General features: G+C 61.2%; 55 protein-coding genes, 2 tRNA genes and 1 pseudogene (2 of these 58 cut by a window edge). 25 read left to right on the top strand and 33 right to left on the bottom strand.

Translation table 11 applies throughout. The annotated features are described in order from the left end of the window. The 13 genes from IY73_RS05610 to dacB (IY73_RS05550) form a co-directional block, all read right to left on the bottom strand. Window positions 1-209 carry the 5' end (the start) of an alpha/beta hydrolase gene (locus tag IY73_RS05610; RefSeq protein ID WP_053962229.1) on the bottom strand. The gene continues 877 nt to the left of window position 1, outside the view, so the window shows 209 of its 1,086 coding nt (coding positions 1-209); its start codon is at window positions 207-209; the stop codon falls past the left edge of the window. Window positions 210-214: 5 nt separating this feature from the next. After that, window positions 215-1,060 (bottom strand): pantoate--beta-alanine ligase, encoded by an 846-nt coding sequence (locus IY73_RS05605; RefSeq protein ID WP_053979057.1) that lies wholly within the window; start codon window positions 1,058-1,060, stop codon window positions 215-217. Beyond that, a complete protein-coding gene (locus tag IY73_RS05600; RefSeq protein ID WP_148565062.1) occupies window positions 1,061-2,980 on the bottom strand; it encodes a DUF6779 domain-containing protein in 1,920 nt (639 codons plus the stop codon). A 204-nt stretch (window positions 2,981-3,184) separates the two neighbouring features. Beyond that, a complete protein-coding gene (locus tag IY73_RS05595; protein ID WP_053979055.1) occupies window positions 3,185-3,724 on the bottom strand; it encodes a DUF3180 domain-containing protein in 540 nt (179 codons plus the stop codon). Further along, entirely contained in the window at window positions 3,724-4,269 is a 546-nt protein-coding gene (folK, locus tag IY73_RS05590) for a 2-amino-4-hydroxy-6-hydroxymethyldihydropteridine diphosphokinase (RefSeq protein WP_053979054.1), read from the bottom strand. Before folK ends, IY73_RS05595 begins: the two co-directional genes overlap by 1 nt. Next, on the bottom strand, window positions 4,266-4,697 hold the full coding sequence (gene folB / locus IY73_RS05585; RefSeq protein ID WP_096334771.1) for a dihydroneopterin aldolase: 432 nt from the start codon (window positions 4,695-4,697) through the stop codon (window positions 4,266-4,268). Before folB ends, folK begins: the two co-directional genes overlap by 4 nt. A gap of 3 nt (window positions 4,698-4,700) precedes the next feature. Beyond that, window positions 4,701-5,540, bottom strand: coding sequence for a dihydropteroate synthase (folP, locus tag IY73_RS05580; protein WP_053979213.1), 840 nt, complete (start codon window positions 5,538-5,540; stop codon window positions 4,701-4,703). Window positions 5,541-5,641: 101 nt separating this feature from the next. Then, window positions 5,642-6,229: a GTP cyclohydrolase I FolE gene (gene folE / locus IY73_RS05575; RefSeq protein ID WP_053962224.1), complete on the bottom strand. Its 588-nt coding sequence runs from the start codon at window positions 6,227-6,229 to the stop codon at window positions 5,642-5,644. A 52-nt stretch (window positions 6,230-6,281) separates the two neighbouring features. Beyond that, a complete protein-coding gene (ftsH, locus tag IY73_RS05570) occupies window positions 6,282-8,609 on the bottom strand; it encodes an ATP-dependent zinc metalloprotease FtsH (protein WP_082346639.1) in 2,328 nt (775 codons plus the stop codon). A 144-nt stretch (window positions 8,610-8,753) separates the two neighbouring features. After that, window positions 8,754-9,332, bottom strand: a complete 579-nt coding sequence (gene hpt / locus IY73_RS05565) for a hypoxanthine phosphoribosyltransferase (protein WP_053962223.1) — start codon at window positions 9,330-9,332, stop codon at window positions 8,754-8,756. A gap of 90 nt (window positions 9,333-9,422) precedes the next feature. Further along, entirely contained in the window at window positions 9,423-10,541 is a 1,119-nt protein-coding gene (gene tilS / locus IY73_RS05560; protein WP_053979053.1) for a tRNA lysidine(34) synthetase TilS, read from the bottom strand. 2 nt (window positions 10,542-10,543) lie between these two features. Beyond that, a complete protein-coding gene (gene dacB, locus IY73_RS05555; RefSeq protein ID WP_053979052.1) occupies window positions 10,544-11,932 on the bottom strand; it encodes a D-alanyl-D-alanine carboxypeptidase/D-alanyl-D-alanine endopeptidase in 1,389 nt (462 codons plus the stop codon). Between the two features lie 17 nt (window positions 11,933-11,949). Then, complete coding sequence (gene dacB, locus IY73_RS05550; protein WP_053962220.1) at window positions 11,950-13,338, bottom strand: D-alanyl-D-alanine carboxypeptidase/D-alanyl-D-alanine endopeptidase; 1,389 nt, start codon at window positions 13,336-13,338, stop codon at window positions 11,950-11,952. A gap of 126 nt (window positions 13,339-13,464) precedes the next feature. Between dacB (IY73_RS05550) and IY73_RS05545 the strand changes: the two genes are divergently transcribed. Then, on the top strand, window positions 13,465-13,941 hold the full coding sequence (locus tag IY73_RS05545) for an inorganic diphosphatase (RefSeq protein WP_053962219.1): 477 nt from the start codon (window positions 13,465-13,467) through the stop codon (window positions 13,939-13,941). A 111-nt stretch (window positions 13,942-14,052) separates the two neighbouring features. Continuing rightward, complete coding sequence (locus IY73_RS08740; protein ID WP_257720249.1) at window positions 14,053-14,178, top strand: hypothetical protein; 126 nt, start codon at window positions 14,053-14,055, stop codon at window positions 14,176-14,178. Window positions 14,179-14,337: 159 nt separating this feature from the next. Here the strand turns inward: IY73_RS08740 and IY73_RS05540 are convergent, their stop codons facing one another. Together IY73_RS05540 and IY73_RS05535 are read right to left on the bottom strand one after the other, a co-directional pair. Beyond that, window positions 14,338-14,547 carry a hypothetical protein gene (locus IY73_RS05540; protein ID WP_053962218.1) on the bottom strand — a complete coding sequence of 70 codons (210 nt, stop codon included), beginning with the start codon at window positions 14,545-14,547 and terminating at the stop codon, window positions 14,338-14,340. Window positions 14,548-14,591: 44 nt separating this feature from the next. Then, window positions 14,592-15,611: an SPFH domain-containing protein gene (locus IY73_RS05535; RefSeq protein WP_082346637.1), complete on the bottom strand. Its 1,020-nt coding sequence runs from the start codon at window positions 15,609-15,611 to the stop codon at window positions 14,592-14,594. Between the two features lie 453 nt (window positions 15,612-16,064). Between IY73_RS05535 and IY73_RS05530 the strand changes: the two genes are divergently transcribed. Both IY73_RS05530 and IY73_RS05525 read left to right on the top strand, forming a co-directional pair. After that, on the top strand, window positions 16,065-16,448 hold the full coding sequence (locus IY73_RS05530) for a hypothetical protein (protein ID WP_053979050.1): 384 nt from the start codon (window positions 16,065-16,067) through the stop codon (window positions 16,446-16,448). Between the two features lie 16 nt (window positions 16,449-16,464). Further along, on the top strand, window positions 16,465-17,442 hold the full coding sequence (locus IY73_RS05525; RefSeq protein ID WP_053979049.1) for an esterase/lipase family protein: 978 nt from the start codon (window positions 16,465-16,467) through the stop codon (window positions 17,440-17,442). A gap of 104 nt (window positions 17,443-17,546) precedes the next feature. Here the strand turns inward: IY73_RS05525 and IY73_RS05520 are convergent, their stop codons facing one another. After that, window positions 17,547-17,810, bottom strand: a complete 264-nt coding sequence (locus tag IY73_RS05520; protein ID WP_053979048.1) for a GlsB/YeaQ/YmgE family stress response membrane protein — start codon at window positions 17,808-17,810, stop codon at window positions 17,547-17,549. Between the two features lie 312 nt (window positions 17,811-18,122). Between IY73_RS05520 and IY73_RS05515 the strand changes: the two genes are divergently transcribed. Further along, window positions 18,123-19,355, top strand: a complete 1,233-nt coding sequence (locus tag IY73_RS05515) for an alpha/beta hydrolase family protein (RefSeq protein WP_053979047.1) — start codon at window positions 18,123-18,125, stop codon at window positions 19,353-19,355. Window positions 19,356-19,488: 133 nt separating this feature from the next. On the opposite strand, the gene IY73_RS05510 is transcribed toward IY73_RS05515, so the two are convergent. Then, window positions 19,489-20,397 (bottom strand): Dyp-type peroxidase, encoded by a 909-nt coding sequence (locus IY73_RS05510; protein WP_053979046.1) that lies wholly within the window; start codon window positions 20,395-20,397, stop codon window positions 19,489-19,491. Window positions 20,398-20,466: 69 nt separating this feature from the next. Between IY73_RS05510 and IY73_RS05505 the strand changes: the two genes are divergently transcribed. Continuing rightward, entirely contained in the window at window positions 20,467-21,621 is a 1,155-nt protein-coding gene (locus IY73_RS05505; protein WP_053979045.1) for a serpin family protein, read from the top strand. Window positions 21,622-21,780: 159 nt separating this feature from the next. Here IY73_RS05505 and IY73_RS05500 read toward each other — a convergent pair. Both IY73_RS05500 and IY73_RS05495 read right to left on the bottom strand, forming a co-directional pair. Further along, window positions 21,781-21,853: transfer RNA gene (locus IY73_RS05500), tRNA-Thr, on the bottom strand. 189 nt (window positions 21,854-22,042) lie between these two features. After that, complete coding sequence (locus IY73_RS05495) at window positions 22,043-23,302, bottom strand: DNA polymerase III subunit delta' (RefSeq protein ID WP_053979044.1); 1,260 nt, start codon at window positions 23,300-23,302, stop codon at window positions 22,043-22,045. Window positions 23,303-23,590: 288 nt separating this feature from the next. Here IY73_RS05495 and IY73_RS05490 point away from each other — a divergent pair, with 288 nt between their 5' ends. After that, window positions 23,591-24,250, top strand: a complete 660-nt coding sequence (locus tag IY73_RS05490) for a hypothetical protein (protein WP_148417734.1) — start codon at window positions 23,591-23,593, stop codon at window positions 24,248-24,250. Here IY73_RS05490 and topA read toward each other — a convergent pair. Both topA and IY73_RS05480 read right to left on the bottom strand, forming a co-directional pair. After that, window positions 24,234-27,071, bottom strand: coding sequence for a type I DNA topoisomerase (topA, locus tag IY73_RS05485; RefSeq protein WP_237025120.1), 2,838 nt, complete (start codon window positions 27,069-27,071; stop codon window positions 24,234-24,236). The genes IY73_RS05490 and topA overlap by 17 nt on opposite strands. A 171-nt stretch (window positions 27,072-27,242) precedes the next feature. Then, entirely contained in the window at window positions 27,243-27,857 is a 615-nt protein-coding gene (locus IY73_RS05480) for a hypothetical protein (protein ID WP_053979041.1), read from the bottom strand. A 40-nt stretch (window positions 27,858-27,897) separates the two neighbouring features. On the opposite strand from IY73_RS05480, the gene IY73_RS05475 reads away from it, so the two are divergent. From IY73_RS05475 to IY73_RS05465, 3 genes are all read left to right on the top strand, one after another. Then, window positions 27,898-29,304, top strand: a complete 1,407-nt coding sequence (locus IY73_RS05475) for a dicarboxylate/amino acid:cation symporter (RefSeq protein ID WP_082346598.1) — start codon at window positions 27,898-27,900, stop codon at window positions 29,302-29,304. A gap of 124 nt (window positions 29,305-29,428) precedes the next feature. Then, the gene (locus IY73_RS05470) at window positions 29,429-29,746 is read left to right on the top strand and encodes a rhodanese-like domain-containing protein (protein ID WP_053979040.1); all 318 of its coding nucleotides are present in this window, start codon (window positions 29,429-29,431) and stop codon (window positions 29,744-29,746) included. Between the two features lie 189 nt (window positions 29,747-29,935). Further along, on the top strand, window positions 29,936-32,428 hold the full coding sequence (locus IY73_RS05465; RefSeq protein WP_053979039.1) for a DEAD/DEAH box helicase: 2,493 nt from the start codon (window positions 29,936-29,938) through the stop codon (window positions 32,426-32,428). 136 nt (window positions 32,429-32,564) lie between these two features. On the opposite strand, the gene IY73_RS08360 is transcribed toward IY73_RS05465, so the two are convergent. Further along, a complete protein-coding gene (locus IY73_RS08360) occupies window positions 32,565-32,987 on the bottom strand; it encodes a pilus assembly protein TadG-related protein (protein ID WP_148562342.1) in 423 nt (140 codons plus the stop codon). Window positions 32,988-33,103: 116 nt separating this feature from the next. After that, entirely contained in the window at window positions 33,104-33,499 is a 396-nt protein-coding gene (locus IY73_RS05460) for a TadE family type IV pilus minor pilin (protein WP_053962204.1), read from the bottom strand. Between the two features lie 7 nt (window positions 33,500-33,506). Between IY73_RS05460 and IY73_RS05455 the strand changes: the two genes are divergently transcribed. After that, window positions 33,507-33,767: a hypothetical protein gene (locus tag IY73_RS05455; protein WP_148565061.1), complete on the top strand. Its 261-nt coding sequence runs from the start codon at window positions 33,507-33,509 to the stop codon at window positions 33,765-33,767. A 183-nt stretch (window positions 33,768-33,950) separates the two neighbouring features. Here IY73_RS05455 and IY73_RS05450 read toward each other — a convergent pair whose 3' ends face one another. The 3 genes from IY73_RS05450 to IY73_RS05440 all read right to left on the bottom strand — a co-directional run bounded on the left by IY73_RS05450 (window position 33,951) and on the right by IY73_RS05440 (window position 36,130). After that, entirely contained in the window at window positions 33,951-34,157 is a 207-nt protein-coding gene (locus IY73_RS05450) for a DUF4244 domain-containing protein (RefSeq protein WP_053962715.1), read from the bottom strand. Window positions 34,158-34,341: 184 nt separating this feature from the next. Further along, entirely contained in the window at window positions 34,342-35,193 is an 852-nt protein-coding gene (locus IY73_RS05445; RefSeq protein WP_053979037.1) for a hypothetical protein, read from the bottom strand. Then, a complete protein-coding gene (locus tag IY73_RS05440) occupies window positions 35,186-36,130 on the bottom strand; it encodes a CpaF family protein (protein ID WP_053979036.1) in 945 nt (314 codons plus the stop codon). The genes IY73_RS05445 and IY73_RS05440 overlap by 8 nt, the downstream gene beginning before the upstream one ends. A 1,043-nt stretch (window positions 36,131-37,173) precedes the next feature. On the opposite strand from IY73_RS05440, the gene IY73_RS05430 reads away from it, so the two are divergent. The 3 genes from IY73_RS05430 to IY73_RS05420 all read left to right on the top strand — a co-directional run bounded on the left by IY73_RS05430 (window position 37,174) and on the right by IY73_RS05420 (window position 39,786). Beyond that, the gene (locus tag IY73_RS05430; protein WP_082346595.1) at window positions 37,174-38,082 is read left to right on the top strand and encodes a glycoside hydrolase family 25 protein; all 909 of its coding nucleotides are present in this window, start codon (window positions 37,174-37,176) and stop codon (window positions 38,080-38,082) included. A gap of 129 nt (window positions 38,083-38,211) precedes the next feature. Beyond that, on the top strand, window positions 38,212-38,727 hold the full coding sequence (locus IY73_RS05425; protein WP_237023723.1) for a phage holin family protein: 516 nt from the start codon (window positions 38,212-38,214) through the stop codon (window positions 38,725-38,727). A 57-nt stretch (window positions 38,728-38,784) separates the two neighbouring features. Further along, window positions 38,785-39,786 carry an alpha/beta fold hydrolase gene (locus tag IY73_RS05420; protein WP_053962200.1) on the top strand — a complete coding sequence of 334 codons (1,002 nt, stop codon included), beginning with the start codon at window positions 38,785-38,787 and terminating at the stop codon, window positions 39,784-39,786. On the opposite strand, the gene IY73_RS05415 is transcribed toward IY73_RS05420, so the two are convergent. Both IY73_RS05415 and nth read right to left on the bottom strand, forming a co-directional pair. Beyond that, the gene (locus tag IY73_RS05415) at window positions 39,783-41,018 is read right to left on the bottom strand and encodes a MarP family serine protease (protein ID WP_053979034.1); all 1,236 of its coding nucleotides are present in this window, start codon (window positions 41,016-41,018) and stop codon (window positions 39,783-39,785) included. The genes IY73_RS05420 and IY73_RS05415 overlap by 4 nt on opposite strands. A 189-nt stretch (window positions 41,019-41,207) precedes the next feature. After that, the gene (nth, locus tag IY73_RS05410; protein ID WP_053979212.1) at window positions 41,208-42,020 is read right to left on the bottom strand and encodes an endonuclease III; all 813 of its coding nucleotides are present in this window, start codon (window positions 42,018-42,020) and stop codon (window positions 41,208-41,210) included. A gap of 44 nt (window positions 42,021-42,064) precedes the next feature. On the opposite strand from nth, the gene IY73_RS05405 reads away from it, so the two are divergent. Further along, window positions 42,065-42,331 (top strand): hypothetical protein, encoded by a 267-nt coding sequence (locus IY73_RS05405; RefSeq protein WP_053962197.1) that lies wholly within the window; start codon window positions 42,065-42,067, stop codon window positions 42,329-42,331. A gap of 201 nt (window positions 42,332-42,532) precedes the next feature. Continuing rightward, the gene (locus IY73_RS05400; RefSeq protein WP_053979211.1) at window positions 42,533-43,168 is read left to right on the top strand and encodes a Crp/Fnr family transcriptional regulator; all 636 of its coding nucleotides are present in this window, start codon (window positions 42,533-42,535) and stop codon (window positions 43,166-43,168) included. A gap of 126 nt (window positions 43,169-43,294) precedes the next feature. Here the strand turns inward: IY73_RS05400 and IY73_RS05395 are convergent, their stop codons facing one another. From IY73_RS05395 to IY73_RS08655, 3 genes and pseudogenes are all read right to left on the bottom strand, one after another. Beyond that, on the bottom strand, window positions 43,295-43,753 hold the full coding sequence (locus tag IY73_RS05395) for a RidA family protein (protein ID WP_053962196.1): 459 nt from the start codon (window positions 43,751-43,753) through the stop codon (window positions 43,295-43,297). Continuing rightward, window positions 43,754-43,909, bottom strand: coding sequence for a hypothetical protein (locus tag IY73_RS08265; protein ID WP_096334770.1), 156 nt, complete (start codon window positions 43,907-43,909; stop codon window positions 43,754-43,756). Window positions 43,910-44,230: 321 nt separating this feature from the next. Beyond that, window positions 44,231-44,530 (bottom strand): annotated as a pseudogene (locus IY73_RS08655) (WhiB family transcriptional regulator); the annotation flags it as partial. Window positions 44,531-44,804: 274 nt separating this feature from the next. Between IY73_RS08655 and IY73_RS05385 the strand changes: the two are divergent. From IY73_RS05385 to IY73_RS05375, 3 genes are all read left to right on the top strand, one after another. Continuing rightward, a complete protein-coding gene (locus tag IY73_RS05385) occupies window positions 44,805-45,710 on the top strand; it encodes a metallophosphoesterase (RefSeq protein ID WP_053962195.1) in 906 nt (301 codons plus the stop codon). Between the two features lie 56 nt (window positions 45,711-45,766). Continuing rightward, window positions 45,767-45,843, top strand: a tRNA-Pro gene (locus tag IY73_RS05380). A 250-nt stretch (window positions 45,844-46,093) separates the two neighbouring features. After that, window positions 46,094-47,413 (top strand): DUF4185 domain-containing protein, encoded by a 1,320-nt coding sequence (locus IY73_RS05375; RefSeq protein WP_053979033.1) that lies wholly within the window; start codon window positions 46,094-46,096, stop codon window positions 47,411-47,413. A gap of 88 nt (window positions 47,414-47,501) precedes the next feature. On the opposite strand, the gene IY73_RS05370 is transcribed toward IY73_RS05375, so the two are convergent. Continuing rightward, complete coding sequence (locus IY73_RS05370; protein ID WP_053962193.1) at window positions 47,502-49,292, bottom strand: ABC-2 transporter permease; 1,791 nt, start codon at window positions 49,290-49,292, stop codon at window positions 47,502-47,504. Between the two features lie 113 nt (window positions 49,293-49,405). On the opposite strand from IY73_RS05370, the gene IY73_RS05365 reads away from it, so the two are divergent. From IY73_RS05365 to IY73_RS05340, 6 genes are read left to right on the top strand one after another with little or no spacing between them, the layout of a single operon-like run. Continuing rightward, entirely contained in the window at window positions 49,406-52,606 is a 3,201-nt protein-coding gene (locus IY73_RS05365) for a DUF4040 family protein (protein WP_053979032.1), read from the top strand. Then, window positions 52,603-52,938 carry a sodium:proton antiporter gene (locus IY73_RS05360; RefSeq protein ID WP_053962191.1) on the top strand — a complete coding sequence of 112 codons (336 nt, stop codon included), beginning with the start codon at window positions 52,603-52,605 and terminating at the stop codon, window positions 52,936-52,938. Before IY73_RS05365 ends, IY73_RS05360 begins: the two co-directional genes overlap by 4 nt. Then, window positions 52,935-54,470 (top strand): monovalent cation/H+ antiporter subunit D family protein, encoded by a 1,536-nt coding sequence (locus tag IY73_RS05355; protein WP_053979031.1) that lies wholly within the window; start codon window positions 52,935-52,937, stop codon window positions 54,468-54,470. Before IY73_RS05360 ends, IY73_RS05355 begins: the two co-directional genes overlap by 4 nt. Beyond that, complete coding sequence (locus tag IY73_RS05350) at window positions 54,467-55,105, top strand: Na+/H+ antiporter subunit E (protein ID WP_082346593.1); 639 nt, start codon at window positions 54,467-54,469, stop codon at window positions 55,103-55,105. Before IY73_RS05355 ends, IY73_RS05350 begins: the two co-directional genes overlap by 4 nt. 20 nt (window positions 55,106-55,125) lie before the next feature. Then, window positions 55,126-55,371 carry a monovalent cation/H+ antiporter complex subunit F gene (locus IY73_RS05345; protein WP_158408651.1) on the top strand — a complete coding sequence of 82 codons (246 nt, stop codon included), beginning with the start codon at window positions 55,126-55,128 and terminating at the stop codon, window positions 55,369-55,371. Continuing rightward, the gene (locus IY73_RS05340) at window positions 55,368-55,880 is read left to right on the top strand and encodes a cation:proton antiporter (RefSeq protein WP_053979029.1); all 513 of its coding nucleotides are present in this window, start codon (window positions 55,368-55,370) and stop codon (window positions 55,878-55,880) included. Before IY73_RS05345 ends, IY73_RS05340 begins: the two co-directional genes overlap by 4 nt. A gap of 122 nt (window positions 55,881-56,002) precedes the next feature. Here the strand turns inward: IY73_RS05340 and IY73_RS05335 are convergent, their stop codons facing one another. Beyond that, window positions 56,003-56,893, bottom strand: the 3' portion of a protein-coding gene (locus tag IY73_RS05335) for a catalase (protein ID WP_053962186.1). It continues 609 nt past the right edge of the window; only the last 891 of its 1,500 coding nucleotides appear in the window; the start codon falls outside the window, past its right edge — the gene reads right to left on this strand; its stop codon occupies window positions 56,003-56,005.

The following is a 56,893-nucleotide window of genomic DNA, read 5'->3' as shown; positions in this document are numbered from 1 at the left end:
CCAGGACGCAGGTAGCTCCGGTGGGCAGTGTAGTGGTGTCCCACCAGCGGTACCCCCACAGGCACCTTCGGGTAGGGTTCGTTCACTGGGCCATTCGGATCCTGTTCCACCGCCATAGCAGACGGTACTGCCGAGGGGATGAGGGCACCAGAGGCGAGCAGCAATGCGGCTAGTGTGCCGCTCAGCAGCCGGGGAGAAGGTGTCGTCATTGTCGTTACTCCTGTGAAGTGCCGAGTAAAAGGCCAATATTGTCATGACAGTAGGTGCCGTCCGCCAGGCAGGCAGACACCAGCAGCCGGGCGTCCCCTTCGGCGGGAGCCGGGCCAAGATCATAGTTCGTGAGCACCACCTGCTGATGGGACAGCCCAGGTTCGGACGCCAACACGGCCTCGGCGGCCGCCAGCACGCCAGCAGCCCCGTCTCTCACCGCATGGGCACCAGCCACTAGAGCGGCGGACAGGGCCAGAGCCGGTGCCATCCGTGGGTCTGTGTGCTCGCGGCTAATCGCCATACCGTTACTGTCGCGCAGCGTAGTGACACCGGTGACGGCAGTGGGGAGAGAGAGGTCTTTGACAAGATGACGGAGGGTGACCAGCTGGTAGAAGTCCCGTTCCCCCACAAACATGCGGGCTGGCCGCAGCAGGGAGAGGAGGGCTGCGTGCATCGTGAGTGACTCCGCCAGCCCGGGTGGGGAGGGCACCGCCACCGTCGGATCCTGGGGGGTGACGAGAGTCCGGAGACCGTGCGGGAAAAGGGTTTCCCAGGCGGGGGCAAAGAAGAGGGGTGGGCAGCCGGAAAGACTCTGCAGCACCTCTACATCGTGCTCGATCTGATCCAGGTGGCTGTTGTCGGAACTTAAGGAGGTGACGACAAGGATGCTGCCGGGGACGCGGGCAGCAGTGTCGATGAGGCCGATATGCCCGCGGTGTAGTCCTCCACGGGTGGGGATAAGAATGAGCTGATGGCTGGTGGCGTGGAGCGCCCGGGCCACCTGGGCAATGGTGTCGGGGCTGCTGTGACGGGTGACGGTGCCTGGGTGGTATCCGGGGTTAGAGCGCATCTACTTGTTCTGCTCCAGGCGTTTCATAATGTCTGCCAAGCTGAGACCCGAGGTGTGCGACCCCTGCTCTTCGGTGGTACGGCGACCGCTACCTGCGGTGGGGGCGGAATGTCCGGGCGTACGTGCACCCTGCGCAGCGGAGGTATGCCCGACAGAACTCTGTGCGGCGGTACTGCTGGCGGCCCTGGTTTGCTTAGGCGTGAAAGGATCCATCGTCAACGCAGACCAGTCGATATCTGGAGCTTCGGGGGCTTCGAACTGGGTGGAAAAGTCCGGCCAACCATCGCGCTTCCGGCGGGCGGGCTTAGCCGGTTCGGCAGCTGGAGTGGTGGCAGCTGGAGTCGCGGCATCAGCGGCACGGCTTTGTGAGGCGGACCGGCTGGAGGTGGTGCCGGTGGAGGGTGCGCTGCGGTCCGCAGCATGGCTACTGCGCGTCGTGGGAGGCGTATAAGAGGTGGTGCCAGCCAGACGGCGGGGGGTGTGAGAGTCACCGCTGTGGGAGCCAGTACCTGTGGATGCAGTAGCAGGAGATGCGCCACCAGTGGCGCCCAGCCCGAAGCTGGGGAAGACCGCATTCGAGGAGGATTCCTCAGCGGCCCGACGCGCCCGGCGCGGGGTGTATTCGGTGCTGCTGGCACTTGTGCCCCGAGCGTTCGCGGCCGCGTGGGTGGACCCGGCCGCGTGGGAGGAAGCAGCAGCATGGGAGGAGGTACCGCTGGTGTGCGAGGCGACAGTACCACTAGCCCGGAAGGCCTGCTCAGCACGCTCCCGGTAGAGGGCCTGACGGCGTTCTTCCTCCGCCTGGCGGGCAACCTCGGTGGCTTGGGCATGGCGGGCGGCGGCCGCCTGTTCTACCGCAACACGTTCTGCCGCCTTCTTCGCCTCTTCGGCCTGACGAACAGCGGCGAGGCGCTCTTCTTCCTGTCGGCGACGCAGCTCCGCAGCCTGGCGGGCTTCTTCGGCCTTACGGGCCTCTTCCGCCCGACGCTTCTCGGCTGCCCGGCGGGCTTCCTCGGTGCGGCGGGCCTGTGCGGCCTTTTGCTCCTCGGCAGCTTTCCGCTCGGCTTCTCGATGCCGCTCTTCCGCCTCCCGGCGGGCAACCTCTGTCTGTTCTGCTTTACGGGCTTCCTCGGCGCGGCGGGCTTCGGAGGCAATGCGGGCTTCTTCCTCCTTGCGGAGTTGTGCAACGCGGCGTTCTTCCGCAGCGGCACGGGCGGCTGCGGCGGCAGCCTGGCTTTCCCGCTGCTGCTCGCGGACCATGGCAGCGCTGGCGGCAGGATCGGTTGCGGCTTCGCGGGTTTCGGACACTACCTGGGCATCGTGGACGACTTCGGCTTCCGTCACCCCATCGTCGCGATACCCGTAGTTGTTGTAGTCCCCGTAGTCGAAGTCGGCGCCATAGCCGTAGTCGGAGTAGTCGTAGTCGTAGTAGCCGTCGAAGTAGTAGCCCTCCTGCCCGTCCCCAATGGCCAGCTGGTCTTCAAAGTCGGGGCCAAAAAGCTGTGCCAGGGAGATACGGAGTGCTGTGAGTTCCTGGCGGAGTTGTTCGAGTTCTTCCTGCGCAGATTCTCCACTTTCTGCGCGGCGCTTCTTTTCCAGCTCATCGCGTTTGTCCAGTTCGCGCTGTAGAGCCCGCTGGTAGTCCTCGGCGAGAAGACCATTGCGGGAGGTGAACTGGTTGGCGCGACGCTGGTAGTACATGATGAGGAAGGCACCCAGTACGGCCGCCCACAGGGCCACGCCGATGGCAACCCGCAACCACACACTAGAGTCCGTCACCAGCATGACGATGGTGGCGAAGGCAGCCAAAATGACCAACACGATGAGGGCCACCGTGGGCCACGTGTTGTGAGCTTGCGGGAGGCGGTTCGCACGACTGCCGTTACGCTCTTCTGGATCTGCTGATATGGGTGCACTCATACCGTCGAGGATACCGGTTTTTGGCAGGGAACTGGAGCGTGGCCGGCACATAGCTGGTGGATTACCAGAGAAGTTTCTCTCCCCATTCTGCACGGACTACCCCCGCACACCGCCACCGGACCTGGGAAACGTGTGCTCGCCCCACCGAATCGTTAACGTATACCTACCTGTAGCATCATTTCGGAGTGCGCCCCGGCAGTCTGTTTACGCGTGCGCCCCCGCCGTATCTTTTTCGATCTTGTCCGGTGGGACCTGGCAAGACCGCTCCAACACCAACCCCGCCGCCGCCAGTAGGAAGCCCACCACCGTAAACACGATGACACCCGGTGAATCTGCTTGTGCCGCCGCCAGAATATGGACTCGCGGCCACACGTAGATGCCCGAACCAACACCCACACCGAAGAAGATGGCGCCGGCAAACGCAGACGACCGTCCCACCACAAACGCCCGGGCAGCACGCACCGGATGGAGTTGGTGGCGGTCCTGGCCCAATCGGTTTCGCCCAATGGCGCGACGGATGTAGATCGCCATGGCACCATCCACGATGGCAAGAAGCATGATGGGGATACTCACCCAAACGGTAAAGTCCGCCAAATTGGAGTAAAAGGTGGAGACCATCAACCAAGCACAAAAGGCAGCAACAGCAGCCCACACGAGGAGGGAACTGATCGCGGTGAGGTGCAGTTTGTTGTCCTGCTGCCCCGCTGCCTTCTGGGGGGAATCAGGCTGAGGGTGATGCTCCATTACAGCGCTCCTTCGGGGGCGAGATGAAGGGTGGCGTCGCGTTGAATGCTAGTCGCCGCCGCCGGGTCGTGCGCCAACAATGCGGCGAGAGCCCGCCGGAATTCTCCCGTCAGGGGCAGATCCGGGTGGTGGGCGGAGAGCATTTCCAATGCTGGCACCAACACAAAACTACGTTCGGTGGCGTGCGGGTGCGGAAGCAGCAAGTGCGGGTCAGTGGAAACAATGGGGGTGCGGGCGGCGTCATCCTGCCAGCAGGAGATGATGTCAACATCGAGGGTACGGGGACCCCAGTGGCGGTCACGGGTGCGGCCAGCCGCCTGTTCGGCAGCCTGGGCGCGGACGAGCCACTCCTCGGCGGTGGCAGTGGGGTCGCGCACCAGCAGGGCAGTATTGAGAAAATCTGGCTGATCGGTGACCCCCCAGGGGGCGGTGCGGTAAATGCTGGCGTGGGCATAGGCCCAAGGTGCGAAGCTGCGGGCGGCGCCTTGCAGTTGTGCGAGGGGGTCGCCAATGTTGGCGCCAAGGGAGAGCAACGCAGTGGTCATCGACGGGGGCACTCCTGGGCGACATCGGAACGGGTACGGCGGATGGTAACGGCGACGTCCTGGAAGGGTACCGAGATGGGCGCTTCAGGCTTGTGCACGCACACTTCCACCTGCTGCATAAGGGGGTAGTCGTGGAGAAGACGGTGGGCGATCTGCTGGGCGAGGGTTTCCACCAGGTCGCGGCTGGGGCCCGTCACCTCCTGGTGGACGGCCGCGGCGACCTCCGCATAGTTAATGGTGCGGGTGAGGTCATCGGTGGCTCCCGCCTGCCGGGTATTGAGCCAAAATGACACATCCACGGAAAACAGCTGCCCTGCTTCCTTTTCGAAAGCTTCCACACCGTGGTAGCCGTGCGCGGAGAGGCCTGTGAGAGTAATGCAGTCGAGCACCGCCGCAGTTTCTGCAAAAGAGCTACCGATTTCGGCCATCGTCTACTGTTCGCCTCCAAAAGGATTGTTGCCCAACTGCCAGGCTCGCTGCACTGCAAGTGCCTGCACAGTACCGGGGACGTCGTGGACGCGTACACACCACACTCCGGCATAGCCGCAGATCGCCGAGACAACCGCGGTGGCCAGATCCCGCTCAACAGGTTCCGGTGGGGTGACGGGCGTGTAGCGAGGATCGGCATGCGCCAGCAACTCCCCTAGAAAGCGCTTCCGGCTAGCCCCCACCAGCACCGGGAAACCACTGTTCACAAAGTAGGGCAGGCCGCGCAACAGCTCCCAGTCTTGATTGCGGGTTTTAGCGAACCCCAGACCCGGGTCGAGCACAATATTGCGCTCCTCCACCCCCGCGGCAAGCGCCCGCTCCACCAACACCTGCAGGTCACCCACGACCTTGCCGATAATGTCCGAATCACTGTAGCTGGCGCCGGCAGCATTGCCGAAGGTGTCGGTCTGCCAGTGCATCACGCAGTAGGGCAGGTGCGCGTCGGCCATCACCCGCCGCATATCCGGGTCAGCCTCCCCACCGGAGACATCGTTGATGAGGTCAGCCCCCGCGTCCAACGCAGCAGCGGCGACACTCGCTCGCATGGTGTCGACGGAGACCGTCACCCCCTCTGCATGAAGTGCAGTGACGACGGGGACCACGCGAGCTGTCTCTTCTTCGGCAGTTACGCGGGTAGCGCCGGGGCGGGTGGATTCACCGCCAATATCGATAATGTGGGCACCTTGGGCAACCATATCGCGGGCATGGGCAAGGGCCGTGTCCAGGGTAGTCCAGCGGCCACCGTCCGAGAAAGAGTCCGGGGTGATGTTGAGGATACCCATCACCTGGCAGGGGACGCTGCCGAAGTCACTGCCCTCCCCCAGTATGGGGAGAGCGAGGCGGGTAGTGGAGCGGGACATGGGGGAACTCCTCCTCAGGGCGGTTAGCGACGCGGGTCGCGGATGAGGGCGAGTGCTTCAGCGCGGGAGGTGGCGTTGGTGCGCAGGCTGCCCCGCACCGCACTGGTGGTGGTGATAGAGCCAGGTTTGCGGATTCCCCGCATGGCCATGCACAAGTGCTCGCATTCGATAACGACGACGGCACCGCGGGCGTCCAGGCGCTCCATGATGGCGTCGGCAACCTGACCGGTGAGACGCTCCTGTACTTGTGGGCGCTTGGCGTAGAGGTCGACCAGGCGAGCCAGTTTGGAAAGCCCGGTAATACGGCCAGTTTCCTTATTGGGGAGGTAGCCGATGTGGGCGACGCCGTGGAAGGGCAGTAGGTGGTGTTCACACATACTGTAGACAGGAATGTCGCGGACGAGGACGAGTTCGTCGTAGCCTTCTGTGAAGGCGGTGGCGAGGACGTCCGAAGGTTCGCAGTGGAGACCGCCGAAGATTTCGGTGTAGGCGCGAGCGACACGGTTGGGGGTGTCGCGAAGTCCTTCCCGGTCAGGGTCTTCGCCAATGCCGATGAGCAGCTCGCGGATGGCGTGTTCTACCCGCGCGGCGTCGTATTCTCCGTAGCTCATAATGGTGTCGATTCTCGTGCTGTTAGGTGTGGAGGTGGGCGCTGGATGGAGGCTAGTGCCGCCGGGGTCCGGGGCGCCAGCCGCCGAATAGGCCGCCCAGCCCGTCACGACCACTGTTTCCGTCACCCTGCCCATTGCCGGTGCCGTTGCTCTGTCCGGTGCCGCTGGTGGGTCCACCCGAACCACCAGGCTGGTTGTTGCCTGCGCCGTCCCCCCGCTTGCCGTCGGCGCCGCTGGAGCGGGGACCGTGCGGGATCGGGCGAAATACCGGCTTGGGGCGGCCCGGCTGGGCGGGCTTATCCGGACTTGGGTAGTGAACGATATCGTCTTCGCTAATCTCGGGAAGAGTGGTTTTTTCCATCTTCGGAGGCCACTCTTCCCCCCGTTCCTTGGCTAGTTCACCCGGGGTCTTCACCGGCGGCTGGCTGGACGGGATACGCTCGCCGAAGTCATCGAACTCGGTGATGCGTGGACGGGTGTCGATACTTCCCAGGATCTCTTCCAGCTCGGGGCGGCGGAGGGTTTCTTTCTCCAGGAGGGCAAAGGAGAGTGTGTCCAGCAGATCCCGGTACTGCGAGAGGGTGGCCCAGGCCTCGGTGTGGCAGGCGTCGATGATGCGATGCACTTCTTCGTCGATGTCGCGGGCGACTTCGTGCGAGTAGGTGGATTTGGTGCCGAGCGTACGGCCCAGGAATGGGTCACCTTCCTCTTCGCCATACTTGACGGGTCCAAGTTTAGCGCTCATGCCCCATTCGCTCACCATGGCGCGGGCGATCTTGGTGGCCTGCTCAATGTCGTTGGAGGCGCCGGTGGTGGGTTCGGCGAACACCAGTTCTTCGGCGGTGCGGCCGCCCATAGCAAAGACGATTTGGCTGAGCAGTTGGGTGCGGGTGCGCAGGCCGGAGTCGTCCTCGCCGGCCACCATGGAGTAGCCGCCAGTGCGTCCACGCGGCAGGATGGTGACCTTGTAGACGGGGTCCATTTGTGGCATTGCCCAGGCGCAGATGGTGTGGCCAGCCTCGTGGTAGGCCGTCACCTTCTTCTCCTTTTCAGAGATGATGCGGCCGGTGCGGCGCGGTCCTCCGATCACCCGGTCGGTGGCCTCTTCGAGGTTGTCGGGGGTGATGGCCTTCTGGTTTTGGCGGGCCGTCAGCAGTGCCGCCTCGTTGAGAACGTTGGCCAGGTCTGCGCCGGAGAAACCAACCGTGCGCTTGGCCAGCGCGTCAAGGTCGCAGTCCTTGGTGAAGGGCTTGCCTTTGGCATGCACCTTGAGGATGGCCTGTCGTCCTTTGAGGTCGGGGTTGGTGACGGGGATCTGCCGGTCGAAGCGGCCCGGGCGCAGGAGGGCGGGGTCGAGGACGTCGACGCGGTTGGTAGCGGCAATGAGGATAACGCCTTGGCGGTCATCAAAGCCGTCCATCTCGACCAGCAACTGGTTGAGGGTTTGTTCGCGTTCGTCATGGCCACCGCCGATGCCGGCGCCGCGCTGGCGGCCCACTGCGTCGATCTCGTCAATAAAGATGATGCAGGGGTTGTTCTTTTTGGCCTGCTCGAAGAGGTCACGGACGCGGGAGGCCCCTACACCGGCAAACATTTCGACGAAGTCGGAACCGGAGATAGAGAAGAAGGGCACGCCGGCTTCCCCTGCGACGGCGCGCGCCAGCAGGGTTTTACCGGTACCGGGCGGGCCATAGAGGAGCACGCCGCGAGGGATCTTGGCGCCTAGTTTCTCGTACCGATCCGGGTGCTGGAGAAAGTCTTTGATCTCGTTGAGTTCTTCCACCGCTTCGTCTTCGCCGGCCACATCTTTGAAGGTGGTGGTAGGGCGGTCTTTGTTGATGCCACTGGCGGTGGATTTACCGAAGCCCATGGGCCCGTTCTTCTGCATGCGTCCGAAGAACCACACCATGAGGAGGATGAGGAGCAGGGTGGGGCCCAGGTAGATGAGGGCCTGGGTGAACCAGCTGGACTGGTGAACCTCGGTGGTGAAGGCGTCTACCTTGGAGCTTTCCAGGAGGGTGAAGATGTCGTCGGCAGCGGCAGCCGGGAACTGGGTGGTGAGGGCTTGTGCCTCGACTGTCTTGGTCTTTTTGTCTCCCGTGAGAGTGCCGGGTTGGCTGGGGGGTGCAAAGAGGCTCTGTTTCTGAGGGGTGGCGGGCTCGACCTTCACCTTCTTTTTGAGGGTGAGTTTGAGAACCTGCTCACGATCTTCCAGCACTGCCTTTTGCACGTTGCCGTCTTTGATCTGTTGGAGGGCAACGGAGGTGTTGACGGACTGGTAGTCGACGGAGTTGTTGGCGCCGAAGAACGACAGGCCGACGAACAGCAGCACGATAAAGGCAATGATGCCGATGTTGCGGAATAGCTTCTTACGATCCATGCACATGCGGGCCGTGGGGAATGGCCCATCCCTTCTCTGTTGTGTCTACGTACACACTACCGGTTAGATGCTAACGATGCAGGCGAGAGCGCTCTTCGCGAAAGCCTGTGGGGAGGGAAAGTAGGGGTGCGGAGAGGCCGGCTGTTACTGGAATACTTCGGGCTTCAGTTTGGCGACGAAGGGGAGGGAACGGAACTGCTCGTTGAAGTCGAGGCCGTAGCCCACGACGAACTCGTCAGGGATATCGAATCCCACGTCGGCACAGTCCACGTTGACGCTTTGGCGTGCTTCCGGCTTGCGCAGCAGGGTGACGACTTCGAGCGAGCGGGGGTTGCGGGAGGAGAGGTTACGGAGCAGCCAGGAGAGGGTGAGTCCGGAGTCGAGGATGTCTTCGACGATGACGACGTCGCGGCCGGTGATGTCGCGTTCGAGGTCTTTGAGGATGCGCACTACGCCGGAGGAGCTGGTGCCGGCACCATAGGAGGAGACGGCCATGAATTCCATCTGGTTGGGGATGGGGAGGGCGCGGGAGAAGTCGGTGAGAAACATGACGGCGCCTTTGAGGACGCAGATGAGGATGAGATCCTCGGGGTCATCGGCGTGCCGGGCGGCTGTTGCTTCAGCGAGCTCCTTCACACGCTGGGCGAGAGTTTCTTCGTCAATGAGAATCTCTTCGATCGCATCTGCATAGTAGGAGGCTGCTGATTCCGGCACAGTACTCATCGGTGTCCTCTGAAGTGGCTGATCCGTTGGGGTGGGCAGGCCGCACGGGGTGCGTCCTTCTTCTTCGAGAATAGTTTCTTGGGGGGCAAATCACCTAAAAATGGGCGCTGGGGGGTGGGGGTAGGTGTCGCCGCAGCAGTGTTCTCCGCAGGTGGGGGCTTGGAGGGTCAGCTGCTGGTGGTGGCGTCGCACCGTGGCACCTCCGGGGATGGTGACAGGCCCTTGGCCGTGCCAGTCGGTGAGGAGCCGGGCAATACTGGTGAGGTGTGGGTACCCCACCTGGGTTTGTCCGTTTCGGTGCAGCCAGAGGCGGAGCACCCGCCGCAGGGTGGGGTCGGGCAGGTCGCACAGCCCCGATATGGGCAGGTCGCATAGCCCTGACACGGGTAGGCTAGTGGGTTCAGCCGGGGGCAGGCTGTTTGGCTCAGACAGGGGAAGTTCCGCAGTAAGGCGGTCGAGGAGGTCAGCGGCCTGCGCATCTAGCTGCACGGTGTCCTCCCGCACCAGTTGGGCGGTGCGTGCCAGCCCGGGTACCACGTCTCCCCCACTAATGTCGCGCAGCAGCGGCAGCAGCTCATGGCGCACTCGGACGCGAGTGAAGGCGGGGTCGCTGTTCTGTGGGTCCTCCCACACGTCAATGGTGTGTTCGGCGCAGGCCGCCTGGGTATCGGCGCGGCGCAGACCGAGCAACGGGCGTCCCCAGGGTTCCTCCCAGGGCAACATACCGGCGATCGCTCGCGGGCCGGAGCCGCGTAGTAGCCCTAAAAGCAGGGTTTCTGCCTGGTCGTCCTGGGTGTGGCCCAGCAGCACGGGCTGCCCGGCGCGCAGCATGTCGAGGGCTGCGTAGCGGGCTTCGCGGGCAGCGGCTTCCATCCCCGCTCCTTGTTCATCGGTGACGATGATGGGGATGACGAGGGCGTCGACGCAGCCGAGTTGGCGGGCTTGGTCAGCTGCATGGTGGGCGACTTGGGTGGATCCCTCCTGCAGCTGGTGGTCAACGACGAGTGCCGTCACTTGGGCGCCTGTGCGGATGGCTCCAGCAGTGAGGGCGAGCGAGTCTGCCCCGCCGGAAAGCGCGACGCAGATTCGGCTAGGTCGGCCGTAGCTCTCCCACCAGGTGCGGACTGCTGTGGTGACGGCCCACATGTGGGGGTCTCCGCTGCCACCGAAGGTGTCAGCGTGGGGTAGCGGGCGGGTGGTGTCAGACATACTTAGCAGCCTGTGCGGTAAAGGGCGGCAGCCAGGTTATCGACCAAGCTGGTGGCTGGCCAGTAAGCGGTGCCGTTGACGAGGAAGGCAAAGTAGTAGGGGGTGCTGGTGCGGAGGCTGTAAACAATGCCGGCCAGGGTGCTGACGTTGTTGAGGGAGCCGGTCTTGGCACGGATATGGCCGCGGGCGGCGGCGTTCTGCCCACCGAAGCGGTAGCGGAGGGTACCGCTCTGCCCTGCAACTGGCAGGTTGGCCTCGATGATGTCCGTGACCTGCGTTTTGTCCACGAGCGTGTGGGGGCGCAGAGTTTCTGCCACGGTACGGGCGGTGAGCCGGTTGTAGGTGGAGAGACCAGAGGTGTCGTGCAGGATTGCGCCGGTGGTGGGGATGCCGTTGGTGCCTATGGCGGTGAGTACGGCGGAGGCTGCGCCATGGAAGCTGGCAGGTTTCGCCAGGGCTTTCGCCACTTCCCGGCCGATCGATTCGGCCAGCACATTGTCGGAGTACAGCAGCATGTCGTGCACGCGGTCGGTGAGCGGGGCGGAATAGACCTTGCCAAGGGGGAGGAGGGCCAGTGGGGTACTGTCCGCTACTTCTACTGTGAGGCCTTTGACGTTGAGGTACTGGGCGAGGGTGGCACCCAGTTGGAGGGAAGGGGTGGCGGTGCGGGGGTTGTACCAGCCGGTGTCGTAGATGCGGGCGCCGTCCAGCATAGCGGGGACGATGGGGGCGATGCTGCCACCGCCGATATCCCAGCGGTCCCACCCGTGGGCCATGGTGGGGCCGGTGTAGTAGGAGGTGTCGACGATGAGCCGCTTGGGTTTGATGGGCAGCAGCTTTACTTTGTCGGATACCTGCCGGGCAAGGTCGGAGAGGCGGGCGGCGTTGCGGTAGAAGGTGGGGCCGGTGGCGCGCCGGGAGAGGGTGACGTCGCCAGTTCCGCGCACGACCAGGCTGCCGTCAATGGCCAGGTAGACGCCGGTTTCTTGGCGCCGGTTGGGGTTGAGGGTGTGGAGGGCTGCGGAGGCGGTGAGGAGTTTAGTGACGGAAGCGGGCGCAAGGGGACGGCTGGCGCCGCTCTGCCACAACTCGATGCTGCTGGAGACCACCCCACCGAAGGAGGTGATACCACTGGCCTGCAGAGTCGAGGTGAGGGCCTTCCGCATGGTGAGGGTGCAGGAGCCGCTTGGGGCAGGTTGCGCGGGGAGGGCTGTTTGTCCGGGTTGTGTGGAGACTGTGGGGAGAGCTGTGGCGGGCGGGTGGCTGTGGTCGGGTGGGAGGGCGGCCTGCCCGTCAGCCGGAAAAGCTACCGCAGTGGCGCACAGCAGCAGGCTTACCAGGAGGCCTGCGGTGGCAGAGCGGGGGCGGAACTGAACGTGGGGTGTGCGCATACCCCCATGCTACTGGGCTACTTGGGCTGGCACCCACAAGCCTGGAGCGTGGCGGCCAGGGCATCCAGGACTGGGCGGGCGGTTGAAGGGCCCTCGCCGTTAATAATGAACGCGAACACCAGCACCCGGCCGTTTTGGGTGACGGCGATACCGGCCAGGCTGCTGGCGGTGCTCAACGTGCCAGTTTTGGCACGGATCCAGCCGCGCGCTGAGGACCCGTCATAGAACCGATTGGAGAGTGTGCCGGAGCCACCCGAGACAGGCAGATCGTCTAGCAGGGCCCGGCTTTGGCTCTTCTTTGCCGACAGTCGCAGCACGTCGACGAGGGTATGGGAGGACACCCGGTTGCGCAACGACAGCCCCGAGGAGTCGAACATCTTGAGACCGGAGGTGTTGATGTCGTTCTTCTCCAGGATATGACGGATGGCGATGGTGGCTCCCTGGAAGGTGGCGGGCTGTCCTTCCTTCACTGCGATTTCTCGGCCGATGGCCTCCGCCAGCACATTGTCGGAGTGGATGAGGACGTCATGGAGTCGGGTGAGAAGCGGCGCGGACCACACCGTACCTAACACGGTGGAGGTCTTGGTACGGGTGCTGGTGACGGTGACGGTATCCACGCCCAGATAGTGGGCTAGCGCGCGCCCTGCCTGGGTGGCCGGGCTCTCTGCGCGGGGGGAATCCTCCCAGCTGGCGTTGAGGCGGGCACCGTCCACCATCACCGGGGACATGGGGGCAATGAACCCGCCGCCAATGTCGGCAGAATTCCAGCCCTTCGCCATAGCGGATTCCTGGTAGAGGGAGGTATCTACGACCACTTTGGTAGCGGTGATACCGCGCTTTTGCAGGGCAACCTTAGTGTGCTTGGCTAGCTCGGAGAGGCGTGCCGCACCATGGTAGAAGCTGTCCTGGCCGGTGCGGGCGGTGGAGAGAGTGACGTCCCCGTAGCCGCGCAGCACGACAGTGCCGTTACCGAGCAAGAGGGTTTCCGTTTTGACCCGCTGCTCATCGGGAAGTACCAGGAGGGCCGCCTGAGCGGTGAGCAGCTTCATCACACTGGCCGATTGCAGGGCTTTGTCCGGCTGGTGCTCCCACAAGGTTTTCCCGCTCATGGCGTCGTGGACGGAGCCGGTGAAGTTCGCCATGGTGGAGTCGCTGAGCAGTGCGTTCAGGCGGGCGGAGAGGATGTCTGCATCGGGAATGGGGGCATCTTGGGATACCGGCTGGAACACGTCATCGCGTTCTTCCATGGTGGGTGGCAGGGCAATACCTTTCACCCAGGAGGATGAGTCGGTGGCGTTCACACCCCGCATCCGCGGCACGATGTAAAAGGCAAGTGCGGTACCGACCGCGAGCAGAATAACCATCAACACGGAGAGGGCAATGGTGAGACGCTTACGGTCTTTCATAGACAGTCCTTTGCCAAGTGAGTGGGCGTATTGCCGCTTCATTCTTTCATGAATCACGGGCTCGGTGCGAGCCTGGTCTATCCTTATAGGAAACCGTTAGTTTCCGCTGCAAAGGTAGGTTACTTGATGAGCCTCGACGTCATCATTGAGATCCCCAAGGGGTCCCGCAACAAGTACGAAGTTGACCACGAGACTGGTCGCATATGTCTGGACCGCTACCTCTTCACCCCCATGGCCTACCCGGCCGACTATGGCTTCATTGACCACACCCTGGGTGAGGATGGCGACCCGCTGGATGCCCTCGTCATTCTGCCGGAACCCGTCTTCCCCGGCTGCGTTGTGCCCGCCCGCGTGGTCGGCGTCTTCAACATGACCGACGAAGCCGGCGGCGACGACAAGCTGATCGCTGTGCTGGACGATGTGCGCTGGAACCACATCCACGACATCGATGACGTACCGCAGGATCTCCGCAACGAGATCGAGCACTTCTTTGTCCATTACAAGGACTTGGAGCCCAACAAGGAAGTTTCCGGCACCGGTTGGGGCGACAAGGCTGCTGCCGAGAAGATCCTGGAAGAAGCCAAGGAACGCTACCAGGGCTAACCCCTGTCACTGCCGAAAAAAGAGTTCATGCACCATACGGTTAGAGGGATAACGGCAACTTCGCACACCTTTTATCCACATCTCCCGACATATGTTGGATAAAATAACCGCATGGCAAAAGAAAAAAAGGAAAAGAAAGAGTTCGATAAGGCCAAGGCCGGCAAGATCGTCCGACGTGTTCTCAAGATTGTTGGCATCATTGTCGTGCTCCCCATTATCGCCCTCATCCACTCTTAAAAAAGCATTCCCAATCGATAACACAAAAGGCACCCATAGGTTTCCTATGGGTGCCTTTTCGTTGTGACGGCATTGAGAGCGGTGTTCTTATTCCAAACAAGTGGGAGAGTCCAGGTCGTTGATCTGGACTCTCCCATGTGTCATCGTTGTCGGCTCTGCCTAAGCAGCCGAAGTGTCACTCCGGGCGCGGTCTTTTTTTGCGGGGAGTCGACCTGCTTCTTGAAGGCTATCGCGGAGCAGCATTTCTATTTGGGCGTTGATAGAGCGGAGATCATCCGCAGCCCAGCGAGCGATTCCTTCATACACTTCGGGGGTGAGCCGCAGAGAGAGTGTTTTGCGGGCGGTGTCGGAGATGCGTCGGTTAACCATGGTGGTGGTTCTTTCGGGTGGTGGGGTGTGGGTGGCCGGGTCCTTTAGTTGTAGAGGGTTCCGGTGTTGACTACTGGGGATACGTGGTTGTCGGAGCAGAGGACGACGAGCAGGTTGGAGACCATGGCGGCGCGGCGTTCGTCGTCGAGTTCCACGATGTCGTGTTCTTCTAGCTGGTGGAGGGCGTCTTGCACCATGGAGACGGCGCCTTCGACGATGCGTTCGCGGGCGGCGACGACGGCGGCGGCTTGCTGGCGTTGCAGCATGGCTTGGGCGATTTCGGGGGCGTAGGCGAGGGAGCTGATGCGAGCTTCGATGATGGTGAGGCCGGCGGAGGCGACTCGGGCAGCGACTTCGTCGGCGAGCTCTTGGCTGACGTCATCGGTGGAGCCGCGCAGGCTGACGACGTCGGTACGGCTGCCTTCGTCGTAGGGATGGGTGGAGATGACGTGGCGGAGGGCTGCTTCGGCTTGGGTTTCAATGAAGGCTTCGTAGTCTTTGACGGCGAAGCTGGCACGGGCGGTGTCGCCGACGGTCCAGACGACGATGGCGGCGGTCGTGACGGGGTTGCCGTCTTCGTCATTGATCTTCAGTTCGTTGGTTTCGAAGTTGCGGACGCGGACGGAGAGTTTCTTCCGGGCGGTGAGGGGGTAGGTGAAGATGAAGCCATCGGTACGGATGGTGCCGATGTATTTGCCGAAGAATTGGCTAACGAGGGTGTGGCCGGGCTGGATGATGCTGAATCCGGTGCAGGTGATGATGCTGAGCAGCATGACGATGACAATTACTGCTGTCAGTGCGGGGGAGGCGGTGTCCCCGGTAGCAGCGATGAGTGCGATGCTGCCGGTGAAGAGCACGATGAGGAGGAGGAAAATGAGGGCAGCATGCCCACCGGTGAGGTGGGGGAGACGCTTTTCTTCGATGTCGAAGCCTCCGAACTTTCCGGGGGCTGGGGTGGCTGCGGGGGTGCCGTCGAGAACTACGTCCGCTTCTGTGTGTGGTGGGGTGGCGGGTGCGGGGTTGGTGTTGTTGTTGGGTGATACGGGGGTGAGGGTGCGCTTCATGTCGATCACTTCTCCTGTGTCTGTACACATAGTATGACGTCAAAATGATACCATTTTGGTGTGCGCTCGCAAGAGGTGACAACACTCTCCTTCCCCTCCGCCACCCAGCTGTCTCCCGCGTCACATAATTGCCACTCTCGGTAATATCCCTTGACCGATTCACTACGCTCGTCAACGATTACCCATGTACCTATTGACCTTTACAGACACCGCAGCAGGGTCATATCACCAGGATCTCCTTATGCATAACAACACTATTCGCGTAGCAGCCGGCCTTCTTACCAGCTGCGCCATCCTCACCGCTACCATCACCGCTGCACAGGCAGCCCCCTCACCACCACTCCCGGCACCGATGACGGCTTCCTCCGCACCGCCCCCACTGTCCCCGTCCAACGCGGACAGTACGGCCCCGACACCACCCTCACACAGGCCCGCAAGGCAGCCGGCGTCACCATGATGGGTCTGTCGACCTTCCCCGTCTGGGACAACCCCACCCTCGCCACCAGTCTTTCCGCCGTCCTCTCAAGTGCTGCCCTTCAGCAGCTGGTCGGCTCCCCCATGGTGCGCTACATCAACTCGCTGCCGGACACCATGCCGGGTGTGCGCTATACCGCACTAGCCACCAAGCACGACACCACTTCTACCCCCTACGACGCGACCTTCTTGAAGCCTGTCCGCGGCACCACCGTCACCAATGTGACCGTGGAAAACGTGTGCAAGCCCGGCGAAATGCTCGACCACAACAAGCTCACCACGAACCAGGCTGTTCAGGTGCTTGTACTGCGGGCACTACAGAACAAGCAGGTGACGTGTTCCGACACCCAGTGGGCACTATAAGTATAGAATGAAAGCTATGAAGAAAACTCTTGCATGCGTGTCTGCAGCCCTAGCTGCAGTGCTCGGTTTTAGTCTCACCACCACCCCGGTGGCCCAAGCAGCTATCCTCCCCGGCCCGGGATACACCGTCCCCGAAATTAGCGACCCCCACTGCACCCTCACCAAGAAAGACCCCTACCCGGTCGTTCTTATTCACGGCACGTGGGCCAACGCCCAGAAGTGGAAGTACCTCACCCCCTACCTGCGTCACAACGGAATGTGCGTGTGGGCACTGAACTTCGGCTACAACGAGGACGCCATCTTCGAGAAGTACCGCGAACGCTACGCCGTCCAGGATGTTGACACCTCCCTCAAAGAGATCGACGCCTACGTCAAGATGGTGATGCGGAAGACCGGTGCCAAGAAGGTGAATGTGGCAGCCCACTCTCTGGCTGGTCTGCTCACCAAGCTGTGGATCTACAAGTACAAGGCTAACCGCTACGTCAACAATGCAGTGCTCATCACCCCCACGCTGAAGGGCACCGACATGGACAGCATGGGTGCATTTGGCCCCCACAAGTACCCCATCCTGCCAGAGGCTATTGGGTTCTTCGCCTCGCTGCCGGCGGAATACCAGCTCTGGGACTCCCCCACCATCGCCTATGCTAAGTCCATTCCGGACACCATGCCTGGCGTCCACTACGCCAGCCTGATGACCAAGGACGATAAGACCGCTACCCCATACACCACCGGCATGATGAAAGCCGGACCCCGTGCCACCGTGCAGAATGTTGTCATCCAGGATGTATGTCGGGTGGATCATGAGATCACGCACTCAGGCATGATCGAGGACCCCATTGCGCGCCCGGTTATTCTGCGTGCCCTGCGCAACCAGCCCGCCAACTGCAAAGGCACCCCGTGGGAGGTTCCCAACGGGTGGGTCGGTAAGAGCCACAAGGGCGAAAACAACGGTTTTGCTGGTGACGCTGGCCAATCCGACTACACTGCCCCCTAGCGTTCTGCTAGCACAAAGCTCACTCTAGAAACAGCGAATGCCCCCGCATCTGCGGGGGCATTCCTATATCTGTATGGGCTGCGTCGGAGGACGCAGTGCGTTGACTACTTGCGCCCCTTCACAGCCTTGATAATGCCGATGACCAAGCAGGCACCGACGAAGGAAGTGACGAAGCTCCAGAAGAAGCCGGCACTTTCCGCACCGAGCACGAAGCCAAGAATGGCACCACCGATAAGACCACCTGCAACGCCAGCGCCAATGTTGGCCCAAACACCCATTTGCTCATCGGTCTTCATCACCTTAGAAGCGAGCCAGCCAGCAATGCCACCGAAGATAATCCAACCGAGGAAACCGAATGCGAGCTCCATGAGCTATTCCTTTCATCAGTCCCCAGGGGGACTTTCTGTATATAGCCTCACGAGGAGGAATTTGCTACGAGCAAAATACCCGTTCTTACCCTCTTAGTGTAAGGAAAACACAGGTGGTTGTCAGCCGTTTCGCTGCCAGCGAGAACTAACACTAGCTGGGAATACGCCACAATTTACCAACAGGGAAGACACTCGCAACCTAAAATAATAAACGCTTGACCAGTTTGTTATCGATTATTTTCTTTTAAAGAAGCTCTGCTCAACGAGGTTTAAAGTCGGATTTTTCCCACACTATGTGCTTCTCTAGTAACTATGAAGAAATCCATTCGCAACCGTATATTTTCCAGCACTACCGCACTGGTAACGACCGCCGCCCTCCTCGCTAGCGGTCTGGGTACCGCTGGAGCTGACCCCATTGAACCAGGCCAACCCGTCCCCCTCTGGTCTGGCATGGACGTCTCCCACTACCGCGGACATATCCCCCAGAAGAACGGCACCCTCCTCCGCGAGGTTCCCCTCGACAAGGGAGCCTGGCTCCCCGCTGCCTCCAAAGCCAGCCGTATCCTTTACACTTCGCAGAATTCCCGTGGCAAGATGGCTGTCTCCACCGGCGCCATCTTCCTCCCCAAGAAGCCTGCTCCCGCCGGCGGCTACCCTATTGTGGCCTGGGCACACGGCACGGTGGGCCTCGGTGACACCTGTACCCCCTCCGCCGGTGACCGCTACCTCCGCGACGTCAAGTACCTGGACCACTGGCTGAACCAGGGCTACGCCGTCGTCGCCACCGACTACGTGGGCCTCGGCACTCCTGGTCTGATGGCCTACCTGGACGGCAAGACCTCCGCCCATAACGTGGTGGATTCCGTCATCGCCGCCCAGCGCTCCACCCTCGCCAAGTTCTCCCCCAAGTGGGTTGTGGTGGGCCAATCCCAGGGTGGCGGCGTGGCCATGAACACCGCCCGTTACGCCACCGAATTCGGTAAAGGCTCCGGCGTGGATTACCGCGGTGGCGTCTCCACCGGCACCCCTGCCCACATTGAAGATATTCTGCAGTTTGCTGGCCCGCACTTCCCTCCCTTTGACGTGGGCGCGGGCATGACCACCTACATCCTCTATGTGCTGGCTGGGTTCCGTGACGCCCGCCCCGACATGAAGGTGAACCAGGTGCTCAACAAGGAAGGTCTGAAGTGGGTCAAGCAGTCCGAGACCCTCTGCTACGGCTCCCTCCACAAGGCACTCGAGGACCAGAACGTGTCTCTACACACCCTCTTCGCCAAGCCGCTGCTCTCCCTCCCCGGCATCCATAAGGCTCTACAGGAGTATATGGGTACCCCGGCCTCCGGCTACGATCGCCCAATCTTCGTCGGCCAGGGTCTGAAGGACGTCGACGTCCCCGCACCATTCGCCATCAGCCTGGTGACAGAAATGTACCTGCGTGGGGAACCGGTGGAATTTTACCTCTACCCCAACTATGACCACAGCCAGACGGTCAACGGATCCCTCAAGGACTCCACCCCGTTCGTGGCGCGCGTCATGCAGGGCTAATACTCCGCCCTCGTACGCTCTCGTCATTATCGGCCCATAATATCCAACTGCCGCCCGCGGATCTCGGTCCGGGGCGGCAGTTGTGTGCAGTCAGGGTGGTGACGAGTCCTCCGCAACGCGGGTGCGTGCGCGGCTAGTCCTCGTCGTCTTCGGGGAGGAACTTCAGCATGGCCTCCACACTGGGGATAACAAACCAGGCGGAACCGGTGACCTTCATGAAGTTCATGATGGAGTCGTGCACACCGTCGGCGCCAGCCATCCGGTCCACCATGTCCTCCAGCTTCCACTGCTCGTTGGTGAAGCCCACAAACAATGTGCCGTGGCGGTGCATATCGCCGTAGGCCACATTGCGGCGCCACACCTTCACAGACATCTCATCGGTATCGATATTGGTACGAGCAACGTGGGCAGACAGCGGCTTCACATCATCATCAAACTCAATATTGTCGAGTTTGGTGCGGCCAATGGCCTTTTCCTGCTCCTCGATGCTGGTCTCGTACCAGTTGAACTTGGTGTGCTCGTAGGGCTGGAAAAGGAGAATGGAGGCGCCAGCGCCCGGTTTCCCCTCCGGGACGGCCACATGCTGAGGTGCTTCCAGACGGCCCGGGTTCTCGGTGCCATCCACGAACCCCGTCAGATCCTGGTTGCCATGATAGCCCCAGCCGCGATACTCGGAGCTCAGCTCCGCATTCGAGCCGAAGGCACTGATGACCTGCTTAGCCCAGTCCCAGCAGGCATCCATGCCGGCGGAGCTGATCCAGATCCAAAAGTCATGCTGCTCGGCGGGCATAGCGGTAATGCCTTCGCCCTTAGCCTCTGTGTAGTCGTGGACATCAGCCGGCACGTCCGCAGCGTCCGCAACCTCCGCCCACAGGCTCGGGCGTACACCCACCACCACATTCACCATGTCGGTAGTAGCAGGGTTACCTGCCTGGGCGAGAGTCTGCAACGCCTCCTGGACATCGGCCCCGGCAGTCAGGTCGAAAGTGAGATAGAGATGTTCTGTTGCCCCAAAGGCAAACAATCCAGACTGTGCATTCATGCGTCTCATTCTACCCAGCAGAGCAGGCGCCTCCCAGGCCAGTAGAGGCTAAGGACGTAGGGTAGAAGAGTGAATCGAAACACCCGCCCCGCCTGCAACGGTCCACTGCGCACCGCCCTCGCCCCCAAGGCCTACCAATTGGGGCTCCGCACCCTGCAGTCCATCGCCCACGAGCCCGGTTCCATCTCCGATCGGGTGGCGGAGAGTCGTAATTTTCTCACCTCCCCCACCTGCCTACAGCTGGCACTCGCCACCGCCGCCGCCGGGGCCGCTGGGCAGACGCTACAGGACCTCCTATCGGTCCTCGGGATGGCGGAAAAGGCACAGCTGCGGGAGATAGCTGACACCCTCGCGGAAGGCTCCCGCCTGGTCTCCACTGCCTGCCGCGCCGTCGCCCGACAAGGCTTGACATGTGAGCGTGGGTTCGCCGCCACCATGGCTAACCTGGGCGGCACCATGCATCGGCTGGACTTCACCAACACTGCGAAAGCCCAGGAGAACTTGGATAGCTGGGTCTATCGCAACACCAAGGGGCTCATCCCCCGCTCCGGCATTACCGTCACCCCCGCTATTGATATGGTGCTGCAGTCGGCGCTCGCACTCATTGTTCCCTGGGCGGAACCGTTCCGTGTCGACGATACGGAAGATGACGAGTTCTTCCTTATGAGTGGGGAACGCCAGCCCTGCCGCATGATGTACACCACCCGGAACCTCCCCTACGGCGACTACGAAGGATGGCGTGCCACCACCCTCCCCTACGACGGGGGCCTCACCTGTGACATCATCGTCCCTCCAGACGGCACCAGCCCCCTCAAGGCCACGCCCGGACTCCTCCTAGGGTTACTCCAGGAGATGCTGGAGTCCTCCCGGCTGCCGCTCGAAGTGAAACTGCCCAAGGTGAACACCAGTTCCTCCGAGAGCCTCCGCAACGCCCTCACCCGCATGGGGTTAGGAAGCCTCTTTGACAATGCCGACTTCAGCGCCATGTCCCCGGAGGTCAGCGGGATCAGCGACTGCGTCCAGCAGGTGCTGCTCGATGTTGACGAGCGGGAAACTACAGCTGCTGCCACCGTCGAGATGGTAATGCTGACCTGTGCTCATAGCGGTGCACGCACACCGCGCCCGCCGCTGGTCTGCGACCACCCGTTCCTCTTGGTGATCCGCGACGAAAAAACGGATGTGCCGGTCTATATGGGAGCTATCCACCACCCATCACAGCCCTAACCTACCTGGCCGGACAACCTTCACGCGGCCGGAACACCCGCCCCGGGCGAACAACAGGCGCACAACCACCAAGATACAGAAAGTCCCCGCTGCGTTCCGGCGGGGACTGTTATCTGCTCACGTTTTGCGTACCGACGATACGGTGAATTGTGTGTGATGAGCCGCTTAGGAGAATCGAACTCCTGACCTATTCATTACGAGTGAATCGCTCTACCGACTGAGCTAAAGCGGCCTGCACCCACCAAAGAGTGCACGTTAACTTTAGCGGAGAACCCCAGGTAAAGAAAAACCCAACCTCTGCGTGTCCACAGCAGTTCCCTGCGGCAGGTGACGCGCAAGACCCCTCAGAGACACTTCCTAGGACGCGGCTAAGACACTAACGGAGCTAATTGAAACACAAAGCGGGAGCTAGCTGCGGACACTAGCGGGGGCTAGCTGCCAACGCCATACTAATGCGGGCTACCATACCGCCCACCGCTACTTCCGGCTTCACATTCTGGCCAATCTCCACCCGCGCAGCCATCACCGCATCAATACACCGCAGCAACGCCTCCGAGGAAAACGTCTGCCCCATCGTCGCCGTCACCCGTCGTGCATCCACATGCACCGGCTGCACCCGCGCACCCGTCGCCTGCACCAACGCATCCCGGTAGAAAGTAGCCAAATCCGTCAACGACAAATCAACCGAATCCCGCACCATGCGGGTCTCGCGCCGCTTCTGCGCATCCGCAAGCTCCTTCAATGCCCCCGCTGAACCGCGCAGCGCCCCCGCCGCACCCTTCCCAGTACCGCCCGCCCCCAAGGCCGTTCGCAGCTCCTCTGTCTCCCCCTCCGACAACACTTTATTGGCGGCGGCAGCGGCCGCCCGCGCATCCTGCACCATCTGCACAGCCAGGTCGTAACCGTGCCCTGGCTGGGCGGTGGCCTGCCCCAACTCCAACACCCGACGCCGCCTATTGCGTGCATCCTCCGAGTTCAACAGCGCCCGCGCCCGCCCAATATGAGCGCCCGACACCGCCGCCGACCAGCGCGCCTGCTCCTGGCTCGCCCCATCCCGCTCCAACAGCTGCGCCACCGCCTCAGTGGTGGGCATACGCACATAAATGTGGCGCGTCCGGGAACGCAGCGTCAGCATAATGTCCTGCGGATCATCCGACGGTGCGCAGAGAATAAACACCGTATGCGACGGAGGCTCCTCCACCGCTTTCAGCAGCGCATTACCGGCCTGCTCCGTCAACCGGTCTGCATCCTCAATAATGACAACCTGCCATCGGCCTGTCGCCGGGAAAGTACTGGCGCGGGCCACAATGCCACGAATCTCCTTGACGGAAATCGTCAACCCCTCCGGCCGCACCACCGTGACATCAGGATGACGGTCCTCCATGACCGCCCGACACACCTCGCACTCCCCGCACCCTGGCCCCTGCGCAGACTCACACTGCAACGCAGCAGCGAAACAACGGGCGGAAATAGAGCGCCCTGACCCCGGCGGGCCAGTAAAAAGCCAAGCGTGCGTCATCTTCGCCCGCGCAAGCCCGTCACCATCCCCAGAATATCCATTCTCTGCAGGTGAAGACGTGTTTTCGGCAGTATCGGCCACCATCTGACGGGCTGCTGCGGCAGCGGCCTGCAACTGCGCCACCACATCTTCTTGGCCGGCGAGGCGATCGAAAACACTCACGGGTCTAGCCTAGCTGGTTTGCTCACGCCGCTGTGAGCTCGCGGAGAAAAACGCCCGTAACAGCATTGTTACTGGTTATGGTAAGTCCGCTAGTGGAAACTCGCGCTCCCCACCGGTTCCGCTAGTGAAAGGAACGATAATGCAGCCCAGCGACCCGACCCTTACCTCTCCCGCTACTCTCACTGTGGCAGAAGCCGAGGGATATCTGCAGCGTGCCCAGGACACCCAACCGCTCTTCTCCGGTGCCGTCGCACTCCTGTGCGGTGCGGCAATCCCCAATTCGTCGGGGTGTCGCTGGTACAGGGAATGGGGGCGAGCGTCCGCATCTCCACGGTGATAGGCGGTATCCTCACGACCCTCATGATTATTGCGGGAGTGGCGCTCCTCATGGTGGGCACCCAGCATCTCTACCGTTTCGACGCACTGGCCACCACCCACCGGTGCACCACGGAAGCCGTGTGCGCAGTGGTCGAGGAATGGCGTCGCACCTACCGGCAGCGCAAAACTCTGGTGTTGGGGATGAGCTTAGCCCTCTTCACCCTGTTTCCCATTCCGCTTCTCGTCTCCCACCGCACAGTGTCGCCCCATGATGCGGTGTGGGCGCAGCCGCTCCTCATTTCCCTCGTACTGCTGGTAGTGGCGGGAGCGGCCGCACTACTGGTGTGGAGCCTGTCCACCTACTTCCCTGAGCGAGTGCTCTTGCAAGAGCGAGAATTTGATCCTCGTCTGCAGCGAGAACGACGCGCCCTCCACATCGGTACCGGCGTCTACTGGACCCTCGCCATTATTGTCGGCATCGTCCTCATCGCCACGCGGGTGATGGAATCGCCGCAGGCGATGGGCATCTACGTGCTGGCGGCGATGACGCTCTTCCTCGTGATCCGGACGGGTGCCCTCACCTGGATGGCACGCCGACTGCAGCAGGAAGAGCCTACTCCTGGGCAGTAGCCGCCTTCTTGGAAGCCGCTACTTTCGCAGTGGTTTTCTTCGCCGCAGTGGTCTTTTTGGCGGTGGTCTTCTTCGCAGCAGCCTTCCGGGCCGGCTTCTTACCTCCGCCGGCCGCCAACCGGGCACGTCGATCTGACAGCAGCTCACTGGCGCGCTCCGCCGTCATCGTCTCGACACTGTCGGCCTTCCGAAGTGAGGCATTCACTTCACCATCGGTCACATAAGGTCCAAAGCGGCCGGTCTTTACCTCGAGAGGTTTACCGGTAGCCGGGTCCTCACCCAGCGTCCGCAGCGGTCCCGCCGCAGCTTTCTGTCCGCGCCGCAACTTCGGTGCCGCCAACAGCTTCTGGGCTTCTTCAAGGGTAACCGTGAACAGGTCTTCTTCTTTCTCCAGACTGCGAGATTCCTTCCCCTTCTTCACATATGGGCCATAACGACCATTGAGGGCAACGATCTCCTCGCCATCCGCGTCTGTCCCCAACAGACGCGGCAGACTCAAGAGCTGCACCGCCTGTTCCAAGGTGACGGTCTTCAGGTCCATGGACTTAAAGAGCGACGCCGTCTTCGGCTTACCCGGATCCTCCTCCGGCAGCACCTCCTGAACATAGGGACCATAGCGGCCATCCTTGGCGACAATCTCGTGGCCCGTCTCCGGGTGGCGGCCCAGATCGCGGCCATCGGTGGGCACTGCAAACAGTTCCTCCGCCTTCTCGCGAGTCAGTTCGTCTGGGGTGACGGCATCGGGAATATTGGCTCGCTCCACTGTTGGGGCGGCGGTATCGGAGTTGATGGTGCGTTCCAAGTAAGGCCCGTAGCGACCCACCCGCACATACACCGGGACCCCATGAGCATCGTCAAAAAGGTGCAGCGAGTTGATTTCTCGCGCATCCAGGGATTCCAGATTCTGCTCAATGAGCCCCTTCAAGCCGCCCTTGCCGGGCACCGACTTCTGCAGGGAGGCTTCCCCATCACCGAAGTAGAAGGCGCTCAGCCAGCGGCTGCGGTTCTCCCGTCCCTCCGCAATAGCATCCAGTTCGTCTTCCATGTCGGAGGTGTAGTTGTAGTCCACCAGACGGTCAAAGCCGCGCTCCATCAGCCCCACCACTGCGAATGCTACCCAGCTGGGGACGAGGGCGGAGCCACGCTTCACCACATAGCCGCGATCATTAATGGTGCGGATAATGCTGGCGTAGGTGGAGGGGCGGCCAATACCCAACTCTTCCATCGCCTTCACCAAACTTGCTTCGGTGTAGCGGGCGGGCGGGTTGGTAGTGTGGCCTTCCGGCGTGGCCGAGTTCACCGTTGCAGTGTCGCCTTCGGCAAGCTGCGGCACGTGGGTGTCCTTCCCAGCGGAGGACTCGCCGTCCTGCTCATCCCCGTAGCCAGCGCCGTACACCTTGAGGAAACCAGGGAACGTGATGGTGCGTCCTGAGGCGGTCAAGGCAACCGGAGTGGCCGGGTGGGTGGGAGCATCCCCTTCCAAACGCACCGTCATGGTGGAGCCCTTCACATCGGCCATCTGGGATGCCAAGGTACGCTGCCAAATAAGCCGGTAGAGCTTAAATTCTTCAGCATCCAGGACACCACGCAGGGAGTCCGGCGAGGCGAAGTGGTCGCCGGAGGGGCGGATAGCCTCGTGGGCTTCCTGCGCATTCTTCACCTTACGGTTGTACTGGCGGGGGCTGGGGTAGAGATACTTCTCCCCAAAGACCTCCTGCACCTGCTGACGGGCCGCGTTCAAGCCGGCCGCAGACAACGTGGTGGAGTCGGTACGCATGTAGGTGATGTAGCCGTTTTCGTAGAGGCGCTGCGCGATACGCATCGTGCGGTCGGAGGAGAAATGCAGCTTATTGGCGGCATCCTGCTGCAGCGTCGACGTCATAAACGGCGGGTAGGGGCGGCGAGTGTAGGGCTTCTCCTCCACACTAGTGACGGCCAGACGCTGGCCAGCCGTGGACCCGTCACCGTCCGCAGTACCCCCTTGCAGGGCTTCTGCCAGACTGCATGCCCCGGCTTCATCCAACACCATGACATTCTGGGTGGACTTGCCGGACTTCAGGTCGCCTTTGTCGGTGAAGTCGCGGCCCTGCGCGATACGCTGCCCGTTCACTTCCACCAGCTTGGCGGGGAAGAGTGTGGGGGCAGTATTCTCGCGGGCGCGGTCAGCAGCAGACAGCTGGGCGGTAATGTCCCAGTATCCGGCAGAGACAAAGGCCATGCGCTCGCGTTCCCGCTCCACCACCATACGAGTGGCGACCGACTGGACACGTCCGGCGGATAGGCGCGGCATTACTTTGCGCCACAGTACGGGGGACACTTCGTAGCCGTAGAGGCGGTCCACAATACGGCGCGCTTCTTGCGCTTCCACGAGGTCAAAGTCGAGGTCGCGGGTGTTGTTGATGGCCTCGTTAATAGCCTCCGGGGTGATCTCATGGAACACCATACGTTTAACCGGTACCTTGGGCTTGAGGACTTCCAGGAGGTGCCACGCAATAGCCTCGCCTTCCCGGTCGGGGTCGGTGGCGAGGATGAGTTCGTCGGCGTCTTTCAGCAGATCCTTCAGTTCCCGAACTTTGGCCTTGCGGTCGGGGTTGACGACGTAGAGGGGGGTGAAGTCGTCGTCGACATTGACGCCGGTACGGGCCCACTTCTCTTTCTTGAACTTGGCGGGAACATCGGCGGCGCCGGAGGGGAGGTCTCGGATATGCCCAATGGATGCGGTCACAACATAGCCTTTGCCCAGATAATTCTGGATCTTCTTGGCCTTCGTTGCCGATTCGACAATCACCAGATGGTGCTCGCCTGCTGCTTGTGCTGCCACTAAATCGCGACCTTTCCTCAAGATGAGTAGGGCGGAAGATCCGCCTACCCCTACGTTTCGCTAGCATAGGCGAAAAATGGGGGTCTAAAACTACACGTTATATATACGCACAAAAAAATTTGCAACAGGTTTGCCACCCGGCCTGCTCAACACCGGTCCACGCGGGGGCCACTAGGCGTCCCAGGAACCGTCCTCGGGCGGCTCGCCCAAAATGGTCATCACGTTCCCCAGACGCCGTTGCCCGGTCACCCGTAAGGCCGGTCCACCTGCCCGGGGACCCACATAGGAGGCTGCTGCACCCAGCTGTGCCAGTGCTGCCGCAGCCCGCTCGCGTAGAGGTTCATGGCTGGCAATAGAAGGATCCAGCCCAAACTGCATCCCGTTCTCTTCCAGCGTTCCCGCCACTGTCGCCCAAATCTGCAGTGCCCGATCGGAGAGCGCCCAGTGGGCCGGCACCGTCTTCACGGCGCCTTTTGTCCATGCCTGGGCGACAGGCAGCAGCATCGGCCCTGCCATGCGTACCAGCCAGCTGCGTTCCGCCGGGGTGTCAACCGTCACCTCACAGTCCGCCAACTGGGCGAGGTCGCTCAGTTGGCGGGCTCTCCATTCGCTGTGGAGCAGCACGGACAGGCGGGCCGACTGTGGGGTAGGTTTGCGGCGCTTCCCGCGGGTGGTGTCGGAGTCCCCAAAGAGCAGCTGGCATTGTCCCTGGGCAACAAGCACTGCCCCCAGGTCATAGGCAGTAACAGGGACGAGTCCCGTATCGAAGAACGTCAGCTGATCCACGGTGTATAGGATACCTTCCCCCTAAGGTAGGGTGTGTACCATGCGCATACTCCGGAAGATTCCGTTGCTGGTGTGGATTCTTGTCGCTATACTCCTGGGCATCCTGGTGGGGTGGGCAAGCCAGCGCACCGGCAGCGATGTACCTGTTCGCATTTTTGCGACCTTTGGCATGGTCTTCAGCCAACTGCTAGGCTTCGCCATCCCCCTCATTATCCTGGGCTTTATTGCCCCTGGTATTGGGTCTATTGGGCGCGGAGCCGGCAAACTGCTGGGCAAAGCGGTAGCCCTGGCGTATACGTCCACCATTCTCGCCGGGACGATGGCACTGCTGGTGGCGTTGGTACTCTACCCGCACATTCTCAAGGGGGCGACGGTGACGGCCATTTCGGACCCGTCCGCATCCTTGGTAAAGGCCTATGGGGTGACGGTGGACGCCAATGGGGTGGAATCGTTGCCATTTTCATTGCCACCGATCATGTCCGTCACCACCGCCCTTATTCTCGCCTTCCTGCTGGGGCTTGGCATGGCGGGTCTTTCCTCCACCCGCATGTATGACCTGGCCGAGGACTTCCGTTCCATCGTCGAGAAGTTCCTCAGCTACATCATCATCCCACTGCTGCCGATCTACATCCTCTCGGTCTTCGCGAACATGACCTATGCCGGGCAGGTTCAGCATATTCTCAAGGTGTTCGGCAAGGTCTTCCTCATGGTCATCGTCCTGCACTGGGTGTTCCTGGTGCTGGTGTACTGCGTGGCGGGCGCAACCAACCGGAAGAGCCCCTTTGCGCTACTGGGCCACATGATGCCCGCCTACCTCACTGCCTTGGGCACCCAGTCTTCGGCGGCGACTATTCCGGTGACGCTGCGTTCTGCGAAGGAAGCCGGGGTGAACTCGCGTATCGCGGACTTCGCGATCCCCCTCAACGCCAATATTCACTTGGCGGGCTCTATTATCACCATCACCAGCTGTTCTGCTGCGGTGGTCACCATGACTCACGGGCGCACCCCTAGCTTTAGCTCCATGATTCCGCTCATTCTAGTGTTGGGCGTGATGATGGTGGCCGCACCTGGCGTTCCGGGCGGTGCAGTGATGACGGCAGTGGGCGCACTGCAGTCCATCCTTGGCTTTAACCCCACCATGATTGCCCTGATGATTGCGCTCTACCTGGCGCAGGACTCTTTCGGCACGGCGACCAACGTGACAGGTGACGGTGCTCTTGCCAAGATTCTGGAGCGAATGAGCCGCAAACAGTTGGCGCAGCCAAACGTTGCGGAAGAAATGGCTGATGCGCGGGCTGCCGAGGATGCGACCGCGTTGGCACAGTCTGATATTGCAGCCGCGGGCTTGGATGCTGTTTCGGCAACGTCGGTAGCGAAGAAAGCGGAGAAGGGGAAAAAGGCGCGGCAGGTAGCTCCGACCGATTCGGCTGACGAGCCTACACACTAACCCTTCATCACAATATCCCATTATACCCCTAGGGGTAATCGCTATACTGGAAGAACGAGGTTGTGGCCCGCCTTGTGAGGGCCACATCTTTTGCTGCCGACTATTCCACAGAAATGAGACGACAATGTCCCTCACCGTCAGTACCTTCCAAGAGCTCAAAGCACGTCTCGACGACGGCACCACTCCTCCCCTCATCCTTGACGTCCGCGAGCCCGAAGAGTGGGCCGAAAGCCACCTCCTCGCCGCCACCAACATCCCCATGGGTGACATTCCGCGCCGCACCAACGACATCCCCGCCGGCGAAGTGTGGGTGCACTGCCGCCTCGGTGGACGCGCTGGAAAAGTCTGCGACTACCTCAACAAAGCCCGCAACGATCTCGACATTCACTGGCTGAACGAGCCCTACACCAACGCTGGACTCAACAACATTCCCGCCAACTAAAACACCACCCCATTCTCCCCACCGCAGCTCACCACAGCCGCGCAGCCTCACACAAACGCCCTCGCCCCGCGGGGGCGTTTGTCCTGCCGCAACGTGTTCGCCCCATCCGACGGTATCTCACCATTGCTGAGACGTGTTTACCTAGCCACACACCTCCCCCATGTCACACGCTTTCTTTACTATGGAGCCATGACGACTGCACCACCACCCCACACCTATGGGCGCAGTCTACTCACCCACCTCCTCCGCACCACTGACCCAACCCGCAGCCCCGTCACTCACCTGCGAGAGCTCCCGGGCCGTGACCCCCAGTACGCTCCTTGGCCACAATGGGTACTCCCCGCTGCCCACCGCTGGCTCACCGACCAAGGAATCGACGAGCTCTACACCCACCAAACCGCCACCGCGAACCTCGCCTGGGAAGGCACCCACGTCGTCGTTGCCACCGGCACCGCCTCCGGCAAAACTCTCGGCTACCAACTCCCCGTCCTCACCATGCTGGCAGAGGACCCCACCGCCTCCGCTCTCTACCTCTCCCCCACCAAAGCCCTCGGCGCCGACCAACTCCGCTCCTTCACCGAACTACTCAACGGAGCCACCAACATGGCCGAGGACGCCACCCAACGCCGTCTCCTCCAAGCCTCCTACCCATCCCAATATGACGGCGATACTCCCGCCGAAGACCGCAGCTGGATCCGCTACCACAGCCGCTTCATCCTCACCAACCCCGACATGCTGCACCTCTCCATCCTCGGTAAACACGGCCGTTGGCTACGCCTCCTCCGCACCCTCAAATACCTCATCATCGATGAATGCCACGCCTACCGGGGAGCCTTCGGCAGCAACGTCGCCATCGAAATGCGACGTCTCCTCCGGCTCGCTCGCCACTACGGCTCCACACCCACCGTCATCCTTGCCTCCGCCACCACTTCACACCCCGCAGAGGCCGCCAGCAGACTCATCGGCATGCCCGTCACCGCCATTACCGAGGACGGCTCACCCCAAGGGGAGCGCACCATCGCCCTATGGGAACCACCCGTCATCCCCGGACTGGAGGGAGAAAACGGAGCGCAAGTCCGGCGGGCCGCCACCAAGGAAGCCGCGAACATCATGGCAGACCTGGTGGCGGAAGGCGCCCGTACCCTCGCCTTCGTACGCAGCAGACGAGGGGCGGAAAATACGGCATTGGCTACCCAGCACGCTCTTATCAGCCAAGGGGAAAGCGGGGAACTGCCCCACGACCGAGCAACCGCGTTGGCGGAACAGATTGGCGCCTACCGGGCAGGCTACCTTGCCGAGGATCGACGCCGGCTAGAACGAGAACTCAACGATGGCACGCTGCTGGGGGCCGCCACCACCACTGCCCTCGAACTAGGGGTGGACATTGCGGGGTTGGATGCGGTGGTAATAGCTGGGTTCCCCGGCACTGTCGCCAGCTTTTGGCAGCAATCTGGTCGGGCGGGGCGTCGCAACCAAGGGTCACTAGTGGTGCTTATTGCCCGCTCCGACCCCCTCGATAGTTATCTGATCCACCATCCGGAGACGCTGTTGGATAAGCCGGTAGAGGCTACCGTCACCAATCCGGCGAATCCCAACCTGCTGGTGCCGCAACTATGGTGTGCAACAGCCGAAATACCGTTGGATGACAGGGAAGTAGCCGCCTGGTCTGCGCGTGATGGGGTGGATGTGGAGGCCCTGCTGTACGAAATGCAAGACCACGGGATGGTTCGTCACCGTACTGTCTCTGAGACGAGGCGGACAGGTGGTGCCTGGTATCCGGCCGGACGCTACGACTCCTCCTGGCAGCAGGTGTCGCTACGCGGTGGTGCCGCCGACGAATTCTCCATTGTGTGTATGGACGACGGTCAGCTATTGGGTACCGCCGATGCACCCCGCGCCTTTGCCCAACTCCATCCCGGCGCCATCTACCTCCACCAGGGGGACAGCTACCTGGTAACCGACTTGGACCTGGAGAACGGTATCGCCTGTGTGACTGCCACCGTCCCCCCATGGACCACCTACTCGCGGGCCGACACGGACGTCCATGTGGAGCGTATTCTTGAAGAACGCCGCTTCGGTTCGGGTGCGACCGCCGCCACTGTAGGAATTGCAGATGTGACGGTGGTACGCCAGGTGAAAGAGTACGAGCGCAAAGCCACCACCGGAGAAATTATCGATGTGGTGGAGCTGGAGATGCCTCCCACCGAGCTCTACACCCAGGCCGTGTACTACCACGTCAACCCACATTTCTTCGCCCACTTCGGAATTGATGATGTGGATGTGCCGGGCACACTCCATGCTGCTGAGCACGCCGCCATTGGGATGCTGCCCTTGCTGGCGGGGTGCGACCGGGCCGACATCGGTGGATTGTCAACGCCGCTGCACGACGATACTGGAGAGTCAACAGTATTTGTCTACGACGGCTACCAGGGCGGGGCCGGTTATGCGCTTCGTGGATACCGGGAATTCACAACCTGGCTGGGCGCTACCCGAGACGCCATTGCGGCGTGTTCCTGTGAGGAGGGCTGCCCCAGTTGTATCCAGTCCCCCAAGTGCGGCAATGGCAACAGGCCGCTTTCTAAAGCCGGTGCGGTGCAGCTTCTCGACGCGCTAGGGCGAGTGGTCGCAGAGGATGACGGCTACCTCCCGCCATCCCGCTCCCATGGTCTGCCCCCGTTCTAGGGGACTGTTGCTAAAGTCCTGTGGTTGAGGTGCCCCTCCGAATGCACAACGGTGCATGCAATCAATGGCCCGTACAGCAATGGTGTACGGACTGCAGTGTCCTGGGCTGCGGTATACGCGACTACGGTATATGCGACTACGGTACGCGGGGCTGTAGTGGGCGGGGCTGTAGTGGGCGGGGCTGTAGTGGGCGGGGCAGCGGCCCGGCGCAGGCTCGCCCCACAATAGTGAAGCGGCCAAAAGATCGGTGGATAACCAGCCGTACAGCAGGCATCTGAGTATCCGGATGAGTGAACACTCCGCACTGGTCCATAGTTGCCGCCTGCTCCCCACTTGCCCGCACAAGATAAGCGGCGGCTGTCTGACAGGCAGCCGGCTCTCCCTCGCGCACACTGACTGCTGCTGCAAGAGCTGCCCCATCTGCCCATCCGGTAGTCTCATGACGGGCTTGAACTGCGGAGATACCCACCAGTATCAGCCCCAACAGAGTAATGATGGCGGCGCACGCACAGGCAGCCCAAACCGTAGCTACCCCGCTCTCATCATGAAGTAGGTGCACTAGCGGGCTCAGAAAACGAACACACGGTCGGCAAGCAGGACGACGGCTAACAGAAGGAGGACAGGCAGACAAGCGGCAGGCACAAGGGTGGCGCGATAGTGGCGCGGCAGACGGCATCATTCCGTCACCTTCTCTAACGGCATTGTTGCCTCCGCATGCAGAGTGAACGGCAACATACCCGCCGGAGCTTCCACCGTCACCTGTGCGGAACCTGTCTGTGTGGCCACCCGCACCTGGGCACCTGCGGGAAGATGCAACGAGGTCGCACTGGGCAGTGTCTGACCACGGGACACGCTGCGGGCCACCGTTTGGGCAGCATCCGACAGACGCAATTGGGTGAGACCCGCTCCTATTCCGGCGAGGCTGACGACAACCACCGCCATAAGTGTGACTACGGCGAGGGCCGCTTCCACCGTCACCATCCCTGCATCGGATGGCCACGCGTGTAGGGAACGTAAGGCATTGGGAGGAACCTGGGTGGTGCGCGATAGCAGATTGCGGAAAGAAACCATGCCGCTAGTGTGCCTTCCGCGCCATGCGGGCACTGCCGTTATCGCACAGAATAACCCCGGTTACCCACTTTTAGCGGCATTGTGGATAACCGGGGGGATGCAGCTGCGGGGAACCCTTCCCACGGAGTCGTTGCGGGCCTCGCTGGCCGTCATCTCCTGGTTTGCCGGAGGAGCAGTCGTCTCCTGGTGTGCTGTGTCGGGAACGCTCGTGGGTTTGAGGGAGAAACTCACGTGTTCCCTCTTCCTACTGGTTGCGCGTGTGATGTAGATAATGGGAAAAGTTCACGGAATGGGGCTTCCGCACAACAAGAATTTTTCGAGTTTTTCTTCCCACGAGGAGATATTCCAGCACAGTGAGTAGTTTTTGCTTCCCAAAGCCTCCCTCGGACGCATCCTTCCGCGTGCGGCCGCCCCGATACTGCTTATCCAATTCGGCGGCCGCCGCGTCTCGTTAGCGGATAGTGAGCGCCTGCTGGATGATATCCAGCAGTGCCTGCTGCACACCGTCAGACTTCACCACTGCGATAAGGACCGCGCCGAAAGCGGCTGCACCGATAGTACCGACGGCGTATTCCACGGTGCTCATACCGGCATCATCCATCCAGAGCGTCTCAGTCCGCCGGTTGATAAAATCTGCGCGGGTGAGGAGGCGTTGCATGAAGGGTGAGCGCTCGACAAGAGACGGACGAGTGGAAGTGGAGCGGTAGGAACCTGGGCGTGTGCCCGTTGCCGACATGGCATCATTGTGGCGGGAATTGTTACAAGTAGAGGGGTGGGGCATGGAAAAACTCCTTAGAGTCAGGGGATGTACGGGGATATGGGGGCCGCACCGACGGGTGCACTTAGACGATGTGGATAAACTCACCTCCTAGCTCCAGGACGGTGGGCAGTATGCCCAACAGCATGAAGGCGGGTAGGAAACAGACTCCTAGCGGGCGGGCGAGCAGCACTCCCATTTCCTGGGCAGCTTCTTCGCAGGTGGCCAGGGCCTGGCGTTGCCGGTCTCGGGCGAGCGCCTCGAGTTGGTCGGCAATGGGTGCACCCTGCCGAGCCGAGAGTTGCAGGAGGTTGGCGCAGCAGGCGGGGGTAGGTGGCAGTTGGGCTCGTGCGTCGTCCACATGTACTCCGGCCCGGAGGAGTGCCGCGAGATGGGGGAGCTGGGCGACGGAAGCGTCGAAGGGTGACGGTAGGCCGTCAACCATGTGGCGAATCCACCACAGTCCAGCGGTTTGTAGCCCTACTCCGGCAAGCAAAGCAAGGCTGCCGCCGCCATGGGCAAAGAAGCGCAGGGGGTGGGCTCCCAGTACCATGCCCAGCAGAATCCCGAAAACGGGAAGGGCCACCATGATGAGGACAGTGGCGCGTACCCCCGCGAGGGCGTTGCGCCGTTGGGAGTCGGCATGGAGTGTGGTACGTAGGGTTTCTTCCGCAGCGGCTAGTGTGCCGTCCAGAGGAGTGCCTCGCCGGATGAGCAAGCCGAGGAGGAGTTGCGGTACGCAGTCTGGTGGGAGGTTGCGGAGTGTCTCGTATGCGGCGGTTCCGCCGGTGGAGAGTGCGGTGCGTGATTCCTGGAGGGTGGTGAGCTGGTTGACCCACCGGGTGTGTTGGTGGGTTTGAGCGGCTGCCCAGTGGTGTACTTTCCACCCCCAGACTCCCCAGATGAGGCAGGCAAGCAGTATGGCGAGTTTACCCATGGGCAGTCTCTTCTTCCCGGCGCCATAGTTGGGCGACGTAGCGGTGGCCAGTGTGGGCGTCGCGAGCGAGGTGCACGATGACATCAAGGGTGGAGTTAATGCTGACGTGGGCGGCTGTTTCAGGCATTCCTGCGTTGAGGGCGAGGGCGAGTAGCCGGGGTGGCACGTCCGCGGTGCTATTGGCGTGTAGGGAGGCGAGGCTGCCATGGTGGCCTGTGTTAAGGGCGGTGAGGAGATCGACTACTTCGTCGCCTCGTACTTCTCCGACGATGATGCGGTCTGGCCGCATGCGGAGTGCTTGGCGTACCAGGGTGGACATGGGGATTCCGCCAATTCCTTCGGTGTTGTCGTGTCGGGTGACGAGTTGTACAAGCTGGGGGTGGCGAAGGTTAAGTTCGGCGGTGTCCTCAACGCAAATGATGCGTTCGTGCGCGGGTAGAGCGGAGACGAGGGCCCCGAGCAGGGTGGTTTTGCCGACACCGGTGGCACCAGAGATAAGAATGGTGCGGTGGTGGTGGAGGTCGCGGAGCAGCCCGGCGCACTGTTCTTCGGTCATCATGCCGTTGCTGACGAGCTCTCCCAGGCTGTGGGTGCTGCTGCGGAGGATGCGGAGTGACAGCGTGGTGCCGTTGTGCGCGAGGGGGGCGAGAATGGCGTGGATTCGTACGAGGGTGTCCTCGTCGAGGGGGAGGACTGTGTCTGCCCAAGGGTGGGCGTCGTCGAGGCGGCCGCCGGCACTTCGGATGAGGTGGACGGCGAGTGCGCGGCAGTCTTCTTCACAGAGTTCTAGCTGGTAGTAGCGGCGCATTCCGGGGTGGTTAGCGCAGTCGACCCAGATTGCTCCGCGTGGCCCAACGATAAGGTCGGTGAGGGTGGGGGCGATGGCGGGATCGGTAAGGAGGCCGGTGAGGGGTCCCCAAAGGTCGGCGCGGGGCATGGGTCCTCCTTTCAGGTGGGGGCGGCGCATGGTTGCTATGAGTCTGCTGAATGTTTCACAACGTGGTCGATAGGTCAGTCAGTGTGCTCATGATGACACAGCGAGGCCACTCTAAAGGGGGCTGGATGACGCTTGGCAGGCAGGTTATGTGGATAACCACGGCGTTGTGGATAACAGCCGGTCGCTTTAAATGGGCGGGCGAGAGAGTCTACCCGTTCTCAGTTGTCACCAAGGGCCGGAGGTGAGTTGCTGCAACAGAACTCTATCAACACCTTTTTGAGCGTTTTCTTGTGGTGTGAGTCACACGATATGGCAATCTCGACCGTTTCGTTATCTTTTAGACATTCAGTTTTCGAGCTTATTTCAGCATCGCTATGACTGATGTCTTCTCAATTTATACACTTTGACCTGCATTGATACTATTTGTTCGCTTTTCTATAATTTCGTCGGAAAACGTCCATTGTTTTTTTATCTTGTTTCCATCCGGCTCGTTTGTAGTACCCCCCAATAGCTGCTTTTACAGCACCGAGGCATGATGAAAGTACGGAAAACGAGGACGGCAAAGGCCGGATCAGAAGAGAAGGTTCGACCCCCTGTCACGGTTTCCTGCACGGTAATCGGATACCCACGTGTCGCCTGTCTCGACGGGCACCTACGAGCGGGAGGTTGCCGGTCCCATGGAGCTGGAGAGTTTTGTGGGAGTGCCGGCTGAATCTCAATGACGACTCCACTGTGGCACGATCTGATCATTCGGTTACCGTGCGGAGGCGGCGGACGAGATGTTCGCCGCTATTCCACATTTTGAACCTCAGTTCAGTCCACGACTGACATCTACAGTGAAAGAGACCCGCCTCGGAGCGTCCGAGGCGGGTTTTTATTTGCTTTCCCCCTCCGTCACTTCCCCTCCGTCGCGGTCCAGCCGTTCGGCGTTGTGAAAAATCGCTACCGGGATGGCTTAACCCCACGTCATATCGGTGGAATTTTCTCTAACACCTCACCCATTCATTACAAATCACATTAGTAACACTGGTAACATCATTCACATGAGTCACCGGTTAAGCCGTACTAAGATGCTGATTGCCGCAGGCGCAACCGCCGTGAGCCTTGCCATCGCTGGACCCGCCGTCGCCCTCCTCGCAGGTTCAGACGTCGCCAGCCACCAACACCCCGGTTCCCTAGCCATCAACTGGGCCCGTGTGAAAGCCGCCGGCCACCACTTCGCCATCGTCAAAGCCACCGAAGGCATCAGCTACGTCAACCCGCACTACCGAGAAGACTCCGACTCCATGCGGGAAGCCGGCCTCATTCGCGGCACCTACCACTACGCTCTGCCCCAATACTCTGCTATTCTCCAAGCTCAGCACTACGCGGCAGTCCTCGCCACCAACACCACCGACCTCGACCTCCCACCCGTCCTGGACCTCGAAGAAACTGGCGGACTCGGACCCGTCGCCCTGCAAGTATGGGTACGTACTTTCCTCACCACCTTGGACACACTCACTGGGCGACAAACTATCATCTACGTCTCTCCCGGCTTCTGGCGCTACCAAATGGCCAACACCAAAGAGTTTTCCGAACGTCCCCTCTGGATCGCCGACTACAACGGGGAAAACAGCCCCACCCTCCCCCTCCCCGGCGGCTGGACCAACTGGACCTTCTGGCAATACACCGGCAGCGGATGGGTTGACGGCGTTGCCACCCCTATTGATCTCAACACCTTCAATGGCACAGAGGCCCAACTCTTGGCCCTCACCAACCACGGAAAACTCAAGAAACCCAAACCAGACTTGGGGGACAAGCCTGCCAATCTGCCATCTCTCCCCACCATCAAACAGAACGATATCCCCGATATTCGCAAGCTCATCCCACCTGAGGTGCAGCAACAGATCCAACGCGATGTAGAAAAACGGCTCCGAGAAGCTTTCCCACAGGGGATTCCCACACTGGGCTGACGGGGTAAAATACGGGCAAGAACAGCCCCCCATGTACACAACATTGTTTCCGAGACTCTAGGTATAGCCCAGCATTTCGTGGCACCATAGAAGTTACGGGAATTTCCCAATCTTTATTTTGGAGGAACAGTGAGCATCAAGGACCGCTTCGGAGGAGACTCGGCTGCAGATACGGCCGCCTCCGCTCAGATCTCTGGCATCGCGATGTACGACGCCATCCCGCAACCCAAGGATGCCAGCATCGGCCAGCTTGCCAAGACCGCCGCGGAACAAGTCTCTACCCTCGTTCGCTCAGAAATCGAGCTCGCCAAGGCTGAAATCGGCCTCCAGGTGAAGCGTGGCGCCATAGGCAGCATCTTCTTCATCGTCGCCGCTGTCTTTGCCCTTATGTCCTTCTTCCCCTTCATCATGATGTGGGCCAACCTGTTCTCCCTCTGGCTCGGTACTGAGACCTGGGATTGGTGCGGTTACCTCATCGTCTTCCTGCTGCTGTTGGTCTTCGCTGGTATCTTCGTCGGCATCGGCATCTGGAAGATGAAGCAGGTCGAGAAGCCCGAAAAGACCATCGAGTCTGTTGAAAAGCTGAAGGAAGTCGTCCCCAGCAGCACCAAGCCTGCCCCCAGCGGATACACCTATCTGCAGTAATAGCACCTATCCACCACACCGCGACAGAAACCGCACAGGTGGGCTATTCTCAATGGCATGAACGATAGCCGCCACGCGACCCCCGCTACACCGCCCGAACCGGACAGTGTATGCATCCCGGGCCCATGGCGGCATCGTCTTATTTCCGCCAACGGCATCCACCTCCATGCTGTGGACGTCCTCCCCAACAACTGGGAACACAACCACCCCCCAGGCGAACTTCCGCCCCTCGTCCTCCTCCTCCACGGCTACGGCGAACACTGGTGGACCTGGCACCACCAACTCCAACCCATCGCTGCAGCCGGCTTTCACGCCATGGCTGTCGACCTTCGCGGCTATGGAAACTCCGACAAACCCCCACGCGGCTACGACCTGGTGACCGCCGCGAACGACATGGCCGGCCTAGTCCGTGCCACCGGGCACCGCACAGTCATTGTCGTCGGGCACGGGCTTGGCGGCGCTGTGGGCTGGACCATGGCCCGCATGTTCCGTAAAGGCGTCACCAAACTCATCGTGGTAGGGGCACCACACCCCCTTATCCAACGCGTTGACCTTCTCAAAAAGATTTTCACCAACAACCGCACTGTTGGCCCCCTCGTCAGCGCCCAAGTTCCCCGCCTCCCCGAATGGCGGATGCGACAACCCGGCTGGATCGAGGACTACTTAGGGCATCGTGCCAGCGCCGGCTGGACAAAAACCACCGACGGGAAAGAAACCGTGCAGGTTTTCGGCGACGCCCTCCGCATCGCCAACGTGGGGTACTGCGCTAACGAATACCTACGCTGGCTGGGCCGTTCCCGCTTCCGCGCAGACGGTTTCCGCTACTCCCAAAAGATGAAACGGCGCCTCTCCCTTCCCGTCGTCGCCTTCCGCGGTGAACATGACCCCGTCGTCTCCCTCGACGCACTCAAGGAGTGCACCCGCTACACCGAAAGTTTGCAGGTGGTGACGGTGCCGCACTGCGGTTTCTACCCCCAGCTTGAGGCTCCACAGTTCTTCTCCGGCCTGCTCGTGCACTACCTGGGGGCGCCCCGTCTAGCCGCAGTTCCCCTACGCTAGCTCTGCTTCACCGTCGTCTGAGTGACTTCCGTCTCCATCGGCACACACCGCCCCGTGGACACCTTCTCGCGGGTTGTCATCGCCTTCCGAAGCACCGGCTCCACCTCGCTGTAGCTCAGCGCATAGGCGGTATTGTTCTTGTCCGTCGCCACCCCGAACACAATGCCCAGGTACTGGCCCTTGAGGTTCAACAGCGGGCCACCAGAGTTACCGCTCATCACGCCACCCAACAGCGCATAAGCCTGTCGTTCCACAATGGTCGTGCCATAAATACCCGGCCCTTGCAGGATGAAGTGTTCCAGGAGACGAGCCGGCGCCACCCGGTAGGGGCCATTGTTGGGGAAGCCCGGAACCACCACTGCCTGACCGGCCTCAACAGTAGTTTCGTCGGTAGGTAAGAGCGCTGGCAGCACCAGGCGGTTCGAGGAAATCTCCGGCACCCACAGCACCGCTACATCTCGCATAGCGTCAAAAACAATGGGGCGTGCCCGGAACACACCCTTTACCGTGTGTACGCGAATAATCCGGGCACCCGCCACCACGTGTGCATTTGTCACCACCAAGCCCGGAGAGTAGATGAAACCGGTGCCTTCCAGCTTGCGGTGGCAGTCAGTCGCCTCGCCCACAATCTTCACCACGCTGCGGCGGGCCTTCACGATGGCAGGAGTCTCCACAATGTTTTCGTCTGGGATACCCGAACCGGCGAACTGGGAGGACCGACCGGTCATCTGCTGGAGGGATGCGGTGCGCGCAGAATCGTCCAGCATCTCGGGAATTTTCTGCGCCGCATTAGGGGCGAAGGTGTCGATGACGGTCATCACGCGGGATTCTCGCATCACCTTACCCAAGTGCGTATTGGGTTGGACCGAAAGGGGCGAGAAAAACACCCAGATGAGGACGGCAGCCAGGAAAATCTTGAACAAAGAGCCGGCCATGCGGGAAATGCGGGATTTCTGCAACCCCAGCCGATCCCGAATGTAGAGGCCCAGAATCTCTGCCCCCACCGAGCAGAAAGACACCAGCACAAAGCCATAGGTAATGCCCACGATAAAACGGAGCTGCCCGTTGGTGGTGGCGGAAAGGATATAGGGGAGGGTGAAATACTCGATGATGATGCCGATGGTGGCACCGAAGAATCCGTACAGGCTGGGGGTGAAACCCGTCACCCAGCCGTAGGCACCGAAGACGATGAAGGCAAGCAAGGCCAAGATGTCGAATGTCAGTGCAGACACCTCTGCCTCCTTCGTGCGTGCACCAGGGCGGGTTTACGCCAGATGGTGGCTGAATAGCCTATTCCTGCCCCATCCGCGCAGCCCACGCTGCCCTCTCCTCTGTTATCTCTCAAAATCCTACCGGAGAAAACAGCCGAGTCACGTCTGGACACATGCCAACATGGCTGCTCACAACTGTGCCTTTCCCCGCTACTGTGCTTCTTCCTCAATTCCCGCCAGGCGCAGCAACTCTGTACGGTTCTCTCCCTTCACCAGGTCCGCTGCCGTACCGGGGTCGGTGGGGCCGAGCCCAAAACTGGGGCAATCCGCAGCCAGGAAGCAGGCACCGCAGGCGGGACGCCGCGAATGGCAGACCCGTCGCCCATGGAAGATGATGCGATGCGATAGCACCGTCCACTCCGGCCGCGGAATAATCTCCCCTACTTCTTTCTCCACCTGGACGGGGTCCTCGCTCTCGGTCCATTTCCAGCGTCGGGCAAGCCTGCCGAAGTGTGTATCGATGGTAAGGCCAGGGGTGTCGAAGGCGTTGCCCAGCACCACGTTGGCAGTCTTGCGACCAACGCCAGGAAGCGCCACCAGATCCTCCAAGCGGGATGGTACTTCGCCGTCCCAATGCTCTACTAGTTGGGTGGAGAGGGCATGGATATTAGCCGCCTTGGCACGGAAAAAGCCGGTGGGGCGAATGATCTCCTCAATTTCGACGAGACGGGCCGCCGCCATGGCGTGTGCATCGGGAAAACGCCGGAACAATTCGGGGGTAACCTGGTTCACCCGCACATCCGTGCACTGGGCGGACAGCACCGTCGCTACAAGCAGTTGAAAGGGGCTGCGGAAGGTGAGTTCGCAGTAAGCCTCGGGATACGCGACGGCGAGCGTACGTGTCATGCGGCGGGCGCGAGTGACAAGTCCACGCCGAGACTCTGCACCGGTCGCGGCCGGATGACGGGGCCCCCGCGGACGCGACTCCACCGGGGAGGGGGTGAGGGATTGTGGGGCAGCCATAACCACAGAATACTTTTTCCGCCCGGATGGTGTTTACTTAAGGTATGGGTTTGTATGCACTAGCTCTCGTTCTGATGCCTTTTGCGGTAGGTGCCTTCGCGCTCATTATGGACCGTGTGGAGCGCACCATCGTTAGCCCTCCGGAGCCTGGGGTGGTGACCACTCCTGCCGTCACTATTATCCCCACCTCCCCACAGGGGTCTCCGGCAACCGCGGAGACGGCCATCATTGTGGTGGAGGATGGTGCCCCGTTGGAGACTACCGAGCCGGAGAACGCCCCGGCTGACGACAAACCGACTACAGCGGAGTAGCCAACCCACCCGTGCAGCATAAGGTTTTCCGCATATATTCTTATCGGTGGGTAGTTGTGCGGCAGCAAAGACACCCCTTCAGAACTGCCCGATATTCCGGAAAAAACTGTGCGATGCGCTACACTTTTCGTATTAGTTCCACTCGAGAAGAGGTAACCCGTGGACGAGGATATTCTCGCGCGCGCTGGCATTTTCCAGGGTATGGATGCAGCTTCCGTTTCTGCACTGCTGAAGGATCTGGTACCTGAATCATTCAGCAAGGGCGACACCATCATTCGCGAAGGCGAACCGGGCGACAAGCTTTACATCATTGTGGACGGCAAACTAAAGCTGTCCCGCACTGCGCCCGACGGCCGTGAAAACCTCCTCGCTATCCTGGGCCCCTCCGACATGTTCGGTGAACTTTCCATCTTCGACCCGGGCCCGCGTACCTCCTCCGGTATCTGCGTCACCGACGTCCGCACCTACACCATGGACCGGCAGGCCCTGCGCCGCTGGCTCGACGCCCGTCCCCAGATTGCCGAGCAGCTACTCCGCGTGTTGGCCCGCCGCCTGCGCCGCACCAACAACAGCCTGGCAGACCTCATCTTCACCGATGTGCCAGGCCGCGTCGCCAAGGCCTTGCTGCAGCTGGCCCAGCGCTTCGGTAGCCAGGAAGGCAACACCGTCCGCGTCAACCACGACCTCACTCAGGAAGAGATTGCCCAGCTGGTGGGTGCTTCCCGGGAGACCGTCAACAAGGCTCTAGCAGAGTTCGCGCACCGCGGCTGGATCCGCCTGGACGGCAAAGCGGTGGTGATCTGCGAAAGCGAGCACCTGGCCCGTCGCGCCCGCTAAACGCTCCACCATACTGTGCACCACCTGATAGCTTATGAAGGTGCCCCTTCCGCAAGCGGAAGGGGCACCTTTTTGTTTCACTGTGGCCCACTAGCTAGCCGGGCCACTACCTAGTAAAGAGTGGTGTTAGTCCTCAACCTCAACGATGAGTTCCACTTCCACTGCCGCATCGAGAGGCAGTTCTGCGACCCCCACCGCGGAGCGTGCATGCTGGCCTGCTTGGCCAAAGATTGCCCCCAGCATCTCGGAGGCACCATTGATGACGCCGGCCTGGCCAGTGAAGCCTTCGGCTGAGTTCACAAACCCAACCACCTTCACGATGGACTTGATGTTGTTCAGTCCACACACGGAGGCAGCTGCCGCAACAGCATTCAGCACTGCCACCCGAGCTTCTGCGTAGGCCTCGTCGGCGGTGACCTGGTCGCCCACTTTACCGGTGACACCCAGTTTGCCATCCACGAAGGCCAGCTGGCCGGACGTGTAAACAACGTTACCGGCCCGCTTGGCAGGTACATAGGCGGCGACGGGCGGCGCTACCGGGGGAAGATCGATGTGGAGCTCATTAAGGCGTTGTTCCCAGTTCATTTAGTCCTCCAGTGGGCGCTTCATGTAGGCGATGTGCTGTTCCCCGGTAGGGCCAGGCAGCACGGTGACGAGATCCCAACCGTCAGCACCCCATTGATCGAGGATTTGCTTAGTGACGTGGGTGAGCAAAGGCACAGTGGCGTATTCGAATCGCATGACACAAGTGTAGCGACTGTTCTACCAAAGAGGGGGAATCTGCCGGTGCCGTTAGTCGAGTTCTGCGCGACCACCGAAATTGCGGAGCGTCTCAAGGGTTTCCAGCGTCTCGATCTCGGAGTCGTCGTCATCCTCCGAGGCAGCGTCCAGCCGGTTAGCGATGTCGGTGAGGACGCGGGTGAACTGCTGAATCTGGGACGACTTATGACGCTTGAAACGGCGTTCCGTATTGACGTTTAAGGTCTTGAGAGCTTCCAGCGCGCCTTCCGGATCCCCTTCCCCTTCCGCAATGGTGGCGCTGCGGCTGAGTGGATCGAGAAGATCACGCCAGGAGGGCACATCCGGGAAGTGACGGAGAATGGAACGACGTTCGCGTTCCGTCATACCGCCCCAGACACCAAATTCCACGCGGGAATCGAGGGCATCCGAGCGGCACTGGATAAGGACGGGGCAGTCGCGGCAACGCAAAGCGGCAGCGCGTTGTGCGGCACCTTTAACGAAAAGGGAATCTCCACCGTCTTCACGGCAGAGGGCGTGGGCAACCCATTCCGAACGCTCCCAGGAGTAAATTCCTTGGCGCTTGGTGGAAAGTGATGGGAGGTTATCTGCCGGGCTATGCATCTGGGTGGCAGGGGCAGAGGAGGTAGACGAGGGTTGCTGATCGGCGTCGACATACTGTCGACGGGAGTCGATCGTCGTCATCGGCCGCTCCTCCATGTCGAGATCCGGTCGCCCACAGTCTTCGCTGGGAAATATAAGGCGATAACAGTGATCGTACGTGCCTATACCAAAGATGCAATACACTCATGGCAATTTTTAAGGATAATCTATGTCTCATTCGTTTCAATGAGACTGCCTTGCTACAAACAGATTCAAAAGCAGGTACCCTTGGTGCATGTCTCCGAAGCGTCCCCCCTTGTATGCCCTAGCCAGCGGCATTGCCGCAGGTGCAGTGTCTAGTGTGGTGACAGCTGCGTACGCGGCCACGCTGGGCCGGACGCACTTTGTGGTCAAACAGGAAACCCTTCCCCTACTGCCAGCTGGTTCCGACCCCATCCGTATCCTCCACCTCAGTGATTTCCATATGACGCCCGAGAATAAGGAACTTCAGCATTTCCTGAGCTTATTGGGGGATATCCACCCGGATCTCGTCATCGACACTGGGGACAATTTGGCTCATCCGAAAGCAGTGCCCCACGTCGTCCAGTCGTTGGGAACACTGCTCGATGTGCCGGGCTTTTTCGTCTTCGGATCCAACGACTACTTTGCCCCCGACTTCAAGAACCCACTGAGCTATCTGCGGGGGGAATCAACTCTCCGTAAGCGGCCACCCCTCCCCTGGCAGGGAATGCGGGCCGCTTTCCACGAGCGCGGATGGAAGGACGCCACGCACCAACGCCATGCCATCAACATTCGTGGAGTGAACATCATGGTGTCGGGTGTGGACGACCCACATATCGACCGCGACCGCTACGAAACCATTGCAGGGAGGCCCCTCCCCGGCACAAATGTGGCCATCGGCCTCACTCATGCCCCGGAGCCGCGGGTATTGCTCCGCTTTTCCGAGGATGGTTACGACCTTGCCTTGGCCGGCCACACTCACGGTGGGCAAGTATGTTTACCGAATGGAAAGTCCATCGTCACCAATTGTGGGATCGACCGGAAGCGAGCCCATGGGCTGCACCGCTTCGCGCACCTGTGGCTCAATGTCTCGGCCGGTCTGGGAACCTCCCCGTACGCTCCCTTCCGGCTATTCTGTCCGCCGGAGGTCACGCTGCTGGAGTTGACCGCGCGCCAGTAGCCGCGCTTATTTTCGTTATTTTCTGTTTGGTGTACTAAAGTTAGTGAAGCATCAACCGGGGTATGGCGCAGCTTGGTAGCGCGCTTCGTTCGGGACGAAGAGGCCGTGGGTTCAAATCCCGCTACCCCGACCAGGTGAGGACCGCTCTCCTCAAGGAGGGCGGTCTTTTTATACCCTCGTCCAAGGGAGACACCGGCGGCATGAGGTTGGTATCGCTATGGGCGAGCATTTTCAGCGTATTAACCAAGTCTCACGAGTCACATACGTCACTTCTTTGTTGTCCCATTGCCCAAAATTTTCCTTTCCAGCCATCCATTTCTATGCCATCATGTGTACATACACCTGTCACAGGTCCACCGAAAGTTGAATGAAGAGGACGACTTATGACGCTGCACCGCCGACTCCTGCGCACCACTGCCCTGAGCCTTGGCGTCATCTCTACACTTGGGCTCACGCTCCTCTCCCCCACCACCCCCGCTGCTGCCAACCACCTCAACCGGGTTCTGCGCAGCCAGCCCATGCCCATTGGCCAAGCCCGCCCCGTCACCGACAGCGCCCTCGCACAACGCGATCTACCCCAAGTAGCACAGGTGCCCTCCTGGCTCACCGAAGGCCGCTCGCGCACCGCCGATGCCCTCCACACCAACTTCCAAGCACCCGTTATCCCCGTCCCCACCCTCCCTCTCGTTCCCGACCCGGTCCCCCTCCGCAACGGACGCACCGGACTTGTCGTTCTTCCTCCCTACCCCTACGGCGGCACCTTCAAAGTGGGCGTCTTCCCCCTCTTGGGGGTCTCCTGTCTCCCTTGTCGGAATGCCGATGTGTGGGGAGGTGACGTCGCTGTCAGCTGGGATGATGGTAAAGGCGGCACTTTTGTTATCTTCGGTGACACTATCGGCATCAACTACTACGGCAATCGCCGGATGCGCTCCAACACCCTTGCTTTCACCCACGACCTGGCCTACGGTGACGGTCTCCAGCTGGAACGTTGGGAAGTGGGAAAGGACGGCAAAGCCCGCGAAGCCATCCACTCCGCCCATATCAACGGCTTCGAACGCTCCAAGATCCCTACCGGCGCTTTCAGCTACAAAGGCGTGCAATACGTGGGCTGGCAGTCGGTCTCCCGGCTCGTCGGCGACAGCCGCAAATGGCTCACCTCACGCTCCGGGATCTCCGCCTCCTACGACCACGGCAAAACCTGGCAGACCATCCTCATCCGCCCACAAGGAAATTACGCCAAATTCCAGCAAGTATCCTTCGCTAAACGCGGCGACTACCTCTACGAATTCGGCAGCCGCCAAGGCCGCGAAGTCGGTGGCTTAGCCGTCGCCCGCGTTCCCCTAAGCAAAGTGGGCGACCTCTCCGCCCGTGAATACTGGACCGGCCTTCGCTGGACCAAGAACGCACCCCAACGCGCCTTCAACGTCATGGCCTTCATCCACGGTGAGCTGAGTGTGCAGTGGGATCCGCTCTTCCGCCGCTTCAACATGCTGCGCATGCAAGACGGCGGTGTCATTCTCTCCACCAGTCTGGACGGTGTGCTGTGGAGCCCCGGCCGCGAAATCTACAGCACGGGCTCCTCCACGTACTCCGCTTACGCACCGCAGCTACTCCCCAACCGGCGTGGCCCCAACCTGTTCTTCCTCCTCTCCATCTGGGAGGACTACAACGTCGTGACCATGTACACACCGCTAGGCTTCTAGCCGGGCGTAGCATCCCGGTACAGCAGCTAGCGCCGGCGCAACAGTCAGACGTGCAGTAGCTGGGTCGGCAAATAGCCCGGCGCAGCAGCTAGCGCCGCTGATCGCGCGGCTGCTCCGGCCGCTCATCCAGATTAATGATCTGGGTGGGAAGATCCTCCGTGCCGTCCTCCGGCATCGTCGTCGCCACCTCAAGATCTGCCAACGATCCCGTGTCCATCGGCGCAAACGGTGTAGCCGAAGACACCCGGGTAAACACGCCCGTCTCCACCGCGGAGCCCTCCTGCACCACAGACGCCGGTGCTGTCACCGTCGTGGGAACCTTCCGCCCCACTTTCACCGGGCGAATATCCGTCGGAATACCAGCATCCGGACGGCGCCGCAGCACCGTCAAGATGACGAAGATCGCAATCGTCGTCAACGCCAACAGGGCACCATTCGCCAACCAGGCCATGGCCGGATCGCCGCCATTACCGATCGCCGCCAACGCCGAGGTGATATACGACACTGGCATGAGGGAGTCGAAGAAACGGCTCATCCGCGAGGGCCACTCCGTCAACCACACGAAGCCCGACACCGACGCCTGCACAAACACCAGGAAGATATTGAGAAGCAGACCCCACTTGCGGCCCAACAAAAGCACCACGGCACCCGACCCCAACAGCAAGGCCGCCGAACCCACCGCCAACGTCGACACCATAAAGGTGCCCACCATCGCATTAAGACCCGCCATGGCAGTGAGGATCGCCGTCGCCGAAATGACCGTCATAAGCAGCCACACCGCCGCTATTTCCTTCCGCCCCAACCGCAGCCGCGACCACCAAGCCACCGCTGCCGCCAACGCTAGCAGCGCCGACACCAAATAGGCCTGGCCCAACGGCAAGCTCGGCTTCTGACCCCTCGACTGCAGCGCCAACTGTTCCTCCGCCATCTGCGCAACCTTCTGGTCGTTGGACAGCTTCATCAGTTCCAACATGGCCGTATGGGCCTTCTTCGTATTGCGCTCATTGGTCGTCGCCACACCCTGCAACTTGGACACACCGGACACCAACTCGCCCATCCCGTTATCCAACTGCACCAGACCTGACGCCAACTGCTTCGAACCAGACTGGGCCTTCATCACGCCGCTGTAGTACGCCCCACCCGGGTTCAGCTGGCGGGAGATCTCATTAGCCCCGGCCTGCAGGCGACGCAGATCTTTAATAGCCTGATCCGTCTGCCGTGAGTCGTGCAGCGTCTTCGACAGTTCTTGCAAAGCCTTACGGGTTCGCACTGTATCGGGATCATTCCCCACCAGCGTGGGGATGGTGGCATCCACCACAGCAGCCGCGGCTGCCTGGTAACGACGCAACGAAATCACCCCATTGACGGCCTCCGACACACCCCCGGCCACCTGCTTGGCACCCGAACCGAGCTGGCGAGTACCGTCCGCCACCTGGTCCATACCATTCGACAACTCAGCCGAACCAGAGCGGGCCTGGGCGGAACCATTCTTCAGCTTCCCAGCACCCTCATCCAGCTGGTCTACGCCAGTCTTCAACAGCCCCGCAGAAGTATTCGCCGCCGACATCGCATCGTTGGCGCGCGACAGATTAGACTGCGCCTTCTCGCCAGCCAGCAGTTCCTGGCGAGCTTCCTCATTAGCGGATTGTCCCGAGGCGGCACCCACCTGCCACGAATCGGACAGGTGAATACCCAAACCGGCCACAATCGCCGCGATGATCAGCGACGGCACCAGCATGGCGAAGAGCCGGCCAAAGACCGACAACCCCCGCAGGGTGGTCGATGAACCGTCGGCAGAACTCTCTCCAGATTTCTTACCGAAGGCCTTTTTCGTCGTTCCAGCTGCGGAACTCTTTTTCAGGGAGGGGCGTCGACTCATGTCTCTAGCCTAAGCAATCGACCCCGACTTATCACCTTTAGAGTGCACCGTAAAGTCTGTATTCTTGTAGAAAAGTCAGGAAAAATGTCAACTTCATTGAGGAGGCCAAGTCAGTGCTTGTGCTGTACAGTTTGGTCGTCCTAGTGCTGACTATTGCAGTAACCCCGCTACTGACTCGCTTCCTGGGCCGCAACGCCGGCTGGGTGATCGCTCTCATTGATCTCGCCCTCGCCTGTGGAATCTACGCTCCCCTGGGTCCACGCCTGCTGCATGGCGACACTATCACTGCCGACATCCCCTGGATCGCCTACTGGAATATTCACGTAGGCCTCCGCCTCGACGCGCTGAGCTGGTTCTTCGCCATGCTTGCCCTCGTTATCGGGGCTGTTGTCATGGCCTACTCTACCCGCTACTTCGATAGCCACGACCAGCACGGCAGACCCCTCCACCACAGCAGCTTCTTCCTCCTCATGGTGGTCTTCACCTTTTCCATGATGCTGCTGGTCACAGCCGACGATCTCACCCTTCTTTTCATCGGCTGGGAGCTCACCAGCCTCATGTCCTTCATGCTCATTGGGCGCTCCGGACACGCCGGCGAAGCAGGCTCCCTCCGCACTCTCTTCCTTACCTTCATTGGTGGCCTCTTCTTTCTGGCTGCCACCGTCACCATCATCGCCGTCACCGGCACCACTAACCTCACCACGGCACTCTCCTCCAGCGTGTGGGTGACGAACCCCGGCATCACTACCACCGTGGCGGTACTGGTCGCCATCGGCGCTTTCACCAAGGCCGCCCAATTCCCCTTCCACCTTTGGCTCCCCGAAGCCATGGCGGCAGAATCCCCCGTCTCCGCCTACTTGCACGCGGCCGCCGTTGTAAAAGCCGGCATCTACGTGCTGCTGCGCTTCTCTGCCGTTTTCCGCCTCAACCTCACCTGGCAGATCCTGCTGGTGGTTGTTGGCATGTTCACCGCCGTTATGGGGGCTCTCTTTGCCCTCCAAAAGACGGACCTCAAGAAGCTGCTCGCCTACTCCACCGTCTCCCAACTCGGCTGGATCGTCACCACGATCGGTATCGGCACCCACGCCGCCCTCACCGCCGCCGTCCTCCACACCCTCGCCCACGCACTCTTCAAGTCCGGGCTCTTCATGTCCATCGGCGCGCTACAACATGCCACCGGTACCCGCGACATTCGCCGTCTTCCCCCCATGTGGAAGCACACTCCGGGACTGATGGTGGTGACGGTGATCGGCGCTATCGGGATGGCCGGTATTCCCCCCACCTTGGGCTTCGTCTCCAAAGAATCCATGCTGACAAGTTTCCTCAGTGCCTGGGGTAACAACGCCGGCTCCATCGCCCTCACCACTGTCGCCGTCATCGGCGCCGCTCTCACTGTGGCCTACAGCTTCCGCATCATCTTGGGCGGCTACTTTGACGGTGAACGCACCGTAGTGGAAGGCAAAGCCGCCGCAGACATCGAACCCGACAGCTACGAACTCGTCCTCCACAAAGTGCCCTGGGTACTCACCGTGTTCGCGGCACTCCCCGCCATCGCCGGCCTCCCCCTCTACTTTGCGGTGACGGCCCTCGGACACCCGCTGTCGCAGATCGCCGCCAGTGCCATTAACCCCCACACCGCCAGCTACCGGGCTGCCGTCATCCACAACGGCCCCCAGCTCCACAACACCCACCTGCACCTTATCGCCGTTAACGACGTACTGCTGCTATCGCTGCTGGCCATCGTGATCGGCCTGCTCCTCGTGTGGCAGCGCAAGCGTGTGGACGCCCTCCTCGACCGCGAACTGCTTCCCCGCGACGGCGCCAGCAACCTGGCCACCGTGTGGGAGAGCATGCGCTGGGCCGGTAACCTGGCTGGCTCCGCCACCCGCTCCGACAGCCCCACCCGCCACGTGGGCGCCTTCGTTATTGTGCTCGCCGCCCTGGCGGGCACTGTAGCGGTGGGTCGTTTCTCTGGACAAATCGCGTTCCCGGAGCGCATTCCCGCCGTCGACCGGCCCATTGACCTGGTGGTGCTACTCATCGTGCTGGTGGCTGCCGGCGCCGCTATCGTCACCCGCTCCCGGCTGGCCGCCGTGGTACTGCTTGGTGCGGTTGGCGTCGCCATCACCCTCCAGATTTTCGCACTCGGTGCCCCCGATGTGGGCCTCACCCAGCTGCTGGTCGAAATCATCACCACCGTCATGTACATGCTGGTCCTCCGGCGGCTCCCCCGCACCTTCCAGAAAGCGTCCCGGCAGCGGCGGGTCTCCGCCGGTATCATCGCCGCCTTCTCGGGGCTCGCCGCCTTCGGTGCCGTCTGGGCGTTCACGGGGCGACGGGACCGCAGTACCCTCAGCCAGTACTTCCTCGACCACGGACCCACCATCACTACCGGCAATAACGTCACCAACACCATCATCAACGAGTTCCGTGCCTTCGATACCTTCGGTGAAATGGCTGTGCTTGGGGTAACGGGCCTAGCTATTGCCGCCGTGCTGCTGTCCGTCCGCCCCGAATACCGCCGCACCGGTAGCGCCAGCTTCCACCTCATCCGCCAGGAACTGCGGGAGCGAGTGGAGAAAAACGGCCGTATCGTACTGCCCACCTCCTACGCGTACCGCGACAGCATCACCAACTCCTACCCCATCCGCGTGTTCGTGCTGATGCTGTCCCCGCTGCTGCTCATCACTACCCTAGTGGTGTTCTGGCGCGGCCACCAGGAGCCGGGTGGCGGCTTCATCGCCGGTCTCATTCTGGCTGTCATGCTGGTGCTGGCCTGGCTGTCCACCCCAGTGGATCGGCCCCTCACCCGCCGCCGCACTCCCGCCGTGCTGGTCGCCACCGGCCTCACCATTGCCACCATCACGGGGCTCATCGGCTACCTCGCCACCCATGACCACAGCCTCGACGGGAGCGTTTCTCCGCACTCCTTCCTCTCCCCCCAACACTGGGATATTCCGGTGCTGGGCGCGGTACCCTCTGCCATGTTCTTCGACTTTGGTGTCACCCTCTGCGTGCTCGGCATGGTACTGACAGCCCTCAACCTGCTTGGATCAGGCCAGGTCCCGCTGGGTGCCCCCAGCGTGGAAGTGTGGCCGCCCTACGACCCACTGCACATGGATGCAAAGGAGGAAGGGCCCCTCACCCAGGCGGCCAGCCGCGTGAACTCCTATCACGACCCCATCCGACAAAAAGAGATCCCCCAGTATCGGGAGACTCTGCGGGCTCTCTCCGCGGCAGAATACAAGGCTGCAGAAGAGCGTCACGCCCGCTATCACCATTCCCGCTCGCAGACTGGAGGTGACGAGAAATGATTCTCGCCTTAACCATTGGCGTCCTCATCGCCGCAGGTGTATACCTCATTCTGCAGCGCGACATGATGCGCATCGTCCTCGGCTTCGGCCTCATCAGCCACGGCATTAACCTCACCGTGCTGGCTTCTGGCGTACTCGACCGCCGCGACGTGCCCCTCCTGCAGGAAACCAGTGTCGCCGCAGCCGCCGACCCCCTCCCCCAGGCGTTTGTCCTCACCGCCATCGTCATCTCTATGGCGGTCACTGTGTTCATGCTGGTCCTCGCCGTTATCGGCACCACCGACGATGTGAAAGCCACCCCTGACTCGGGAACGGAGAGTGACGAAGTATGACCCTCGCCCCCCTCCTCCCCCTCTGGGTGGCTATTCCGTTGGTCACCGCTGTCCTCATGGTGTTTGCCCAGCCCCTAGCACTGCGGCGCGTCATCTACCTGGCAGTTCCCAGCCTCTCCGTCATCGGCGCTTTCGTGCTGCTCTACCAGCACCGCAACCATGCTGTCATTGCCGAACAAGTAGGCGGCTTCGCCCGCGGCATCGGCATCTCGTTCGCCTCCGACGCCTTCAGCGCCCTCATGCTGGCCGCCACCGGCATCCTCATCATTGCCTCCGCCTGGTTCGCTATCTCCATCGGCGAGGATGAACACAACCGCTTCTTCCCCACCCTCACCCTGGTGCTGATGGCGGGTGTTAACGGCGCTATCCTCACCGCCGACCTCTTCAACCTCTTCGTGTGGATTGAAGTCATGCTCATGCCCTCCTACGCGCTCCTCGCCATCACCGGCACGTGGCGGCGCATCGGAGTGGACCGCATGTTCGTGGTGGTGAACCTCCTCACCTCCTCTGTCTTCCTCCTCGGTGTCATCTACATTTACGGCGCCGTCGGCGAGGTCAATATTGCGGTACTGGCCGGCTCCGCCGCCAACGAACCGCAGGTGGGAATCGCCATCACCGTCTGCCTCATTGCCCTCTGCGTGAAGGCAGGTGTGGTACCGGTGCACGGCTGGCTCCCCCGTGCCTATCCGGCCACCTCTGCCGCGGTGATGGGTCTCTTCTCTGGTTTGCACACCAAAGTGGCCATCTACGCCATTTACCGCATCGTCTCCACCATCTTCATTTTCGATACCCGGGGGCAGTGGATCATTGTGGTGGTGCTGTGCTTTACCATGCTGGTGGGCAGTTTTGGGTCGCTGGGTGAACAGCGTATTCGTGGCTCACTGGCGTTCCAGATGGTGTGCGGTGTGGGCTACATCCTCATCGCCCTCGCACTGGCTGCCAATACCAGCGACATTGAGGCGCGGGCAGTGGCTCTGGGTGCAGGCATCTTCTATCTCATCCACCACATGCTCACTATGGGATCCCTTATCCTCACCTCCGGGGCGATTGAAGAAACCTATGGTTCTGGCCGCTTCGATCGCCTCGATGGTTTGCAGCGCCGCGAACCCCTCGCCGCCGGCATTATGGCGGGCGGTATGTTGAGCTTGGTGGGCTTCCCACCCTTCTCCGGCGTACTGGCCAAGGTGGGTATTGCGCAGTCCGCCGCAACCGCCGGCGCGGCACTGGGGTGGACCGTCATCGCCGTCATCATCATCTCCTCCCTCGGTTCCCTACTCTCCATGATGTACCTGTGGAAGGGTGTCTTCTGGGGCCCACAGATGGCCATGTATCGGCCCATCGGGGCGGAGAAATTTCAGCCGGTGGAGGACGACCTCGTCATCAATAAGAAGCAACTGTTGCCCGGTGCATTCCTTCTTCTGCTAAGCCTGGCGGCCTTCTTTGGGGCTGGCTGGCTGGTGGATCAAACCACCCGGGCCGGCTTCTCCCTCCTCGACATTTCGGATTACATGTGGGCGGTGCTACACGTATGAGTGACATGACCCAGAACGCCACGCCCCCACGCGAGCTCACCGAAGCCGAATTGTGGGAGCAACAAGAACACGCCGAGGACCTGACCGACCGCGAATCGGAGGAAACTCACCTGCGGGAAGAGAGAAGTTCCTCCTTCACCTCTGCCGCCATGACACTGGTGCGAGCTGTCTGGCACCTCATCAAACGGCCCCGCACTGCCGGTCGCCGCTTCGTGGACTTTTTCGCGTCGGCGGGGCGTTGGCTGGCCTATGGTGCTTGGCTGTTGGCGGAAGTCGCCATTAATGCCGACGGCATGGCACTCGATATGTTTCGCCCGAACACCAAAATTTCACCCGCTATTCTGCGTGTTCCCTTGGAACGCATGAACAGTTTGGAGGTGACAGTGTTCGCCACCTCCATCACCTTGACGCCTGGCACGCTAGTGCTGGCTATCGACCGCGGCTCTGCCACCCTCACCATGACCTTGGATGGTGTGGCAGTCTCTGGCGATGACGGATTCCTACTGGTGCATTCGGTCTATGCCGAAGACCTGGATACGGTACGGGATGAACTGGAAACCATGATGAATAAAGTGCTGCGAGCCAGCCGCGGCAAAGCCTATGAACCACACCGGCTGGAGGTGACTGCCGCATGATGATCCTGACAATAATGCTCGTGATTGCCTCTGCGATCATCATCGTTGGTATGCTGCTTGGCCTCTACCGGGGTATAAAGGGCCCGGATGGGGCGAGCCGCGTCGCCATTAACGACCTGCTTTTCTATGGCATGTTGTGCATTGTCGGTTTCATTGGAGTGCTCAATAGCTCCAAAGTGGTGTTCGATGTGCTACTCATCGGCGGACTCTTCGGGGCCGTCTCCACCATCGCGTTATCGCGCGTCATTAACAGGGGGCACCGATGAACATTATTGTGCAGGTTCTGGTGGGCCTTATCGCCATCTTTGGAGCGTTGTTCTTCCTGGACACTGGTATCGCTATGAACCGCGCCAAGGACGCCGTCACCCGCGCAAATATGAACAGTCCAGCTATCTATGTGGGTTTCCCACTGGTGGCGTTTGCACTGTTTATTGGGGATATGGCCATGAACGGCTTCTCTTGGGCGCACCTTATTGAGTTTCTTCTCATCACCTTTATTGTGCCGGTGGGCTCGGCGTTGGGGTCCATGTATTTGGGCCGCGCCATGATGCTTTCCCAGGTTCGTTTAGACCCACGTACGGTGCGGGAAGACCTGCGTGATGTTTCCCCCGCTACGCGGGACGAGGCGGCTGAGACATGCCGTGAGGAGACGGAGAAGCACCATCACCATCTGGAGAAGTACTCCGAGTATGAGGAGTACGAGGAATATGACGAAGAATTCGACGAGGAGTCAGACGGCGCTGAGGAGAATACTGCCGACGAGAATCGCCGTTAACCCACGTTGGCATAGCACACTGCCCGCCCGGTTTACACAGTTCGTGTATCCGGACGGACAGTTGCTGTTATGAAAGTAGGTTGCGGTGAGTAGAACGCGATGATCGCGCCCACTGCTAGCTCCTAGTGGTTGTCCTTGTAGGACTTCTCGATGGCTGCTCCGACCTCTCCGTCAATGTTCTTCCAGTACTCGAACACGCGGGAGAGAACAGGTTCCTGCACTTCATCGAGGGTGCCGACGACGTTAGAGACGAGGCGCTCACGAGCAGCATCGTCCATGACCTCGCGGACGAGAACGTGTGGCTGGCTCCAGAAGTCGTCGTCCTCGTGCTCAAGCGGGTAGCCGCGGTACGGTTCATCACCGTGGGGCTCCCAGCGGCCCAGGTCGGCCGCGGAAAGTTCGGGCTGTGCGGTGGGCCCATTGCCACTGTTAGGCACGTAGGTGGGAACAGAGGGATCGTTGAACTCCATGGCCGCCGGACCCTGGTGGCTGTAGTTGTTGACGTCCACGACGGGGCGGTTCGGAGGCAGTTGCTCAAAGTTGGCACCGAGACGGTGACGCTGGGTATCCGGGTAGGAGAAGACACGGCCCAGCAGCATCTTGTCGGGGCTGAAGCCAATTCCGCGCACCAGGTTGGACGGGCTGAAGGCAGCCTGCTCGATCTGCACGTGGAAGTTCTTCGGAATCTGGTTGAGGGTGAGCTTGCCGACTGGGATCAGCGGGTAGTCCTTCTGACTCCAGGTCTTGGTGATGTCGAAGGGGTTGACCTTGTAATTCTCCGCTTCAGCCTCCGGCATGATCTGCATCTTGAGGGTCCAAGACGGGTAGTCACCATCCTGAATGTGCTGGTAGAGGTCGCGGCGGTGGTATTCGGGATCAGAGCCGGCCAGTTTGTCCGCTTCTGCCTGGGACAAGTAGCCAATGCCCTGGTCGGTCTTGAAGTGGTACTTCACCCAGAAACGCTCACCCTTGGCGTTGATCCACTGGTAGCTGTGGGAGGAGAATCCGTCCAT

Source organism: Lawsonella clevelandensis, assembly GCF_001293125.1.
GTDB lineage: Bacteria > Actinomycetota > Actinomycetes > Mycobacteriales > Mycobacteriaceae > Lawsonella > Lawsonella clevelandensis.
The sequence above is the reverse complement of the archived record's forward strand: the minus strand, read 5'-3'. Positions and strand labels throughout refer to the sequence as shown.

Bases quoted from the DNA above. Each gene is read 5' to 3' on its own strand.
- IY73_RS05605 (WP_053979057.1), bottom strand. From the start codon at position 1,060: ATGCGCTCTAACCCCGGATACCACCCAGGCACCGTCACCCGTCACAGC.
- IY73_RS05600 (WP_148565062.1), bottom strand. From the start codon at position 2,980: ATGAGTGCACCCATATCAGCAGATCCAGAAGAGCGTAACGGCAGTCGT.
- IY73_RS05595 (WP_053979055.1), bottom strand. From the start codon at position 3,724: ATGGAGCATCACCCTCAGCCTGATTCCCCCCAGAAGGCAGCGGGGCAG.
- folK (WP_053979054.1), bottom strand. From the start codon at position 4,269: ATGACCACTGCGTTGCTCTCCCTTGGCGCCAACATTGGCGACCCCCTC.
- folB (WP_096334771.1), bottom strand. From the start codon at position 4,697: ATGGCCGAAATCGGTAGCTCTTTTGCAGAAACTGCGGCGGTGCTCGAC.
- folP (WP_053979213.1), bottom strand. From the start codon at position 5,540: ATGGGTATCCTCAACATCACCCCGGACTCTTTCTCGGACGGTGGCCGC.
- folE (WP_053962224.1), bottom strand. From the start codon at position 6,229: ATGAGCTACGGAGAATACGACGCCGCGCGGGTAGAACACGCCATCCGC.
- ftsH (WP_082346639.1), bottom strand. From the start codon at position 8,609: ATGGATCGTAAGAAGCTATTCCGCAACATCGGCATCATTGCCTTTATC.
- hpt (WP_053962223.1), bottom strand. From the start codon at position 9,332: ATGAGTACTGTGCCGGAATCAGCAGCCTCCTACTATGCAGATGCGATC.
- tilS (WP_053979053.1), bottom strand. From the start codon at position 10,541: ATGTCTGACACCACCCGCCCGCTACCCCACGCTGACACCTTCGGTGGC.
- dacB (WP_053979052.1), bottom strand. From the start codon at position 11,932: ATGCGCACACCCCACGTTCAGTTCCGCCCCCGCTCTGCCACCGCAGGC.
- dacB (WP_053962220.1), bottom strand. From the start codon at position 13,338: ATGAAAGACCGTAAGCGTCTCACCATTGCCCTCTCCGTGTTGATGGTT.
- IY73_RS05545 (WP_053962219.1), top strand. From the start codon at position 13,465: ATGAGCCTCGACGTCATCATTGAGATCCCCAAGGGGTCCCGCAACAAG.
- IY73_RS08740 (WP_257720249.1), top strand. From the start codon at position 14,053: ATGGCAAAAGAAAAAAAGGAAAAGAAAGAGTTCGATAAGGCCAAGGCC.
- IY73_RS05540 (WP_053962218.1), bottom strand. From the start codon at position 14,547: ATGGTTAACCGACGCATCTCCGACACCGCCCGCAAAACACTCTCTCTG.
- IY73_RS05535 (WP_082346637.1), bottom strand. From the start codon at position 15,611: ATGAAGCGCACCCTCACCCCCGTATCACCCAACAACAACACCAACCCC.
- IY73_RS05530 (WP_053979050.1), top strand. From the start codon at position 16,065: ATGATGGGTCTGTCGACCTTCCCCGTCTGGGACAACCCCACCCTCGCC.
- IY73_RS05525 (WP_053979049.1), top strand. From the start codon at position 16,465: ATGAAGAAAACTCTTGCATGCGTGTCTGCAGCCCTAGCTGCAGTGCTC.
- IY73_RS05520 (WP_053979048.1), bottom strand. From the start codon at position 17,810: ATGGAGCTCGCATTCGGTTTCCTCGGTTGGATTATCTTCGGTGGCATT.
- IY73_RS05515 (WP_053979047.1), top strand. From the start codon at position 18,123: ATGAAGAAATCCATTCGCAACCGTATATTTTCCAGCACTACCGCACTG.
- IY73_RS05510 (WP_053979046.1), bottom strand. From the start codon at position 20,397: ATGAATGCACAGTCTGGATTGTTTGCCTTTGGGGCAACAGAACATCTC.
- IY73_RS05475 (WP_082346598.1), top strand. From the start codon at position 27,898: ATGCGCATACTCCGGAAGATTCCGTTGCTGGTGTGGATTCTTGTCGCT.
- IY73_RS05470 (WP_053979040.1), top strand. From the start codon at position 29,429: ATGTCCCTCACCGTCAGTACCTTCCAAGAGCTCAAAGCACGTCTCGAC.
- IY73_RS05465 (WP_053979039.1), top strand. From the start codon at position 29,936: ATGACGACTGCACCACCACCCCACACCTATGGGCGCAGTCTACTCACC.
- IY73_RS05460 (WP_053962204.1), bottom strand. From the start codon at position 33,499: ATGGTTTCTTTCCGCAATCTGCTATCGCGCACCACCCAGGTTCCTCCC.
- IY73_RS05450 (WP_053962715.1), bottom strand. From the start codon at position 34,157: ATGCAACGCCTCCTCACCCGCGCAGATTTTATCAACCGGCGGACTGAG.
- IY73_RS05445 (WP_053979037.1), bottom strand. From the start codon at position 35,193: ATGGGTAAACTCGCCATACTGCTTGCCTGCCTCATCTGGGGAGTCTGG.
- IY73_RS05440 (WP_053979036.1), bottom strand. From the start codon at position 36,130: ATGCCCCGCGCCGACCTTTGGGGACCCCTCACCGGCCTCCTTACCGAT.
- IY73_RS05430 (WP_082346595.1), top strand. From the start codon at position 37,174: ATGAGTCACCGGTTAAGCCGTACTAAGATGCTGATTGCCGCAGGCGCA.
- IY73_RS05420 (WP_053962200.1), top strand. From the start codon at position 38,785: ATGAACGATAGCCGCCACGCGACCCCCGCTACACCGCCCGAACCGGAC.
- nth (WP_053979212.1), bottom strand. From the start codon at position 42,020: ATGGCTGCCCCACAATCCCTCACCCCCTCCCCGGTGGAGTCGCGTCCG.
- IY73_RS05405 (WP_053962197.1), top strand. From the start codon at position 42,065: ATGGGTTTGTATGCACTAGCTCTCGTTCTGATGCCTTTTGCGGTAGGT.
- IY73_RS05400 (WP_053979211.1), top strand. From the start codon at position 42,533: ATGGATGCAGCTTCCGTTTCTGCACTGCTGAAGGATCTGGTACCTGAA.
- IY73_RS05395 (WP_053962196.1), bottom strand. From the start codon at position 43,753: ATGAACTGGGAACAACGCCTTAATGAGCTCCACATCGATCTTCCCCCG.
- IY73_RS08265 (WP_096334770.1), bottom strand. From the start codon at position 43,909: ATGCGATTCGAATACGCCACTGTGCCTTTGCTCACCCACGTCACTAAG.
- IY73_RS05385 (WP_053962195.1), top strand. From the start codon at position 44,805: ATGTCTCCGAAGCGTCCCCCCTTGTATGCCCTAGCCAGCGGCATTGCC.
- IY73_RS05375 (WP_053979033.1), top strand. From the start codon at position 46,094: ATGACGCTGCACCGCCGACTCCTGCGCACCACTGCCCTGAGCCTTGGC.
- IY73_RS05370 (WP_053962193.1), bottom strand. From the start codon at position 49,292: ATGAGTCGACGCCCCTCCCTGAAAAAGAGTTCCGCAGCTGGAACGACG.
- IY73_RS05360 (WP_053962191.1), top strand. From the start codon at position 52,603: ATGATTCTCGCCTTAACCATTGGCGTCCTCATCGCCGCAGGTGTATAC.
- IY73_RS05355 (WP_053979031.1), top strand. From the start codon at position 52,935: ATGACCCTCGCCCCCCTCCTCCCCCTCTGGGTGGCTATTCCGTTGGTC.
- IY73_RS05350 (WP_082346593.1), top strand. From the start codon at position 54,467: ATGAGTGACATGACCCAGAACGCCACGCCCCCACGCGAGCTCACCGAA.
- IY73_RS05340 (WP_053979029.1), top strand. From the start codon at position 55,368: ATGAACATTATTGTGCAGGTTCTGGTGGGCCTTATCGCCATCTTTGGA.